The sequence below is a fragment of the Acidobacteriota bacterium genome (assembly GCA_018268895.1).
Taxonomy (GTDB): Bacteria; Acidobacteriota; Terriglobia; order Terriglobales; family Acidobacteriaceae; genus Edaphobacter.
The window spans coordinates 345,699-403,206 of record JAFDVP010000007.1 but is presented as its reverse complement, the minus strand read 5'-3'; the positions used below and the strand labels follow the sequence as shown (position 1 = coordinate 403,206).

At 61.4% G+C, this 57,508-nt stretch carries 50 protein-coding genes and 1 pseudogene (2 of these 51 only partly in view); 20 read left to right on the top strand and 31 right to left on the bottom strand.

Going from position 1 to position 57,508, the window contains the following annotated elements:
* Together JSS95_09230 and JSS95_09225 are read left to right on the top strand one after the other, a co-directional pair.
* Positions 1-705, top strand: partial view of a ParA family protein gene (locus tag JSS95_09230; protein MBS1799992.1) — the 3' portion only. 360 nt of this gene lie to the left of the window's left edge; the window shows 705 of its 1,065 coding nt (coding positions 361-1,065); the start codon falls outside the window, past its left edge; the stop codon is at positions 703-705.
* Positions 706-1,015: 310 nt separating this feature from the next.
* Positions 1,016-2,002 carry a ParB/RepB/Spo0J family partition protein gene (locus JSS95_09225; protein MBS1799991.1) on the top strand — a complete coding sequence of 329 codons (987 nt, stop codon included), beginning with the start codon at positions 1,016-1,018 and terminating at the stop codon, positions 2,000-2,002.
* Positions 2,003-2,354: 352 nt separating this feature from the next.
* Here the strand turns inward: JSS95_09225 and JSS95_09220 are convergent, their stop codons facing one another.
* The 11 genes from JSS95_09220 to JSS95_09170 form a co-directional block, all read right to left on the bottom strand.
* Positions 2,355-2,810, bottom strand: coding sequence for a hypothetical protein (locus JSS95_09220; GenBank protein ID MBS1799990.1), 456 nt, complete (start codon positions 2,808-2,810; stop codon positions 2,355-2,357).
* A gap of 231 nt (positions 2,811-3,041) precedes the next feature.
* Positions 3,042-4,892 carry a VWA domain-containing protein gene (locus tag JSS95_09215; protein MBS1799989.1) on the bottom strand — a complete coding sequence of 617 codons (1,851 nt, stop codon included), beginning with the start codon at positions 4,890-4,892 and terminating at the stop codon, positions 3,042-3,044.
* A gap of 254 nt (positions 4,893-5,146) precedes the next feature.
* Positions 5,147-5,869: a carbohydrate-binding family 9-like protein gene (locus JSS95_09210; protein ID MBS1799988.1), complete on the bottom strand. Its 723-nt coding sequence runs from the start codon at positions 5,867-5,869 to the stop codon at positions 5,147-5,149.
* Positions 5,870-6,297: 428 nt separating this feature from the next.
* Positions 6,298-7,572 (bottom strand): hypothetical protein, encoded by a 1,275-nt coding sequence (locus JSS95_09205; protein ID MBS1799987.1) that lies wholly within the window; start codon positions 7,570-7,572, stop codon positions 6,298-6,300.
* A gap of 531 nt (positions 7,573-8,103) precedes the next feature.
* On the bottom strand, positions 8,104-9,147 hold the full coding sequence (locus JSS95_09200) for a hypothetical protein (GenBank protein ID MBS1799986.1): 1,044 nt from the start codon (positions 9,145-9,147) through the stop codon (positions 8,104-8,106).
* A 107-nt stretch (positions 9,148-9,254) separates the two neighbouring features.
* Positions 9,255-10,439 (bottom strand): NAD(P)/FAD-dependent oxidoreductase, encoded by a 1,185-nt coding sequence (locus JSS95_09195; protein MBS1799985.1) that lies wholly within the window; start codon positions 10,437-10,439, stop codon positions 9,255-9,257.
* 161 nt (positions 10,440-10,600) lie between these two features.
* Complete coding sequence (locus JSS95_09190; GenBank protein MBS1799984.1) at positions 10,601-10,822, bottom strand: helix-turn-helix transcriptional regulator; 222 nt, start codon at positions 10,820-10,822, stop codon at positions 10,601-10,603.
* Positions 10,819-11,241 carry a hypothetical protein gene (locus tag JSS95_09185; protein ID MBS1799983.1) on the bottom strand — a complete coding sequence of 141 codons (423 nt, stop codon included), beginning with the start codon at positions 11,239-11,241 and terminating at the stop codon, positions 10,819-10,821. The genes JSS95_09190 and JSS95_09185 overlap by 4 nt, the downstream gene beginning before the upstream one ends.
* A 268-nt stretch (positions 11,242-11,509) precedes the next feature.
* Entirely contained in the window at positions 11,510-12,493 is a 984-nt protein-coding gene (locus tag JSS95_09180) for a hypothetical protein (protein ID MBS1799982.1), read from the bottom strand.
* Positions 12,494-13,300: 807 nt separating this feature from the next.
* Positions 13,301-13,753 (bottom strand): RidA family protein, encoded by a 453-nt coding sequence (locus tag JSS95_09175; GenBank protein MBS1799981.1) that lies wholly within the window; start codon positions 13,751-13,753, stop codon positions 13,301-13,303.
* A gap of 309 nt (positions 13,754-14,062) precedes the next feature.
* On the bottom strand, positions 14,063-14,770 hold the full coding sequence (locus tag JSS95_09170; protein MBS1799980.1) for a rhodanese-related sulfurtransferase: 708 nt from the start codon (positions 14,768-14,770) through the stop codon (positions 14,063-14,065).
* Between the two features lie 166 nt (positions 14,771-14,936).
* Here JSS95_09170 and JSS95_09165 point away from each other — a divergent pair, with 166 nt between their 5' ends.
* A complete protein-coding gene (locus JSS95_09165) occupies positions 14,937-15,092 on the top strand; it encodes a hypothetical protein (protein ID MBS1799979.1) in 156 nt (51 codons plus the stop codon).
* Between the two features lies 1 nt (position 15,093).
* Positions 15,094-17,421 (top strand): GH92 family glycosyl hydrolase, encoded by a 2,328-nt coding sequence (locus tag JSS95_09160; GenBank protein MBS1799978.1) that lies wholly within the window; start codon positions 15,094-15,096, stop codon positions 17,419-17,421.
* Between the two features lie 749 nt (positions 17,422-18,170).
* On the opposite strand, the pseudogene JSS95_09155 reads toward JSS95_09160, so the two are convergent.
* The 6 genes and pseudogenes from JSS95_09155 to JSS95_09130 all read right to left on the bottom strand — a co-directional run bounded on the left by JSS95_09155 (position 18,171) and on the right by JSS95_09130 (position 22,094).
* A pseudogene (locus tag JSS95_09155) lies at positions 18,171-18,779 on the bottom strand (acetylhydrolase).
* A gap of 267 nt (positions 18,780-19,046) precedes the next feature.
* Complete coding sequence (locus JSS95_09150; protein MBS1799977.1) at positions 19,047-19,388, bottom strand: hypothetical protein; 342 nt, start codon at positions 19,386-19,388, stop codon at positions 19,047-19,049.
* Positions 19,388-19,954 (bottom strand): hypothetical protein, encoded by a 567-nt coding sequence (locus JSS95_09145; protein ID MBS1799976.1) that lies wholly within the window; start codon positions 19,952-19,954, stop codon positions 19,388-19,390. The genes JSS95_09150 and JSS95_09145 overlap by 1 nt, the downstream gene beginning before the upstream one ends.
* Positions 19,955-20,389: 435 nt before the next feature.
* On the bottom strand, positions 20,390-20,560 hold the full coding sequence (locus tag JSS95_09140) for a hypothetical protein (protein ID MBS1799975.1): 171 nt from the start codon (positions 20,558-20,560) through the stop codon (positions 20,390-20,392).
* A gap of 237 nt (positions 20,561-20,797) precedes the next feature.
* Positions 20,798-20,953, bottom strand: a complete 156-nt coding sequence (gene rpmH, locus JSS95_09135; GenBank protein ID MBS1799974.1) for a 50S ribosomal protein L34 — start codon at positions 20,951-20,953, stop codon at positions 20,798-20,800.
* Between the two features lie 382 nt (positions 20,954-21,335).
* Positions 21,336-22,094: a hypothetical protein gene (locus JSS95_09130; GenBank protein MBS1799973.1), complete on the bottom strand. Its 759-nt coding sequence runs from the start codon at positions 22,092-22,094 to the stop codon at positions 21,336-21,338.
* A 443-nt stretch (positions 22,095-22,537) separates the two neighbouring features.
* Between JSS95_09130 and JSS95_09125 the strand changes: the two genes are divergently transcribed.
* Positions 22,538-23,578, top strand: coding sequence for a hypothetical protein (locus JSS95_09125; GenBank protein MBS1799972.1), 1,041 nt, complete (start codon positions 22,538-22,540; stop codon positions 23,576-23,578).
* Positions 23,579-23,900: 322 nt separating this feature from the next.
* On the opposite strand, the gene JSS95_09120 is transcribed toward JSS95_09125, so the two are convergent.
* Entirely contained in the window at positions 23,901-24,557 is a 657-nt protein-coding gene (locus JSS95_09120) for an NAD(P)H-binding protein (GenBank protein MBS1799971.1), read from the bottom strand.
* Positions 24,558-25,353: 796 nt separating this feature from the next.
* On the opposite strand from JSS95_09120, the gene JSS95_09115 reads away from it, so the two are divergent.
* From JSS95_09115 to JSS95_09105, 3 genes are all read left to right on the top strand, one after another.
* Complete coding sequence (locus JSS95_09115) at positions 25,354-26,508, top strand: DNA polymerase III subunit beta (GenBank protein MBS1799970.1); 1,155 nt, start codon at positions 25,354-25,356, stop codon at positions 26,506-26,508.
* A gap of 120 nt (positions 26,509-26,628) precedes the next feature.
* Positions 26,629-27,090, top strand: a complete 462-nt coding sequence (locus JSS95_09110; protein ID MBS1799969.1) for a GyrI-like domain-containing protein — start codon at positions 26,629-26,631, stop codon at positions 27,088-27,090.
* Between the two features lie 484 nt (positions 27,091-27,574).
* Positions 27,575-27,850, top strand: a complete 276-nt coding sequence (locus tag JSS95_09105; protein ID MBS1799968.1) for a hypothetical protein — start codon at positions 27,575-27,577, stop codon at positions 27,848-27,850.
* 406 nt (positions 27,851-28,256) lie between these two features.
* Here the strand turns inward: JSS95_09105 and JSS95_09100 are convergent, their stop codons facing one another.
* The 3 genes from JSS95_09100 to JSS95_09090 form a co-directional block, all read right to left on the bottom strand.
* Positions 28,257-29,345 carry a glycoside hydrolase family 88 protein gene (locus JSS95_09100; protein MBS1799967.1) on the bottom strand — a complete coding sequence of 363 codons (1,089 nt, stop codon included), beginning with the start codon at positions 29,343-29,345 and terminating at the stop codon, positions 28,257-28,259.
* Between the two features lie 106 nt (positions 29,346-29,451).
* Complete coding sequence (locus JSS95_09095; GenBank protein ID MBS1799966.1) at positions 29,452-30,264, bottom strand: hypothetical protein; 813 nt, start codon at positions 30,262-30,264, stop codon at positions 29,452-29,454.
* A gap of 5 nt (positions 30,265-30,269) precedes the next feature.
* A complete protein-coding gene (locus JSS95_09090) occupies positions 30,270-31,967 on the bottom strand; it encodes an NAD(P)/FAD-dependent oxidoreductase (GenBank protein MBS1799965.1) in 1,698 nt (565 codons plus the stop codon).
* Between the two features lie 217 nt (positions 31,968-32,184).
* Here JSS95_09090 and JSS95_09085 point away from each other — a divergent pair, with 217 nt between their 5' ends.
* The gene (locus tag JSS95_09085; protein MBS1799964.1) at positions 32,185-33,327 is read left to right on the top strand and encodes an acyltransferase; all 1,143 of its coding nucleotides are present in this window, start codon (positions 32,185-32,187) and stop codon (positions 33,325-33,327) included.
* A gap of 74 nt (positions 33,328-33,401) precedes the next feature.
* Here JSS95_09085 and clpB read toward each other — a convergent pair whose 3' ends face one another.
* Positions 33,402-36,074 (bottom strand): ATP-dependent chaperone ClpB, encoded by a 2,673-nt coding sequence (gene clpB, locus JSS95_09080; GenBank protein MBS1799963.1) that lies wholly within the window; start codon positions 36,072-36,074, stop codon positions 33,402-33,404.
* A gap of 290 nt (positions 36,075-36,364) precedes the next feature.
* Positions 36,365-36,877, bottom strand: coding sequence for an Hsp20/alpha crystallin family protein (locus JSS95_09075; GenBank protein ID MBS1799962.1), 513 nt, complete (start codon positions 36,875-36,877; stop codon positions 36,365-36,367).
* Positions 36,878-37,124: 247 nt separating this feature from the next.
* On the opposite strand from JSS95_09075, the gene JSS95_09070 reads away from it, so the two are divergent.
* Entirely contained in the window at positions 37,125-39,074 is a 1,950-nt protein-coding gene (locus JSS95_09070) for a hypothetical protein (protein MBS1799961.1), read from the top strand.
* A 20-nt stretch (positions 39,075-39,094) separates the two neighbouring features.
* Positions 39,095-39,301, top strand: a complete 207-nt coding sequence (locus tag JSS95_09065; protein ID MBS1799960.1) for a hypothetical protein — start codon at positions 39,095-39,097, stop codon at positions 39,299-39,301.
* 25 nt (positions 39,302-39,326) lie between these two features.
* Here the strand turns inward: JSS95_09065 and JSS95_09060 are convergent, their stop codons facing one another.
* Both JSS95_09060 and JSS95_09055 read right to left on the bottom strand, forming a co-directional pair.
* Entirely contained in the window at positions 39,327-40,010 is a 684-nt protein-coding gene (locus tag JSS95_09060) for a dephospho-CoA kinase (protein MBS1799959.1), read from the bottom strand.
* Positions 40,011-40,015: 5 nt separating this feature from the next.
* Positions 40,016-40,954: a bifunctional 5,10-methylenetetrahydrofolate dehydrogenase/5,10-methenyltetrahydrofolate cyclohydrolase gene (locus JSS95_09055; protein MBS1799958.1), complete on the bottom strand. Its 939-nt coding sequence runs from the start codon at positions 40,952-40,954 to the stop codon at positions 40,016-40,018.
* Positions 40,955-41,024: 70 nt separating this feature from the next.
* On the opposite strand from JSS95_09055, the gene JSS95_09050 reads away from it, so the two are divergent.
* The 4 genes from JSS95_09050 (at position 41,025) to JSS95_09035 (ending at position 45,397) form a co-directional block, all read left to right on the top strand.
* Entirely contained in the window at positions 41,025-41,189 is a 165-nt protein-coding gene (locus JSS95_09050; protein ID MBS1799957.1) for a Trm112 family protein, read from the top strand.
* A gap of 202 nt (positions 41,190-41,391) precedes the next feature.
* Positions 41,392-41,640: a hypothetical protein gene (locus tag JSS95_09045; protein ID MBS1799956.1), complete on the top strand. Its 249-nt coding sequence runs from the start codon at positions 41,392-41,394 to the stop codon at positions 41,638-41,640.
* Between the two features lie 73 nt (positions 41,641-41,713).
* A complete protein-coding gene (gene ppc, locus JSS95_09040; protein MBS1799955.1) occupies positions 41,714-44,554 on the top strand; it encodes a phosphoenolpyruvate carboxylase in 2,841 nt (946 codons plus the stop codon).
* Between the two features lie 48 nt (positions 44,555-44,602).
* Positions 44,603-45,397 carry an energy transducer TonB gene (locus JSS95_09035; protein MBS1799954.1) on the top strand — a complete coding sequence of 265 codons (795 nt, stop codon included), beginning with the start codon at positions 44,603-44,605 and terminating at the stop codon, positions 45,395-45,397.
* Here JSS95_09035 and JSS95_09030 read toward each other — a convergent pair.
* From JSS95_09030 to JSS95_09020, 3 genes are read right to left on the bottom strand one after another with little or no spacing between them, the layout of a single operon-like run.
* Positions 45,394-46,056 carry a DUF2306 domain-containing protein gene (locus JSS95_09030; protein MBS1799953.1) on the bottom strand — a complete coding sequence of 221 codons (663 nt, stop codon included), beginning with the start codon at positions 46,054-46,056 and terminating at the stop codon, positions 45,394-45,396. The genes JSS95_09035 and JSS95_09030 overlap by 4 nt on opposite strands.
* A gap of 38 nt (positions 46,057-46,094) precedes the next feature.
* A complete protein-coding gene (locus JSS95_09025) occupies positions 46,095-46,838 on the bottom strand; it encodes a hypothetical protein (protein MBS1799952.1) in 744 nt (247 codons plus the stop codon).
* Between the two features lie 34 nt (positions 46,839-46,872).
* Positions 46,873-48,210 (bottom strand): MFS transporter, encoded by a 1,338-nt coding sequence (locus JSS95_09020; GenBank protein ID MBS1799951.1) that lies wholly within the window; start codon positions 48,208-48,210, stop codon positions 46,873-46,875.
* A gap of 198 nt (positions 48,211-48,408) precedes the next feature.
* Here JSS95_09020 and JSS95_09015 point away from each other — a divergent pair, with 198 nt between their 5' ends.
* Both JSS95_09015 and JSS95_09010 read left to right on the top strand, forming a co-directional pair.
* Positions 48,409-49,467, top strand: coding sequence for a Gfo/Idh/MocA family oxidoreductase (locus tag JSS95_09015; protein ID MBS1799950.1), 1,059 nt, complete (start codon positions 48,409-48,411; stop codon positions 49,465-49,467).
* Between the two features lie 16 nt (positions 49,468-49,483).
* Complete coding sequence (locus JSS95_09010) at positions 49,484-50,662, top strand: hypothetical protein (protein ID MBS1799949.1); 1,179 nt, start codon at positions 49,484-49,486, stop codon at positions 50,660-50,662.
* A 193-nt stretch (positions 50,663-50,855) separates the two neighbouring features.
* Here JSS95_09010 and JSS95_09005 read toward each other — a convergent pair whose 3' ends face one another.
* Both JSS95_09005 and JSS95_09000 read right to left on the bottom strand, forming a co-directional pair.
* Positions 50,856-51,278: a DUF3291 domain-containing protein gene (locus JSS95_09005; protein ID MBS1799948.1), complete on the bottom strand. Its 423-nt coding sequence runs from the start codon at positions 51,276-51,278 to the stop codon at positions 50,856-50,858.
* An 18-nt stretch (positions 51,279-51,296) separates the two neighbouring features.
* Positions 51,297-52,115, bottom strand: a complete 819-nt coding sequence (locus JSS95_09000) for a DUF1080 domain-containing protein (GenBank protein ID MBS1799947.1) — start codon at positions 52,113-52,115, stop codon at positions 51,297-51,299.
* 140 nt (positions 52,116-52,255) lie between these two features.
* Here JSS95_09000 and JSS95_08995 point away from each other — a divergent pair, with 140 nt between their 5' ends.
* From JSS95_08995 to JSS95_08985, 3 genes are all read left to right on the top strand, one after another.
* Positions 52,256-52,720: a RidA family protein gene (locus JSS95_08995; protein MBS1799946.1), complete on the top strand. Its 465-nt coding sequence runs from the start codon at positions 52,256-52,258 to the stop codon at positions 52,718-52,720.
* Positions 52,721-52,854: 134 nt separating this feature from the next.
* The gene (locus JSS95_08990) at positions 52,855-54,555 is read left to right on the top strand and encodes an alkaline phosphatase family protein (GenBank protein ID MBS1799945.1); all 1,701 of its coding nucleotides are present in this window, start codon (positions 52,855-52,857) and stop codon (positions 54,553-54,555) included.
* A complete protein-coding gene (locus JSS95_08985) occupies positions 54,503-55,963 on the top strand; it encodes an MFS transporter (protein ID MBS1799944.1) in 1,461 nt (486 codons plus the stop codon). Before JSS95_08990 ends, JSS95_08985 begins: the two co-directional genes overlap by 53 nt.
* Positions 55,964-56,061: 98 nt before the next feature.
* On the opposite strand, the gene JSS95_08980 is transcribed toward JSS95_08985, so the two are convergent.
* On the bottom strand, positions 56,062-57,508 hold the 3' portion of the coding sequence (locus JSS95_08980) for an ABC transporter permease (protein MBS1799943.1). It continues 1,277 nt past the right edge of the window; only the last 1,447 of its 2,724 coding nucleotides appear in the window; its start codon lies off the right edge, out of view; its stop codon occupies positions 56,062-56,064.

Genomic DNA, 57,508 nt, shown 5'->3' with positions numbered 1-57,508 from the left:
AGCACCTACGATCTGCTGGTGGGCGACGCCACGATCGCCGAGGCGCTCCAGCCCACCGAGATCGAGAAGCTGAAGCTCGTCCCTTCCAGCAAGAACCTGATCGGCGCGACGATCGAGCTCATCAGTGCCGAGGAGCGCGAGTTCCGGCTGAAGAAGGCCATCGAGCCGGTGCTGAACGACTACCGCTTTATCCTTTTGGACTGCCCCCCGGCGCTGGATCTGTTGACTCTAAATGCTTTAGTCGCATCGGACGGGCTTCTGGTCCCGATGCAGGCCGAATACTTCGCTCTCGAGGGAATCTCGGAGCTGATGTCGACGCTGGACAAGGTGACGGCTGCCTTCAATCCGAAGCTGTCACTCGAAGGCGTCCTGATGACGATGTATGACGACCGCACCAACCTGGCGATGCAGGTGACGGAGAACCTCAGGAACTTCTTCGCCGACAAGCTGCTGAAGACGACGATTCCCAGGAACGTGCGGCTTGCCGAGGCCCCGAGCCACGGCAAGCCGGTGGCGCTGTACGACGGCAAGTCGCGCGGGGCCGAGGCCTACCGCGATTTGGCGATGGAGCTTCTGGAGCGAAACGGGATGGAGTCTCCGGAGGTCAAGCGCAGGCTGGCTGCGGCAGCGGCGGCGGCGAGTTCGCTGAAGAGCTTTCAGGCTCCGGAGAAGAAGAAGCGGTTCTGGGGGAAGGTCACTTCGTGACGTGTATACCCCTTCGGTCACCGCTCCCGCTGGTCGCCCTGGAGAATTTATCAGCCGGCCAGCGGGAGGCCCAGGCGAAGCTCGGCACAAGTCACGAAGTGACCGTCCCGCGCGCAGCGGATCCGGCCGACAGGCCATAGCGGATGTTCCACGTGGAACATTTGTGGTTGGTGAAGTGGTTCATCCCACCCTTTCGCGATGCGAAGGGTGGGGCACCCGGACAGACATGGCGATGCGGGCGAAATGCAGGTCCTTCGACTTCGCTACGCTTCGCTCAGGATGACAAGCAATCAGAGGGATGGGAGTAAGTATGGCGACGGCGACGACAGACAATAAGCGGCGAGCATTGGGCAAGGGGTTGGAGTCACTGCTTCCTTCGCGGCCGGCGGCTCCGGCTACACCACCAGCGACAGGGACGAGTGTGACGATTGCGGCGGCGGCGGCGAGTCCGGCTCCGGTTGAGGTGGCGGGGCGGCCGATGGAGATTCCGCTGGATCAGATCGAGCGCAACCCCTGGCAGACTCGGTCGCACTTCGACGAGGCTCTGCTGGATGAGCTGGCGGCCTCGATCAAAGCGTCCGGCGTGGTGCAACCTATTGTCGTCAGGACACTTAAGCCTGTCGCTCACCTGGAACCGGGACAGAACGAGCCTCGTTACCAGTTGATAATGGGTGAGCGCCGCTGGCTGGCCTCGAAGCGGGCGGGTGTGGCGACGATTCCCTCGATCGTGCGCGTGGTGAACGACGAGCAGGTGCTGGAGATGACGATCGTCGAGAACCTGCAGCGCGCGGACCTGAACCCGATGGAGCAGGCGCGGGCGTTCCACCGGCTGGCGAACGAGTTCAAGATGACGCAGGAGCAGGTGGCGGCGCGGACGGGCAAGGAGCGCGCCTCGGTGAGCAACTTTATGCGGCTGATGAAGTTGCCGGAGAGCGTGCAGGCCAAGGTGGAGGCGGGCGAGCTGACCTTCGGGCACGCGCGGGCGCTGCTGGCGCTCGACCACGCGGAGGCGATCGTGAGCGCGGCGCAGAAGGTGCAGGCGCTGTCGCTTTCAGTGCGGCAGACGGAGAGCTACGTGAACGGGCTGATCAACCCGGAGGGCCGTGAGCGTTCGGCCAAAGTGGAGACGCAGACGGAAGACCCGAACGTTCGCGAGGCCGAGGACAGGCTGCGGCGGTCGCTGGGGCTGAAGGTGAAGATCGAAGACAAGAAGGGCAAGGGCCGGGTGATTATCGAGTACTCGGGGCTTGAGGACTTTGATGCGCTGCTGGAGATGCTGGGGTCGAAGGCGGAGTAATTTGTAACTCGTTTAGTTACGTGAGAGGGCCAAGCCTAAAGACTTGGCGTACCTAGATGCGGTTCGCGCTTTGCGCGCGAATGATCCTACACATGCGATGAAGCCGCATGTATGGGGCACCCGTTCGATTACCCACTTCTCTTAACACTGTGAATAGGGCACGGTCGTGTGGGTGCCCCATCCTTCACGCAGTGAAGGGTGGGAATGTAAACAGTTTGAATACCGTGCTCGTGAGTTTGTTCATCCCACCCCTAGCTGCTTTGCGTCTAAGGATGGGGCACCCGGAGATTCGTTCAGGATCACAAGGGATCGTGGAGAGTCTTCACTGGGCTTCACAAATGCGGCGTGAGGCTTACTCCTCGTCTTCGACGAGGAGGCTTTCGATTGCGGCTATGGTGAGTTGCCAGCGTTTTTCTTCGGACTCGACGAGGTCGTCGAGTTGGCCCAGGGCCTGTTCGGGGGCGTCTTTGGTTTTTAGGTATTTCTTGAGGATAGCGATCTCGCCGGCGAGGTGGTCGAGTGCGCTGGTCTGGGTTGTGGCGAGGCGCTCGCGAATCTCTTCGACGGGCAGACGTTTTCTTACCGGTGCAGGTGGTCGCGCGGGCTGGGCGGCGCGGCGGTCGACAAATTTCAGATCACTTACCGGCACGCGGAAGCGTTCGAGGTTGGTGTCTTCGAGCTGGAGTCCGACGGTGCTGCCGTTGGGGCTGATCGTGATGATGGTATAGACGGAGTCGGAGTTGCCGATAGTGACCTTGTCTCCGATCGAGGGCGGCTGCTGCGCGTCGCTGTTTTTGGATCGGGCCATGCGAAAAGCCTAGCAGAGCGGTTCGCGCTTTGCGCGAATGACCCAATCATGCGATGAGGCGGCATGATTGGGTACCCGGCGATTGTTCATCCCACCCTTCGCTACCGCGAAGGATGGGGCACCCGGGCATCCTGCAAACCCACCTTAGCCCACTTCGCGGTCGAAGATGGGGCACCCGGCTGCGCTACGGAATGACAAAGTAAATGTGGGTTGAAGGAGTGTTCGGGAGCTTTATTTTTTCGTATTCCCGGGCTGGCTATTGCCGATGGACTGCGGGGGGAGGTTTCGGACCGCAGCGACAGGGAACTCCACTGCGCCTGCGTGGTCTCCATCCATGTCGTGAAGACCGATGCGGAAGTAATAATCGCCCTTGTCGGGAACGCTGACCTGCTGAACAAAGTGGAGGCCGCCACGAAAGAGCGCTACATATTCGGCCCGCGAAAGGTTGGTGTGGACCTCGTTTCCTGTGCGGGTGATGAGTTGTCCATCGCGATCGTAGACGTAGGTGACGAACTGAACCTGACTGGCATAATTTCCGTCGGCCGATTGCGTAAAGCGGATGTTGCGGGGGTCAGCCGCGAAGATGACGTTGTAGCGGCGGTAGGGTGGTTTGACCCTGGAAGAATCGGGACCTGCGACGGTTCCGGGAGCGAGGTCCTCTTCCGTGGATGCGCTTGCAGGGACAACCCGAGTCTGGAAGATGATCTCCGTGGGACTGGGAGCGCCGTGCATCATTGCGGTGCGCATGGAATCGTATGAGTTGACCGGTTGTGTCGCTGCAACTCCGGCACTGGAGCTACTGCGGGCGTTCTGCGGATCGTCGGCAAAGTATCCGCGACGATAGGCGAGGGTGAAACCATTCTGGGGCATCCGCACCTGAATCCTGCGATAGTGGCCATCCCACCTGGCGTTCGCCGGAGAGTAGGCGATGGTGTAGTAGTTCGACCCATTCTCCGTGACATCGGATACGGCCTGCGAGAGGCCGTTGGTGTTGATGTAAGCGTGTCCGCCCGTCTGCTCGGCCATGCGGAGCATGGTGGCGTGCTCACCTGCGATCTGATCGTAAAACTTCGCCTCATCGCTGGCGAATGCCGCAGGATTGCGGGCATAGCGACTGGTCGAGGGGGTCGAGGCGCTGATGGTCGGCGAGGTCACCAGGCCGCGGGCGTCGACGGGATAGACTGCGACCTGGCTGCGCGCAAGAAGATTGATGGTCGCGCGAAACTCATCTTCTGAACTGGCGACGACGGCGAAGGGATTTTTGAGGTCTCCATCGGGAAGGATGTCGATGGGAAACGAGCCGGAAAACCAGATGAGATTCTTGCGTCCCTGCAAGCCGCTGAGGTAGCGGGCAAGCTGGTTGAGAGAGTCGAGCGTGTACTTTGCGCGGAGCTGAAGCTGGTAGCCTTGCTGCTCGGCTTCGAACTGCTGCAGGTTAGCGATGGATTCAGCGATTCCGGCAGAACCCAGGTTTCCAAAGGCGTCATCGAATTGTTGCGACATGGAGACGTCGCCGTTGCCTCCTCCGACGGGATCGTCTAACAACGGTGACGACTTTGAGGTGCTCTTTCGGTCGATGGCTGCCTTCAGAGTCTCGGGGTTGGAGGTAAACCCCTGAAGAAGGTAGAGGCGCGTTGCGAGACCAAAGATAGCGATGTGGGTTCCGCTCGGGGCCTTCTTCAGATATTCCTTGATCTGGCTGCGGGCAAAGACCTGATCCTTGAGCGGGGTATTGAGTGTGTCGAGAAGAAGGACGTTGAGAGCGCCTTTCGGAGGGACGGGAGAAAAGTTGGTAAACACTCCCGGCGGCAAAGATGGTTGCGGAACGAAGACTGCGGGTTCCTGAACATAGGCGTGCTCTTCGAAGGCTTTAATGTTCTGCGAGACGTTGTCTTCGAGCACAACGAAGTCGGAGGCCTTCAGGTGATGAACAGGCTGGTGATGCGAATCGGTGACGGCGACATCGACGATCACCAGTTGCGTGCCTGTTTTGAGAGTGGCCGATGAGCTGGGGTCTGGCTGGGAGCTTTGCGCGAAGAGAAACGCAGGGAACAGAGCGATTGCAGCAAGACGATAAAGCATGTGCTCTCCGGACCAGTTTCCGAACAAAGGATACAGCAGGAGCGGCAGATTTCCTTGACGATTGCGAGTGCTTTTGAGGCGCGGTTGAAGAGGCTGTTGTGAGTAACGTGTGCGGTTCGCGCTTTGCGCGAATGTCCCACCTTAGCCCGCTTCGCGGTCGAAGATGGGGCACCCGGTTTGGTGGTGGGTGAGTTCTGTTCATCCCACCCTTCGCTGTCGCGAAGGATGGGGCACCCGATCTTTGGGTTTGTTGATTACTTCTTGCCGGAGGCGAGGAGCAGGGTTCCGAAGTGTTCGGGGGAGTGGAAGGTCATCGACATGGTGGGCTGCCAGGAGAGGATGAGGCGGTTGGCCGTGGTTCCGGCGCAGCGGAAGAGGCCGATGCGCAGCGTCTGGCCCGGGGCCGGGGGGCGCGTATCGATGGCGGAGAAGGGGATCTTCATGGCGGCGTACCAGATCTTCTTGTCCTTATCGATGCGGGCGGCGACCTTGTAGCCGGAGTTCCACTTGATGGCGTCGCGGTTGCCCTTCTTGTCGAGGTCGATGTTGAGGTCGACCCACTCGCCCTGGGGCGAGACCTCGAGCTCCTTGTACTGGCGGATGTTCTGGTAGTCCCAACCGATGAAGGTCTCGGCGACGTCCCAGTTCCAGAGGCGGTTGGTCTCGTTGACGGTGTCGGGGTTGGGCTTGAGGTTCAGCTCGTCGTAGGGTGCGGTATAGAGCAGGTAGAGATTGTCCTTGGTCCAGCGGGCGCGCACCTCGGTCTTGTAGGGCGCGGGTTTGCCCATGGTGTCGGCGGCGATGAAGACCGGCTGCGCCTTCTTCCAGAAGGAATCGCCGGGGTTGAGGTTGAGGTCGACGTCCTTCTTCGCTTCGGTGGCGGTGATGGTGGAGGCGGGATCGGGTTTGGGCATGGTCTGGGCGTGCGCGGTGAAGGTGAGGGCGGCGAGAGCTAGAGCTAGATAGAAGTTTCGCATGGGTCCGATGTTCCTCGTCGTTCTGGAATGCCGGTTCGAGAGCGCGCACGGCATTCAAATCATAGAACTTCTCGAGGAGAGGGGCGGTAAGGCAAATGATGTAGACAGTAGATCAGAGGAGTTCGCGCTGGCGGTTTGTGAGTTTGTCTGATCCTCGAAGGGTTGTAGCGCCGTCTATCTCGCGCGGGGTCTATAGAATTTTCCCTTGAGGTATCGTTCATCTCCGAAAAGGTATGTGTCGCGCCTTCAGCGCTCCGGTTGATCTTCGGCCTGTAAACCTAGGCCTTTGGCCTAGGCTGGTATGTTGGCGGGCCTTTGGCCCTGAAAGGATGGGAAGGTAAGCAGTCGAACCCTGGTTTGTTCATCCCATCCTTAGCCGCTTTGCGTCTAAGGATGGGGCACCCGAACATCTGTAACCGGGGCACAGCCTACACCGTTGCGAAGCCGCGGATGTAGGGAGCGTTCGGCGGGCGGGGGGCGGTTTCGTACATCGCGCCGTGGGTGGAGTGGTACTTCATGTTCATGTAGGGCGTCTCGACGACGCGCCCGACGGCGGAGTATTGGCCGTTCTGCCAGTTGGAGTCCATGTAGTGGTTGGTGATGCCGGTGGAGAGCAGCAGCCGCTCCGCGTTGAACGGCTCCTTTTTGGTGAGCATCGTCTCGATGATCCAGTGCGCGAAGGCGTTGGTGGCATGATACTGGCCGATGGGCATGGGGAAGTCGACCATGGAGATGACGGTCGGGTCCTTCTGGCCTTCGATCTCGCCGGCGTAGGTCCAGCCGCCGCCCTCGCCGGAGATGACGGCGCCCTTGGTGCCGTCGTTGTACTCGACGATGCAGACGGCTGACCGTTTGGTCTCCTGATAGTAGCCGGGCTTGAAGTCACGGTCTTTGCGCACGGCTTCGAGCAGGTTGTTGGCCCAGGGGTTCTCCGCGACCCACTTCCAGGTCTCGGGACCGCGGATGGACTGCACCGAGCGGACGCCGGTCTCGCCTCCCTTGCGGCGATCGTGGAAGGACTGGAGCGTGTCGATGCAATGGAAGATGCCTCCCTCATCCGGTGCGGCGCCGACGACGATGGAGTGTTTGATCGGCGTGTCGGGGGCGAGATCGATCTCGGGCTTGCGGAAGAAGAGTGGGATGGAGGAGCCGCCGCTCAGGGGGAAGTTTAGCTCGCGCGATTTGTCGAACATCCACTTGGCGTCGTCCCAGTTGTAGGAGAGGTGCTTGTCGTTGAAGACGGGCACGGAGCGTTTGCTCTGCTCGAAGACGCGCATGACCTGCTGGTAGATCCACCAGCGCGGCAGCAGCCAGTGGCCCTTGAGGTCGGTGGGATAGTTGCCGTGTTCGCAGACGATGACGACGCCATCGACGGCGAGCTCCTTGCCGCCGAGCGTGACGGCTTCGCCGACGGTTTTGAACATGGGAATGTTTTTCGCTTTGCAGACCTTCTGCGCGAGCAGGCTGGTGTCGTACTGATGGACGTAGACGGCGACGACGTCGACCTGCGATGGAGTGTGCGCGCCGTGCCACCAGTAGCCGTCGATGAGCTTGTTGACGACCCAGTCGGCGTGCGAGGTGGGCAGACCCCAATAGCTGACAAGAGCGGCGATGCGCGGCCGCCTCTGCGCGGTCTGCGCGACAGCATCGGGCGCGATGCCGGTGAATGCAGCCATGCCTGCCATGCCGGTGAGGCCGAGCATCTCGCGGCGGGTGAGGAGGGAGTTCGACTCTATGGGTTCGGTGGCTGAGGCTGCGAGTTCGGTCGGTTTGCTTTTCATCATGGCTCTTCGATCCTGTTGCGAAATTGCAGATCGGGAATCTTCCGATTCCTCGATCCGGGCGCGCGCTCGACGTTCGCAATCATAGATTGTCTTGAGGCTGTTGTGGCTAGGGCAAATGCTGTAGATGCACGGGAAAAGGTCTCTTAGCCTTCACAGGCTGCGGCTGGCTCGCGCGGATGGCCGCCGTTGTCTTGTGATCCTGAGCGAGCTGAAGGCGAGTCGAAGGACCTGCATTTGTTCTTTTCCGGCCACAATCTACCAGGGCATAAAAAATGCAGGTCCTTCGACTGCGGGTTCGCAAATGTGCGAACCCTTCGCTCAGGATGACAAAGTTGTGGGTTGAAAAAAGCAGATTCCTCTGCGCTACGGAATGACAAAGTTCGAGAGAGTACCAAGAATAAACCCACACATGCAGCGATGAGGCTGCGTCATGTAAGGGGCGCCCGGCATCTACTGAGTTAGCCCGGCAGACGGTGAGCTAAGGCGAGACGTATTGAAATGCAGAACAAGCGGTCCTTCCATCTGAACCGCGACACCATCCACGAGCATAGGTTTGAGGCTGCTCTTGAGAGCAAGTGCTACGCCTGCATCTTGCAGACCGTAGTTGTCCGAACTATCCCAATAGGACTCCCTGATCTGCCCCATACGATCGGTCCGAACATAAACGATCATGTAGCCCTCAACTGCACCGTCCTTAGGTGGCCATTCATAGTCCGGCACACTGGCAATGCGGTCTCCGATCTCCTTCCTCGATAAAAATACCGTCCGTATCTGCTCCTTCGGCGGTGTCGCGGTGGAAATATGAATTGTTTTCAAATCGTCTGCGGACAGCTTTTTGAGCAAAGTTACCTTGCCTTCGACAAAGATGTTCTCTGGAATATCGTTGGACCATGTGCGCGGGATCATCTGCTCGCCGAATGGCGCATAATCTGCAAACGAGACGTAGCGCGTGAAGTCCAGCGTTCCTTGATACCAAGGATGTGACGCGTCAAAACAGGCGCGCGCTATTGACGTCTCTTCCGTGATGCCAGCCGGGCGATCGGAGGTTTCCAGACAACGCGGCATCGTAATCGGTGGTCTTCCAGGAAGTGCAAACGTTCCACCACCTGTTAGTCGCTGCTGAATCAATTTGGGTACCTGCGATCCTGGGACAGGGTCGAGCAACATCCGAACGAAGTCATCGAGCCAACGCGGGTAGAAATCTCCTTCGTCATGTTCTTCTATTTGGTCGCCATCGACAACACGCGTTTGACTAAACTCAGGTGAGCTCAGAACCAATCTGTAGTGGCCGCGACTAGCCCAGAACAACTCAATCTTTCCGTGCATGGAAGATGGTGCTGGTCTGGAATGAGCGCGGGGCTTCGTATCAGGGGCGATTTCAAGCACGAAATGAAATGGCTGATGACCTTCGATCAGTATGCTCTTGTTCAGAGATTGCTGCAGCAGTGCTGCATTTGCTGAAGGCGAGGGTGTTTGTGCGTGCATTGCCGTCATTACAAGGGCTCCTGCAAGCACTGCTCCTATTCGAGCGATTTGCGAACTAGACATAACTGATCTTCTCTTTTGATTGGCTCGGCCGCAAGCCATAGAACGGAGCTACTTCAGGCACCTTTAGCAAGTCGACGCGACAATCGCCGCGCTGTGAACTTGGCTCCGCAGGCGAAGCGGCACATGGGGCCGAAGTTGTTGGCTGAGGCGAGGCCGGTCATGTAGAGGCCGTCGACCGAGGTGCTGAAGTTTGAGTCGAGAACCGGCGTCTCTTCTGCCGTGTGAATTTTGGCTGCAAGCGATGGGTCGATGAACTTCAGCGACTTGAGATAGGGTTTGAAGCCGGTGCCGCCCATCACGTGGTCGACGAGCAGCTCCTGCGACGCGCCGTCGGCATCGCGATAACGCACGCGCACCTTCGAGCCGGCCTCAGTGACTTGTTCGAGATGGCTGCTCATGTACGGCTTCACGTGGCCGACGAAGCCGTCGCGAGAAAACCATCCTGGCGCGGGACCGAGGTGCTTGGCCACTACCTTGTGGCGCAGCTTGCGCGGCATCACGTGAAAGAGCAGCGGCAGGTCTACAGCAACCTTCGAGCGCCAGCCCAGGCCGATCACCGAGCGCGGGTTCTTGATGCGGTCCATCAGCGGACGGTAGTCGGGGGAGCGGTCGTGGAAGCTGATCTTCGCGGCGCGCGCCATCAGCTCGGTGTTAGCGCCTGCCTCGTTCAGGGCGACGGCTGCGTTCACCGCCGAGGCTCCCGCGCCGATCACCAGCACATGTTTGCCGCGGAAGGCGTCGAAAGGGCCGTGGTGGAAGGTGTGGCTGACGGCCTCGCGCGGCAGGCCATCCATGACTTTGGGCAGATAGGGAAAGTGGCTGATGCCGACGGCGAGCACGACCTGCTTCGCCTGCACGGTGTCGCCCTCGGCGGTCTCGAGCTCGTAGCCGCCGGGAATCTGGCTGACGCGCACGATCATGGTCTCTTCGAGGCCGGGCGCGAAGCGGCGCTGGAACTCCTTGCCGTAGTCGACGAAGGTGGTGCGCCTGACGGGCGGGCCTACGGGCGCGTAGGGAATGTCGTTTTCGCGGCAGTATTGTTCGAGGCGGTAACCGTCGCCGGGAGCATAGAGGTCGGAGGCAAAGCCGTCGGATTTCAGGAACATTCCGGGAGGCATGTGCTTGTCCCAGGCCTCCATGACGGGGCCAAAGATACGGTAGTCCACATCCAGGGGATTGAGGTGTGCGGCAAGCGACAGAGCGTAAGGGCCCGAACCGACGATGGCGACCGATATCATATGCCTCTTCCTGTGCGCATCGGCAGGACACACGTGGAGCGGAGCTTGTGGGGCCTGCGCGGGAGCTTAGGGTCTGTTCGCGGTGCTGAGAATGCCTGAATTGCTGTGGATAAGCCTACATGAGCGGCGTCTCTGAAGAACTCCACAATAGTGGGAGTTGCCTATTCGATCTCCGATGCAAGGCGTCTGGGCACTTCGTCGTGAAAGATCTCTTCGATACGCAGACCGAAGAGACGGGCGGCGCGGAAGGCGAGCGGAAGGCTGGGGTCGAACTTGCCGGTCTCGATGGCGTTGATCGTCTGCCGGGAGACATCGAGGGCGTTGGCCAACTCGGCCTGCGTCCAGTTGCGCTCGGCGCGCAGCACTTTGAGCCGGTTCTTCATCGGTACCGCCAGTTGCCGTAGGAGAAGGAGAAGATAAACGTCAGCCCCATGAGCAGCAGCAGGTGCCAGATCTCCGGATGAAAGGAGATCACGTGGTAGAGGCCCATCACCGAAAGCGGGACGCCGGCGATCAGGGCGACTCCCACCGTGATCCCCAGTGCGTTGAGATAGACCTTCTGCTGGAGCTCATCCAGTTGCGCAATGTACGCTTTGTTGGCCAGAACCATGCCGATACCAACGGCGACGTTCAGACCGACCGCCAGCAGGGTTAATACCGAAGCCTGGTTCCAGAGAGATATAGGCCCGAATTTCATCAGCGCCGTGGCCGCCAGCCATGCGCCCGTCCAGCATAGGAGCCGTATGCTGCTCGAACAAATCCGCGACTGATAGCCATTCGTCTGTGCTTTTGGTTGATTCATGTTGTCGTTCTCCGTTGTCTTTATGTCAAGTGTTATTGACATAAAAAGGATGGCTTAGGCCTGGAGGTTATGTCAAGTGTTATTTACAAAAAATCATACCCTATTGACATAAAGGCCCCTGGAGCATTCAAGGATGGAGGAAAGCAGATTCCTCGCTTCGCTACGGAATGACAAGTGGTTCCTATTCGCATCCTGCAAAAATGCAGGTCCCCTTCGACAAGCTCAGAGCAGGCTCTTCGGCTCTCTCAGGATGACAAGGTGTGAGTATCTATTTGATGGGCAGGATGTTGCGCTCTTTGGCGAAGCGGTGGGTCTGTGTGATGAGGCGCGTGGCGGTTTCGCCTGCGGGGTCGGTGGCGGGGTTGAGGGGAATGAAGACGGTGGTGGCTTCGCGGCGGGAGAGGGCGTTGGCGGCGACGATCATGCGCATCATCCAGACGGCAGAGTGGACGTTGGGACACGCGAGGCCTAGCCAGTCGGAGTAGTGATGGTTTGAGGGTGCGAGGCCGGTCTGCTGGTGGATGGCGGCGGCGGTCTTCTCTTTGAGGGTGGCGTGGGTGAAGGTTCGCGTTTCACGCGAATCTCCCACATCTGGCGATGAGGCCGCCAGATATGGGGCAGCCGGATTTGTGGCGGGCCGGGGTGCGGGGGTGAGGAGTGGGGACTCCTGCTGCATCTGCACGAAGAGGTCGCCGATGGCGCGGTGCTGCTGGGCGAAGGTGTGGCCGAGCCAGTAGTGGCAGGTCTTGGCGATGGAGGTGATGACGTTTTTGGTCTCCTTCTCGACGCGGTAGAAGGGTCCGGCGGGGAGGAAGAGCGCCATGCCTTCGGAGCGGGCGGAGATGTTCTCCATGGTGATGGCGCGTGTGAGCCAGCCGGTCATGGCGAGGCTGGTGCAGTCGACCTGCACCCAGCCAGGGTCGTCGGCGGGGAAGGCGGCGAGGCCGGTGACCATCTCGATGCCGCGGGAGAGCTCTTCGGTGACCCAGCGATAGCGGTTGGGGTGCGCCTCGATCTCTTCGGTGGCGGCGGGTTCGAGGAGCGTGCCTTTGTGCGGAGGGCCGCCCGCCATGGCGAGATCGCAGAAGGACTGCCACATCTCGTCCCATGCGACGCGGCCTTCGCGGTCGTACTTGAGCCCGGCTGAGCCCATAGAGGTGGGTTTCACGTCGTCGTAGGTGTCCTGATATTGCTCGGGGAGGAGGGTGCGAAGGCGGGACTCGAGGACTTCGATGGTGGGTGAGTGCAGCATCGCGTCACTATTATCTTAGAGGAATTGGGTAATTGCGTATTTACAGGACACGCTCTGCCTACTTCACAAGCTAAAATCATGTTTGCTATTTGTAACTTTATTTGTATCTTTTTGATCAGGTATTCCGACGTGAGAGCTTTGACCAAAGTTTGCGAAGAAAACCTTCGCTGCCAGTAAATTGGGGTTCCGCGTCAGGTGCGGATTCTTCCCAAATTGATCCCCATCTTCTGATGCCTTTGTGGTCGCAGTTTTCGAAACCTACTCGTTGCTGAATTTGAGGATCGCTGCCTCTATAGCGATGGCACCCTAGCTCCTGGTCATCGAAGATGGCAAAGGCTTGTTGCAGTTCGTGTTCATCTTCCGGCTGCTTCTTCCAAAGGCACTGAGGATACTCTTCATTTGTCCACCCTACGAGATCCGGGGCGACCATCTGTGGAACTCCACACGAGGTGCAGCAGTTGGGCTCTACATAAAAATCGCCTAGTGCTGATTGTGGTTCGGGTGATGGCATCGCTGGGATTGTAACTCGTCGAAACGTACCTCAGCGGCTAAAGCCGCTTGCATGTTCGATTCGTTTGCGGCACGGCTGAAGCCGTGCCCTTAAGCGATGCGATTCGCGCTTTGCGCGAATGTTCCCCACATCTGGAGTCACACCTGAGGCCCCATAGTTCCTACTGGCATCCTGCAAAAAATGCGGGGGATTCCTCGGCTCCGCTGCGCTTCGCATCGGAATGACACGGCGGTTGGGGATTACGTGCGAATGCCCCACACAGGCGTATGTGTGGGGCATTGGTTTTTGCGGTTTGGTTAGTGCTTGACGGCGATGACGGAGATCTCGATCTTGGCGTCGCCGATGAGGCCGGCGACCTTGACGGTGGCGCGGGCGGGCTTGGGGTCGGGCATCTCCTTGATGTAGACCTTGTTCATCGCGGGGACGTCGTTGAGGTCGGTGATGTAGACGGTCGCGGAGACGATGTCACTCATCTTGAAGCCGGCCTTCTCGACGACTTTCTTGATGGCGGCGATGGTATTGGTGGTCTGCGCGGTGATGTCGAGGCCTGCGACCTTGCCGTTGGCGCCGGGGCCCTGCTGTCCGGCGACATAGAGGGTGTTGCCCGCGACGACGGCGTCGCTGAAGGGGTTGCCGGGCTTGAAGTCGATGGCCTTGTTCTGGGCGAAGGCGCTGGTCGAGGCGCAAAGGGTGACGGCGCCGGCGAGGATCAGGCCGCGCTTCAGGATGAGCGAGTAGAGTTTGTTCATTGCTAAGTTCTCCTGGAGTTGTCGCTGCTGCATTCTCTCAGATTCTTGTTGCGTCTGGCTGAACGCTGTTCGCGCCGTATAGGGCGAATGTCCCATGCAGACTGCGTCATGTATAGACCGGCGGATTGAACCCCAGGGGCTAAAGCCCCTCGCTCGTTTTAGCTGGTGTAGAGGCCCAAGGCTGAAGCCTTGGGGTACCCAGATGCGGTTCGCGCTCTGTGCGAATGCCCACACATGCCGCGATGAGGCCGCGTCATGTATGGGGCACCCGGCTTTCTATTCCCTATTCCCTACACCCTCGACCCTGTACTAGAAGTCTTCGTGGCCTACTGAGGTTCGGCGGTCGAAGATGTAGCACTGGCCTTGCCACTTGCTTTCGGGTTCGGGGACCTGCTCGAGGTATTTGAGGATGCCGCCCTTGAGGTGGTAGACCTCGTCGAAGCCCTCCTGGAGCATGAAGGCGGAGGCTTTTTCGCAGCGGATGCCTCCGGTGCAGAACATGGCGACCTTGCGGTGCTTGTCGCGGTCGAGATTGTCGCGGACGTAGGCGACGAAGTCGGAGAACTTATCGGTGTTGGGGACGGTGGCTCCGTCGAAGGTGCCGATCCCGGTCTCGTAGTGGTTGCGGGTGTCGAGCAGGAGCACATCGGGGTCGGCGATGAGCGCGTTCCACTGCTCGGGTTCAACGTACTGGCCGGGGCGCGTGGGATCGACGGCGGCGTCGCGGAAGGTGATGATCTCGCGCTTGACGCGGAACTTGAGGCGGCCGAAGGGGCGCTCGGTGGAGGAGGAGAACTTGACCTCGGCGCGGTCGAGGCCGGTCTCCTGGGTGAGGAGATCGAGGAGACGCTCGATGGTTTCGGCGGAGGCGGCCATGGTGCCGTTGACGCCCTCGGGGGCGATGAGGGTGGTGCCCGAGAGGTCGGTGTCACGAAAGGCGGAGCGCAGCTTCTCCGCGAGTGTGGCGGGGTCGGATACGGCGGTGAAGCGGTAGAAGGCTGCGATGGTGTAGGTCACTGTTAATCATGATAAATCGTTGGGTTCGCCCTTCGCGCGAATGATCCCACACATGCGATGAGGCCGCATGTATGGGGCACCCGGCAATTGGCTTCGTATTGACGGCAGAGAAGCAGGTTTCTCCACTCCGCATCTCACGATGGAGCCGTGAGATGCTCCGGTCGAAATGACACTTCAAAAAAGGGACTTCGTCGCTTCGGTCGAAACGTCATGGTTTGGGGTGGGGCCGGAGACGGCGGTTCGCGCGTTGCGCGAATGTCCCACATCTGGCGATGAGGCCGCCAGATATGGGGCACCCGGCACCCGGCTTCCGGGGCAGTAATATGGACGGTGGATTCCGGAGGAAGAGATTGAGGCCTGATCGTCGGTTGTTCTTGAAGGGTGCGGCTGCGGGAGTGGTGGCTGCGGCGGCGGGTGTTGAGGCGCAGGGTGAGGTTGCGGCTGCTGCTGCCAATCATGCCAACAATGCGGCGAAGGTGACTGCTGCGGCGAAGAGTTCGCTGGAGATGGTGAACCTGCTGCAGGGGACGGGGTCGACGTTTCTGTTCTCGCGGGGGAACACGCTACCGATTGCGGCGGTGCCGTTCGGCATGGCGCACTGGGCGCTTGAGAGCAATGGGCGCAACACGCCGTGGTTCTTTCATCCGGCGGACAGGCGCATTGAGGGCGTGCGGTGCACGCATCAGCTGAGTCCGTGGCTGAACGACTACGGGTATGCGACGTTCATGCCGGTGGATGCGCTGGCGAAGGCGGCAGGCGGATCGCGCGGGTCGTCGTACCGTCTGGAGGATGCGGTGTTGTCGCCGGCGGGGCTGGAGATTGAGCTGTTGCGGTATCGCGCGCGGATGGAGCTTGCTCCCACGGCGCATGGCGCGGCGATGCGAGTGACGTTTGCCGCTGCGCGTGACGGCGAACGCGACATGGCCGAGGGCGCGGGGTTTGCGATCGACATGCCTGGCGCGGCGAAGGCGGAGGCTGTGCTGGATGCGGCGTCGGGGATGGTGCGGCTGAGCAACAGCTTCAACGACGGCGGCGTTCCGGAGAACTTTCGCGCATTCTATGTCGTGCAGTTTGCAGGTGTGAGTGCGAGCGCGCTGAAGCTGGAGACGGCGGACGTTGCCGGGCGCAATGGTGCGGGCAGTCATGGGGGAGACGGGCACAAGGTGGCGGTCGTGCGCTATCCGGCGCGGGCTGGCGTGGCGCAGGAGATTCGCATCGGCACCTCGTTCATCTCGTATGAGCAGGCGGAGAGAAACCTGAAGCTCGAGCTTGCGGGCGGGTTCGATGCGGTGAAGGCCGCGGCGAAGACGGTGTGGGACGAGCATCTCGATCGCGCGAAGGTGGAAGGCGGAACCGAGGCCCAGCGGCGGACGTTTTACTCCTGCATGTATCGCGCGCTGCTGTTTCCGCGCATGTTGCACGAGATGGACGCGAACGGGAAGCCGGTGCACTTCAGCGCGTTCAACGGCAAGGTGGAGCCGGGTGTGATGTACGCCGACCACGGCTACTGGGACGTGTATCGCGCGTGGTATCCGTGGATGTCGGTGATGTTCCCCGAGCGGCTGGGCGAGATATTGCAGGCGTGGGTGAATGCGTATCGCGAGGGCGGATGGATGCCGCAGTTTCCCGCTCCGGGCTATCGCGCGTGCATGACGGGGAGTTTGATCGACGCGGTCTTTGCCGATGGCGTAGTGAAAGACATTCCGGGCTTCGATGTGGAGACGGCGTACCAGGGACTCCGAAAACATGCGATAGAGCCGGGCGATGCGGACAAGGGCTACGGGCGGCGCGGTATTGAGGACTATCTGAAGCTGGGCTACGTTGCCGAGGACCACATTCATCAGTCGGGCGCGGAGACGGTGGATTCTGCGTATGGCGACTTCTGCATCGCGCAGATTGCGGCGAAGCTGGGGCATAAGGAAGACGCCGCGATGTTCGAGAGGCGCTCGCACAACTGGCGGAACCTGTTCGATGCGAAGGTGGGATTTCTGCGCGGCAAGAACTCGGACGGCTCGTGGGTGACGCACAATGGTGCGCCGTTCGATCCGGTGCGTTGGGGATCGCCGTATGTGGAGGGCGCGGCGTGGCAGCATCGCTGGGACGTTCCGCATGAGCCCGCGGAGTTGTTCAAGGCCATGGGCGGCAACACTATCGCCGCGGCAGAGCTCGAGAAGATGATTACGATGCCGGCGGCGTTCGATGTGGGGTCGTATGGCGGCGAGATTCACGAGATGTCGGAGATGGCGGCGCGGACCTTCGGGCAGTATGCGCACAGCAATCAGCCGGTGCATCACGTGCTGTATCTGTTTGCTCTGGCGGGAAGGCCGGAGCGCACGCGCTATTGGACGAAGAGGGTGATGGAGGAGCTGTACTCGCCGGAGGAGTTTGCGGGAGACGAGGACACGGGCTCGATGGGGGCGTGGTTTCTGCTGTCTGCCGCGGGGTTCTATCCGGTGTGTCCGGGCAAGGCGGAGTATGTGCTGGGCGCTCCGCTGTTTGAGAAGATGACGCTGACGGTGGGCAACGGGAAGAAGCTGGTGATCACGCGGCGCGGAGATGCTGGATCGTTGCGTGTGGGTGGGAAGGCGCATGCGGGAGTGGTGATCGGGCACAAGGAGTTGCTGGGGGCGGGGACGCTGGAGTTTGCTTAGGTAGCGGAGGGTTCGCGCTTTCGCGCGAATGATCCCACATCTGGCGATGGAGCCGCCAGATATGGGGCACCCGGCATGTTCCTCGTATTTCCTACCCAGCCTATTAAATTGTCATGCTGAGCGGAGCGACCAACGGAAGCGGAGTCGAAGGACCTGCGTTTCTTCCATGCTTTGTAGATTCCTGCTGGAGCGGAAGAGATGCAGGTCCTTCGACTTCGCGGCTACGCCGCTCCGCTCAGGATGACAAATTTTGTGGGAAGCAGATGACTTTTGTAAGAAGCGGATGACGAATTTTGTGTATGGAAAATGACAGAGTTTGGGTGGGGCAGCGATTTATCCAAAATTAATTTGTAACCGATACAGGACTATTTTAACAATGCAGTGCGGGGTTTGTCGTACATGAGTTTGGCCAGGGTGGTTTCGATGGCCTCGGCCATCATCCGCTGGCCCTTGGTGTCGGGGTGGAGCGGCTTGCCTGGGGTGGCGAGGCGCGGGTCGTAGAAGAGTGCGGTGTTCAGCGTGCCGTCGGCGTTTTTGAAGATGCTGCCGATGTCGAGGTAGGTGACGCGCGCGTCGGTCTGGGGTGTGGGTGTGATGGAGGTTTCGCTCCTCCCACCCTTCGTTTCACGAAGGATGGGGCACCCGGACGTTGGGGTGGAATGCAGGTCCTTCGACTCGCCTTCGGCTCGCTCAGGATGACAGTCTTTACTTGTTGCGGAGGTTGCTGCTGTCGCTGGAGCGGCTTTGCTGCCGTAGCGCTTTTCGAGCCACTCGTTGATCGCCTTGTCGGCGACGGTCTTCTCGGGGGAGACGTCGCTGGGGAGGATGCCTAGGAGAAGAATGCGAGTCTGCGGGAGGCGCTGGGTGAGGGTTCCGACGACGTTCGAGATGCCCGCCTCGGTCTGCTCGGCGGTCTGGTGCGCGTGTCCAGTGTTGTTGGTGCCGATAAGGACGACGGCGGCCTGCGGGCGGAGTCCGTCGATCTCGCCGTGGGTGAGGCGCCAGAGCAGGTTGGCGGTGGTGTCGCCTGAGAAGCCGAGGTTGAGCGCATTGCGGGGAGCGTAGAACTGCTTCCACGTGGGCTGGAAGTCCTGGTCGGGCGGCGAGGATTTCTCGTAGTTCTGCGTGATGGAGTCGCCGATCAGCAGCAGGTTGAAGTCGCGGTGGGCGCGGACCTGCTCGACGATGGCGTTGTGGCGCTCAGCCCACCAGGGAACGTCGAGGCGCGGCGTGGGAACAATGGCCGGGGCGAGGTCGTGGAGCGTGGTGTTGCCGGGAGTCTCCTGCGCGTGGAGGGCAAAGGCAATGAGAAGCGCGGCGGCGATGGAGGCCAGGGAAAACCTTGATGTCGGGGTCACGTGGACAATTCTAAAGAAGGCGCGTTCGTGCCGCCGCCGGAAGCATTACCATGTGTCGCGCTTACAGCGTTCAGGTGGTTCCAAATCAGTACCCAGGCCTGCCGGTCCAGGCTGTTATGTGACGGGCCTTCGGCCCTGAAGACGACACCTGCGAGGGAAAGTGCTCTGAAGGCCTGGCGTACCCGGATGCGGTTCGCGCTTCGCGCAATAAGACGGAGTCATGTATCGGGCACCCGCGCGTACCCAGAGGACTTCAGTCTTTATCGATCAGATCGCGTCGATGAAGGGTGGAAAGGTCAGCAGCAGCGAGAGGGCGAGGAGTAGAAACGCCGCCGTTGCGATTGCCTTCAAAGGCAGGTCTCTCTCTTTCCATCTGAGGTGGAGAAGCAGCCAGGATAGCAGCCACGCAACGATCGACAGCGACGTGACGCCGGACAGCGCCCCGGTAGGTTTGTAGAAGATCATCATGGCTTTGATGGCGGCCGATTTGTCTCCTGCAACGGTCAGGACGCCGAGCACGAAGACCCCGACTCCGGCCGAGAGCACGGCTGCGGCTCCCGCGCCATTGGGCCGTAGCGATGGTGAAGCGTTGCTGTCTTCCGAGTGCATTACTTTCCTTCAGGGTGAACCAGGGTGATGATGGAGCCGCCATTGGTCGGCGCATATTTGTTGATCATGGCTCCGAAGAAGCCGGCGATGCCTGCCGAGACAAATGCAGCAACCGCAAAGAGCAGGACCGCCGTGCGCAGGTACGGCTGCCTGCGCAGTTCACGGCCGTACTGGAAGAAGACGGCGGTCGCCATGGTGATGGCGATCGGTGCGATCCACGCAACATGCTCCTTCCATTCCATGCCGAGCGAGTGCCATCCGGCGGTGGCGGTGCTGCTTTTCAAGAGCAGCTGGGGATAGAGGCTAAGATCATGCACCCCCGCCGGAGCCGCGGCGCGATACCACGGATAGATGATGTAGGCCCCGGAGAGGACGGCAAGCCATGCCAGCGCCGTCATTGCCAGCAGATACCATTTCAGCGTCCTGTCGACGCGCTCGGAGGATGTGTCGTGGCCGATGCAGACGCGCCAGAACTCCATGATGGCCGCGGAGCAGCCCAGGAGAAAGAGCAGCCCGAAGCCCATGCCATGAATCAGTGTCCACAAACCGCGGTAGGTTATTTCCATTGAGGCGCATATTCCTTCAGTGCGAACGCAACATGGTGCTTTTGGGGCAGTGTGGCCCTTTGTGCGGTCGGGGTCCTTTGTCTCGAAGCTCGCCTGACTCCAGGCCCGCCGACGTCAAACACAAGCCTATCAGTGGCCTTGGTTTGCCGAGGCTGTGTCGTTTCGGAAAACGGGCGGCTCGAGAATTTTCTCTGGAGGTGTAGCTCATCTCCGAGAACGTATGCGTCGCGCCTTCAACGCTTCATTTGTGGGATTGTAAACCTGGGCCTTCAGCCCAGGCTGGTATGTTGGCGGGCCTTCGGCCCTGAAAGCAAGAGCTACACCTATACGGAAAATGCTCTAAAAAGAAGAAGCCCGCCACTTCAAATGGCGGGCTTTCTGACGGGTGCCTTGGGCCGTCTGCGTTACGCTGTGACTTGTTTCTGCTTCAGGGTCCTATCTCTTATCGGGGGGAGCCGATTGTCCGGGATGACTGCCTTGGCCGGGGGACTGATAGCCGCCCTGGCCGGGGCGGTTACCCTGCTGGACGTGCTGACCAGATTGACTCTTCTGCTTGTCCTTGTCCTGCATCCCCTGGTTGGGTTTCTGCTGTGTGGGCTGATTCATTGCTGCATCTCCTGCGTTTGCCGGCAGGGCACTTCGTTCGCTTTCGCGGTGCCGGTATTCAATAGGAGGATCAGGCGCGGGGGCAGGTTGCCCTGTTTTTAACAGGGAGATGGGGCGCAGGGGAGGCGTTTCCGGCATAAGTGCCGATAAACACGTCTGCTATGCGTTCGGGGAATTTTTAGCTTTGCAGGCTTTGCCGAGGGCACCGGAATGGGCGCCCTTCCAGGCAAGGGGAAACTAGTCGCGGTAACCGGCGCTGACGGCGATCTTGTGACGGCCCTTGGCGCGGCGACGGCTGAGAACGGCGGCGCCAGCCTTGGTCTTCATGCGGCTGAGAAAGCCGTGGGTCTTGGAGCGGCGGCGACGGTTGGGTTGAAAGGTACGCTTCGGCATGGAACTGACTCCTGATGGGCAGGGGCGGCTATGCGCAACTCTTCCTGCCGGAACTTTTAGCTATTGCAGCAATTTCTGATTATACCCCAAGAGGCCGGGATTTTCACAGCCCCGGGGTTTGCCGGGTCGTGGGCCCCTCTGTGGGCCCTCTAAGGACGTCAACTGAGCCGGCACGGGCAGCGCAGACGATGGGCGCATGTATGGAGCACCCGGCGCGGTCGTGTTCCTCCCACCCTTCGCGATACTGCCGCGAAGGATGGGGCACACAGCACACGGGCATCCTGCAAAAATGCAGGTCCTTCGACTGCGCGGCTACGCCGCTTTGCTCAGGATGACAGATTCGGGGGTGCGTGAGGGGGCGTACCCGGGGCGTGTGGGAGGCCTACTGCGGGAAGAGGGGGTCGGGGATGTAGGTTCCGGTTTTGGTGTTGTCGGGGGGCTGGCCGAGGACGAGTCCCTGGGCGGTGCGGTTGAAGGAGTAGGTGTGCGTGTCGCCTTCGAGCTGGAGGGTGTGGGCGGCGCGGTCCCAGGTGCCGGTGCGCGAGACGAAGGGGATGCGGACGGTCTGGGTGTTGTTGGGCGCGAAGACGTAGACGCCGGAGGTCATGGCCTTCTGGCGCGCGGCGAGTTTGGGGTCGGAGCTGTAGGTGGCGGGCGGGTTGGGACGCCAGCGGCCGAGTAGGGGGTCGGACGGGTTGGGTGCGGGACCGACGCGGGTGAAGAGGGTGTCGGGGTCGCCTGCGCGCTTGAGGTTGAGGATGTTGCCGGTAATCCGGTAGTCGAGCGCGAGCCGGTTGCCGCCGGAGCCGGGGACGACGACGGTGTCGGCGGTGTGGGAGATGGGCGCGGTAACGGCGGCGCCGATGTACATGGTGAGCGTGCCGTCGGGGCGGAAGTCCCACCAGGTGCCGATGCCGCCGGCGGAGGTGTGCTCGGAGATCCAGCGGCCGGTGGGGGTGTTCGTCGTGGGCGCTTGCGGCTGCGGATCGGGGTGGCGCTCGAGTGTCTGCGCGGGTGCAAGCGTTGCGGCGAAGAGGAGAAGGGCCAGGGCGCGGGGGAGGGTCATCGGTGCTCCATGAATGGAGATGCTTGTGTGATGGTACCCGGTTGGTATGGAGATGTTGCGTGCAGGGAAGCACACCCCAGGGGCTAAAGCCCCCTTTATCTAAAAGCGGGCTGGAGAGAGCCAGGCCTGAAGGCTTGGCGTACCTAGAAGCAGTTCGCGCGAATGTTTCCATACATGCTGCGTTGCGAATGTTCCCATACACATGCTGCGTTGAGGCTGTGTCATGTAGGGGCACCCGTATTTCTGGAGGAGTGTAAAAAGACACGGAAAGAATGGCGGGGTTGTGGGCAGGAATTTCTTTGTGCGTGGAATGTTGCGCGCCAGCAACAGAAATCGTGCGCGCTAAAAATCAGATGCTTACAGCAAATTGGTGCGGATTGCTGTAAGCAGCTTTACTGTGGCTGCTGAAGTGCATCAAAGAGTGTGAAGTGATTTTCCCGGGGTGGGCGCAGTACGAGAAAGTCTTTCGCGCGTTAGCCATCTTTCAAGAGAACGAAAATTTCATTCTGGAATGGCGAATGCGAATTGGAGCGATATCGCGTGCGCAGATCCTTGCTCACGTTCTTTATGTGCTGGCAACGATGCAGTTGGCCAGCTTCTATCTTGTATCGACGCACCCTTATCTCAGGTTCTGGGACTACATGAGGGGGGCGGAGAGAAACCCTTTTCAGGAGAGGGTGCTGCCGGTGGCGCTGCTGTATCCGCTGGTGCACAGCAGGGCGATCACGGCAGTGTTTGAGCACCTGCGCGGGCTGTTTCTTCCCATACAGCGCGGAGCTTATTTTGTGGTTTGTTTCTTTGCGCTTTGTATTGCGGGCTTCTTTGTGATGAAGCTGTATGACGCGCTCTCTCCATCGCGCAAATTGTGGTTCGCGGTGTACCCGGCGTTTCTGTATGTCACGCTGTGGAGCTACGTGGTGATCGTGCAGCAGCCCTTCTTCTATCCGTACGATGTGCTGAGCCTGATGTTTTTTACGGCGGGGGTGTACTACATCTACACGCGGCAGTATTGGCCGCTGTTCCTTACGGTGCTGATCGGAACAGTGAACCGCGAGACGACGCTGTTTCTGATTGTGATCTACATGATCGACAGCTGCTCGCGAGATACGAGCTTGTCGCGCGCGCTGTGGCGGCGGCTCGATCTGCGGATGATGCCGTGGGTCCGGGTGGCGATGCTTACGGCGGTGTGGCTGACGATCAGGATCGCGTTGCACCATATCTTCGCGGCGAACAACAACGCGGAGGACGCCATCCACGTGCGCGACAACCTGGAGAAGCTGATGCCCAAGCACTGGCCGGCAGTACTGAACATCTGCGGCTACGTTCTGCCGGTGGTGCTGGTGTGCCGGAAGAAGATTGCGCCGGCAAGGTTTGCGAACTATCTGTTGGTGATGCCGGTGTGGTTCGCCATCATGTTTGTGAAGGGGATCCTGGTGGAGACGCGCATCTATGGAGAGCTTTCGGGATTCACGGCGGTTGCCGCAGTGCTGTTGCTGGAGCGGTATGCGATGCAGGGAGAGCGTGAGGAGGAGAGGGAGAGCGTGATGAGCGCGGTTTGATGGTTTCGTGATGGTGTGTTCTTGAGCCAGGGTTGCTTGGTGAATTTGTTTATCCCGCCCTTAGCCGCTTTGCGTCTAAGAATGGGGCACCCGGATTGTATGGGGCATTCTGAAAAATGCAGGCCCTTCGACGGTTCAGGATGACAAATTTTAGTCGATGGATTGATTAGTGAGCGGGAAGGATGTCAGGTTCGCGCTTCGCGCGAATGGTCCCACCTTAGCGACGATGAAACCGTCGCTAAGATGGGGCACCCGGATTGGTGGCGATACAAGGGTATTCGTATTTCCCAGTACCTTGTACCGAGTACCAGGTACCTCAGCTTCAGTTGCTGATGTAGACGCCTTTGCGGCGCCATTCGGGGTCTTCGATCTGCTGGAGCATGAAGCGGGCGACGCTGGCGCGGGAGATGCTGGAGGCGTTGGGTGGCAGGGCTTCGCCGTCGATGCGGATGTTGCCGCGCTCGCGTCCGTTGGTGAGCATGGGCGGCATGACCATGGTCCAGTCGAGGCCGCTCGAGAGCAGGGCGAGGTACTGCACCTTCTGCTCGTAGACAGGCCACTTGAGCAGCCGGGGGTAGACGATCTTCTGAACGACCCAGCGGCGCCAGGCGGGCTGTTGAGCGAGGGAGCCGGGGAGCGCCCCGGCGGAGCCGAGGACGATGAGGCGTTTGGTCCCCGGACTCTGCTGCATGGCCTTGACGATGAGCGGGACGGCGCGGGGGAGGACGTTCTCGTTGCGCAGGGGTGACTTTGCGCCGAGGGCGGAGAAGACGACGTCGGCGCCCTGGATGGTGCGGGCGACGTCGTGGGGGTCGAAGGCGCTGCCGTGGACGACGTGGCCGCCGAGGGTGAGGCGTTCGAGGTAGGGGAAGTCTTTCGGCGTGCGCAGCAGCACGGTCAGGGTGTGTCCGGCGGCGAGGGCGTACTGGGTGATGAGGCGTCCCGTGGCTCCGTTCGCCCCGAAGATGGCAATGTTCATGGGGGTACTCTCGCAAAGTGGTACGGGCTGATTATCCACACGATCCGGGTACGTGTGTGAAAAAAATGGTTGGCGCAAGTAGATGACCCGGCTTGAGTTGGGGATGTAATGCAGGGTTCGGTGGGGTCTTCCTCGGGTGGGGCGGGTGAGGATTGTGGGAAGTGGGGATAAAGGGGGACAGGTGGAGGGATCCGTTGCGGGGGTTCCGCGTTATACGATCTTGCACAGCCTGGTTTTCTAAAACGGGACACATGGATAAGTGGTTTTGATTGAGGTCGATGTGACGGTTATCCACTTTTCATGGGAGAACGGTTAAGACTACGGGACATATCTCTTGTTTAAGAGTTAATTTCTTCTTTTAAAACCGTCGCGGTTGGGATTGGTTCATCCCACCCTTCGCGATGCGAAGGATGGGGCACCCGGGCGGTTGTGGCGAGGATGGGAAATGCAGGTCCTTCGACTGCGCACTTCGTGCTCCGCTCAGGATGACAAAGTATGTGTTGAGTCAGGGATTAAAGCAGATTCCTCCGCTAACGCTGCGGAATGACAAAGAGTAAAAGGGACAAAGGGCAGTGACAGGTCTGGGGCAGTTTCCCGCAGAACGCCGAAGTTTTTCACAGGCGTCATATATAGCTGGGAGGTCCTAGAATCAGTCAGACGCCTGAAGTGGATTGCGCCTCCGGGTTCCGTGTGTCTGCGTGCGGAGTTCGGTGTTACAGTTTGGCCAGCACACCTTGCGCACAAAGCCGATGACGATGGGGGATTGACCGTGACGACAGCAGCCCAGGACTCCGAGATGACAACGAATGCCGCCCCTACGGGGAACCTCGAGATCAGCGTCTCCCGCGCGGAGCTGCTGCGCGAGCTGACGGCAGCGCAGTCGGTGGTGGAGCGCAAGACGACGATCCCGATCTTGTCGAACTTTCTGTTCGAGGCGACGGACGACGGCAAGTTGACGATCACGGCGACCGATCTCGACCAGTCGATGAAGACCAGCTGCACGGCGAAGGTGAAGAAGGCGGGCGCATGCACGATTCCGGCGCGCAAGCTGTACGACTACATCAAGCTGCTGCCCGAGGGCGACATCTCGATCAAGCTGATGGACAACCACTGGGTGCAGATCCGCGCGGGCCGCTCGAACACGAAGATGGTGGGCATGGCGCGGGCGAACTACCCGGCGGTGCCGGAGTTCCCTGCCGCGGGCGGGGTGAAGCTGCCGGTGGCGGGGCTGAAGAACCTGATCTCGAAGACGATCTTTTCCATCTCCAGCGAGGAGTCGCGGTATACGCTGAACGGCGCGCTGCTGGTGCTGAAGGCCGAGTCGATGGCGATGGTGGCGACCGACGGCCACAGGCTGGCGCACGTCGAGAAGCTGGGAGAGAACCTCGAAGGCGTGCAGGGCGAGAAGAAGACGCTGATCCCGCGCAAGGCGCTGGGCGAGTTGCAGGGCCTGCTGTCGAACACGGAGGCCGAGAGCTTCGACTTCGCCGACGACGACCAGACGCTGTTCTTCCGCGTGGGAGGCCGCGTGTTGACGAGCCGCAAGCTGACGGGTCAGTTCCCGAACTACGAGGCCGTGCTGCCGAGGGACAATACGAAGTTTGTGATCGTGCGCTCGGAGGACCTGATGGGTTCGATTCAGCGCGTGGCGCAGTTCGCAGACGAGCGCTCGGGCGCGATCAAGATACGGCTGGAGCAGAACGAGCTGAAGCTTTCCTCATCTTCCACAGATGCGGGCGAATCCGAAGACACCATCGAGACGCCGTACAACTACGATCCCCTGGTGGTGGGCTTCAACAGCCAGTACCTGATCGACTTCCTGAAGGCGATCGGCAACACGGGCGAGGTGCGTCTGGAGTTCAAGGACGCGCAGAGCGCGGGCCAGATGCGGCCGGAAGATGGCAACGAGGATGTGAAGTACAGGTACATCCTGATGCCGATGCGCATCTGAGGGGTTGGGCGCTGACAGACAAAGGCGCGCCACTGCGGCGCGCTTTTTCGTTTTCATGCGGCTTGACAGGGTCTTCGCTTTCCTTGTATATAACCAAAAGGTTATGAAAGGAGATGAGGAATGATCAGTACACCTGAGGTGGTTGAGTCGGCGGCGCAGCTTGTGGCGTATGTGCATGTGACGGTGCCTCGCGCCGGGGTGATGGCGGCGATGCAGGCGGGGCTGAAGGAGCTTGGCGAGGTGTTGCAGGCGCAGAAGATTGTGCCGGCGGGGCCGTGGTTTACGCACCACATCCGGCGGCCGCATGAGACGTTCGACTTCCGCATCTGCATCCCGGTGAACGCGGTGGTGGCGCAGACGGGACGGGTGTATCCGGGTGTGATGGAGCCGGTGCAGGTAGCGCGCACGGTGTACAGCGGCAACTACGACGGGCTGGGGAAGGCGTGGGGCGAGTTCATGGCGTGGATCGACGAGAAAGGCTACGAGACGCGCGAGGACCTGTGGGAGAGGTATGTGGTGGGACCGGATACGAGCGCGCGTCCGGAGGAGTGGCGCACGGAGCTGAACCGTCCGCTGGCCTGATCGACGCGCGGTTTCCTCCTGCCTTCGCTGCCGCAGAGCGATGGGGCACCTGGTACTTCACCCAACCCGTCGGATTTGTCATCCCTTGAGCGCAGCGGCGTAGCCGCGCAGTCGAAGGATCCTGCATTTGTACTTTTGGCTTGTAGCGTGTTGCCGGGGCGGGAAAATGCAGGTCCCTTCGACGAGCTCAGGGCAGGCTCTTCGCAAAGCTCCGGAATGACATACCGCAGCTCCGCAATGACATACCGAAGGTGCGGGTGGGTGCCGGTGGGGTGTGGGTGGTTGATCGTTTGTCTACTGCCTGGTCATTGTCTTTATTGAATCCTCCGGGAGAGTTTTTTGGTGTCAATACGGTGCAGGACGTGGTACAACCACGTTCTAGCGGGAAACGTCGTACCAGAGACGGTCCCTTCCGCGTAACTCCGTAGTGCTTGCGGTACTTGGAAAAGCTGCCTGGGTATAGCCATATACGGGGGATGTGCCTGTGAATGACGGCAGAGCGGAGAGGCGTGGCGCAAGAGGCGCCGCAAAAGACCTTTGCATTGAGAGCGTTAGGCTTCGACTGGAAGACCGGGATGTTTCGGGTCTGCGGTCAGCGATGGGGATCGCGCGGTTGCTGGGTCAGGACGAAGTCGTCGCGCTGATGGAAGAGGACGCGGTCGGTGTGGCGGAGCGAATGCGTCCCGTGATGCGGGCTCCGGCACCGATGATGAGTGGTGATGAGATCAACTCGGTGCTGCGGTTGAGGCGCGCACGATAGAGCTGTTTCCCTTCAGATGTAGCTCCGCCGGCATTGCCATGTATCGCGCGTACAGCGCTCTGGTTGATCGTCGGCCTGTAAACCTGGGCCTTCGGCCCAGGCTGGTATGTTGGCGGGCCTTCGGCCTTGAAAGCAAGAGCTACACCTATAAGGAAAATGCTCCAGGGAAGGTCTGATTAAGTATCCGAACATTCCCCTCAGCGGCTAAAGGCGCATTGCAGACAAGCCACTTGCGGCACGGCTGAAGAGCCTGCCCTGAGCGCAGTCGAACGGGTGCCCTTAACAAAACCGGAATTAATCGGAGGTTCCCCAAGCCCGGCACGATAGGCCCGAAGTCCCCCCTATCTGGCGATGAGACCGCCAGATAGGGTACCCGTTCGTTGGAGACATCCTGCAAAAATGGGGCTTACTTGACGCCTTCGCGGAGCAGCGCGCCGGCGGACCAGAGCACCGGCGCCTGACCGTGGAAGTCTCCGGTGCGGCGTTTGCGCTGGTAGTAGTACTCGAGCGAGTCCTTCTTGCCTGTGCCCTCGCAGACCTGGGTGACGTCGCTGTTCTGGTCGACGTAGCCGGTGACTGCGATCCAGGCCTTGCGCGCGGCCGGTCCGTAGGTGGCGGCATCGAGCCAGCCGTGTTTCACGCCCATGATCATGCCGAAGGCGAACATGGCGGAGGAGGAGCTCTCGGGCCAGGCGTCGTCCTTGTCGATCAGCTCGCGCCACATGCCGTCCTTGCCCTGGTACTTGAGCAGCGACGACATCATCAGCTTGTAGCCCTTCATGATGCGTGCGCGGTCGGGGTGGTTCGCGGGCAGCGAGGAGAGCATCTCGGCCATTCCGGCGGAGACCCAGCCGTCGCCGCGTCCCCAGAAGTACTTGACGTCGGGCGCGTGGTAGAAGAGGCCGTTGGGCTGCTGCAGCTTGTCGAGGTAGGCGACCATCTCTTTCGCGTCTCGGTCGAGGTACTTTTTGTCGCCGGTGGCGCGGTAGGCTTCGAGCTGCAGCATGGTGAGCATGTACATGTCGTCGATCCAGTAGCGGGTCTCGGCGGAGAGGCCGTCGGGCTGGGGGTTCTCCCACTGGCGGTCGGCCCACCAGAGACCTTCCTTGAGGTACTTCTCGTCCTTGGTCTGGCGGGCGATCTCGAGCGGGGCGACGCCGAAGATGGAGTCGTCGACGTGGCGGCGCCTGGGACGGCGCTCATCCTCGGCTCCTCCGGGCATGAGCGGGTCGAAGCGCTTGATCAGCGCGTTGCGCAGGGCGGTGTCGTGCGTCAGCTCGGCGAACTGAAGCGCGCCGTACCAGGTGCAGATCTCGGAGTAGTGGATGGTCCTGGTGTACTGGTGCGGGCTGGTGACGAAGTGGTCGGCCAATTTCTTGCCAACCTCCTGCGGACTGGTGCCCGAGGGCCAGTTGCTGAAGTAGTCCTGCTGGGCGTTAGCGACTGCAAGGGAGCTGAGAAACAGGCATCCGAAGAGGAGAAGCTTAAAACGCATGGTGGCCTCGCGAAGGGTTGATTGAGTTTTGACGGCGGGGCCATTTTACCCATGTGGACGTACCACTGGAAACCATGTTGAAGGGAGAACCGGAAACAGTTGTTGCTTACGGCTTCGGCAGCACGAAGTGGAACAGGCGGCTGGGGCCATCCTCGGGCAGCAGGTAGAGGTCGCGGCCCTTGAGCGCCATCGCCTCGGCCGTGAAGAGCCTGCCCCTGTCGGTAAAGCCCGAGGCGAGGCTGCGCTCGAGCTTCATCGAAGGCCACGAGTACCAGTCGACGGCGCCGCTGGTGCGGGTCAGGTTTCCCGCGCCCACCAGCATTCCATCGACGAACTTGATGTCCTGGTACTGGTTGATCGAAGGATTGTCGATGACGCGGAGCTGTTTGCCCGCGCGGTCGAAGACGTAAAGCTGGCGGCTGCCCCAGTTGCCGGCGATCAGCTCGCCGTCGCCGGTGACCGCGACACAGCCGATGTGGTCGGCGACCTCAATCCTTCGTTTGACCGCGAGGGTGCGCTTGTCCAGTTCCAGCAGCACGGCGCTGCTGTGCGGGCGGTACTCCGCGACCGGGACCCAGATCGAGTCGCCAGCGACGGAGAAGCCGCCGGGGTGGAAGCGCGAGCCGTCGGTGATCTCGACCTGGCGCTGGAGCTTGAGCGTCGCACGGTCGAACTGGTGCAGATAGCCCTTGCGGGCCTCGGCGTCCACCGATGTCACCCACACGTGTTTGCCGTCGAGGTCGACGCCCTGAACGTGATACAGCTTGCCGTCGAGGTTGCGGACGTCTGCAAGACGCGCGCCTTCGATGCCATGGACGGTCGACGCTTCCACGGGTTTCGCCTGTTGCGCGCGCACCAACGGCGCACAGCATACGCTGCAAGCCAGCAGCACTGCCGCTTGAAGAGTCGCTTTGCGCATCGGCGTCACTTCTTCTCCTCGTGGTACTCCTGCTCGGTGTTGATCTCCCATAGCGCGGCCTTGTCGACTTTGCCCGCGGCCAGGCCGTCGACGACGGCCATCGCGGTCAACATGCTGTGGTCCTGGTTGTTGTACTTGTGCATGCCGTTGCGGCCGACGAGGAAGAGGTTCTCGAACGTGTCGGTGAAGGCCTTCAGCTCGTCGAAGCGCGAGTAGGTGCCGAAGTACGCCGGGTAGGTCTTCGGCACGCGGACCACGTGCGCGTCGCTCACGTCCTGTGCGTTCAGGATGCCGATCTTCGCTACCTCGGCGATGGCGAAGTTCTTCAGCTCGTCGTCGGGCATCTTCCACAGGTCGTCGGTCTCGTAGCAGAAGTATTCGAGGCCGATCCACACCTTCTCGGGGTCGGCGACCAGGTACGGGCTCCAGTTGTTGAAGATTTGTAACCGTCCTAGTAACACATCGGGCTCCTGCACGTAGATCCAGGTGTCCTTCAGCAGGCCGCCGTCCGGCTCGTGGACCTTCAGCCTGTCGACGAGCAGGCCCACGGTGATGAAGTCGCGATACTGCAAGCCTTCGCTCACCTCGCGCACATTTGTGGGAACCGGAGCGTCGATCGCGCGCACGAGATCGCGCATCGGCATCGTCGAGAAGAAGTAGTCGCCCGCGAGCGTCTCGAGTCGGCCGTCTTCATCCAGGGCTTCGATCGAGACGACGCGGTCGCCCTCGCAGTGGATTTTGTCGACGCGCCGCTTCATGCGGATCTCGCCGCCGAGCGCGACGACCTGATCGGCGACGTGCTCCCACAGTTGGCCGGGGCCGAGCCTGGGATACATGAAGCGCTCGATGAGGCTGGTGTCCGTCCCCTTCTGCGCGATGTCGCCCTTACCCTTGCCGCCGCCCGAGAACGCCTTCCTGACGAAGTGCTTTACGGCGGTCGTCAGGCTGAGTCCCTTGATGCGCTGCGCTCCCCACTCGGCGGAGATCTCCTCGCACGGTGTTCCCCACACCTTCTCGGTGTAGCTCTTGAAGAAGGTGAGGTAGAGCTGGCGGCCGAAGCGGTTGATGAGAAAGTCTTCGAGGCTCTTCTCCGGCCTGATCTGGGTGACGCGCGACTTCATGTAGCTGACGCCCACTTTGATGGTGCGCACCGCGCCGAGATTCCCCAGCGTCGTCGCCGTCAGCGTGATGGGATAGTCGAAGAATTTGCGCAGATAGTAGATGCGGCTCTTGCGCGGGCGGATCAGCATCACGAGGTCCGGGTTCTCGGGCTCGCGCGTGACGACCGTCTCCGTGTGCCCGTGCGCGTCGGCATTCTCGTGTCCCGTCGCGTCGGTCTCCTCGGTCTCCGTGTCGATCTCGAGCGGCCCCATGCCGCGCAGCGGGGGCTCCTGCGGCAGATTGCCGGGGACTTCGACCACGCGCTGGTTGCCCTGGTAGCTGATGACGGTGCCGGCATCCGCCACAGGCGGCATCAGGTCGATCCACCACTGCATCACGCGATCGCTCTTGGAGAAGAAGCGGTGGCCGCCGATGTCCATCCTGTTGCCTTTGTAGCGAATGGTGCGTGAGATGCCGCCGATCTCGTCGCTCGCCTCAAGCACGATCGGACGGATGTCGGTCCTCCGCAACAGCTCCAGTGCCGCGGTCAATCCCGCAGGACCTGCGCCAATGATGATCGCGGTCCGCGTCTTGTTATCCATTGGGTGCATCCATGCGCTCGGGGCCCTGGGATTTCCGGCTACAGGCGGGGTTGTGTCGCAGGTTCAATCCTAACAGGCGCATTTTGCACTCTCTCCCCGCATATGCAAGGATGCGCGGCGCCGCGTTCGACCGGAGAGTACCGCGAATTACACCCTGCATGGCAAAGCCGCTACCTGGGAGCACGGGCGATGCGCGATACTGTCAATACGAGGTCCAATGACCGAGCAACAAGGCCTGGAGTATGTCGCCGCAACCGCAACGGCAGCTTCAACCAGCATTGGCAAAGCCAAGCTCCCGCACTTCAAGGCGCTCGATGGCGTGCGCGGAATCGCTGCGCTCGTGGTCTTCGTTCATCACTTCGCTCAGACGATCCGTCCGCAGCAGCTCTCGGACTGGAACTGGTTTTTTCACGGGGTCTTCTACCTGTCTCAGTTTGGCGCCAGCGGCGTCGACGTCTTCTTTGTACTCTCCGGCTATCTCATTACGTCGCTGCTGTTGATCGATCGCGGCAAGCCAAATTACTTCCACAATTTTTATTGGAAACGCGCATTGCGTATCCTGCCCGTCTATCTCGTCCACCTGGTCTTCACGCAATGGCTCATTGGAGATGCGTGGGGATATATCTGGCTGAGCCTGATCTTTCTGGTCAACTTCGACCAGCGCTTCCATGTCGAGGCAAAGGGCGTTGCCTGGACGCTCTCCATTGAAGAGCAGTTCTACCTGATCTGGCCGCAGTTCGTCAGGCGTCTTCGCCTGTCGTCGCTCTACTATCTTGCCTTCGCGCTGGTGATCGGTTCCTTCATCCTGCGCCTCGCGGTGCAGCTTCGGACCCACAGCATCGCCATCACCTATACGCCTTATCGCTGCGACGGACTGGGCCTTGGCGTACTGCTGGCGTTGCAGTGGTTCAACGGCGCTCCGCCGCCGCGGGCCGTACAACCCCTGCTCAGGATTCTCAACTCGCGAACGGTTCTGATGCTGTCGGCAGCAGGCGCCATCGTTGTTCTCTCCATCCCCATCAATAACATCACGATCATCGCCCGCATCACCGTGGTAAACCTGCTGGCCTACCACCTCATCCGCAGGATCATCCAGTCCGACCGTCCCGCAAAAGCTTTCTCGTGGCTGGGACGCGATCTTCCCGTGCACATGGGAAATATCTCCTACAGCCTTTACCTGTATCACCCCATCGTTCTCTTCGTCCTCGCGAAGCACTTCAACGCGCTCGATCCCACGCACCCGTGGAAGGTCGCCGGGTTCCTGCTGCTGGCTTTTGCTATTGTCTTTACCGTCAGCACGCTGTCGCTCTTCGTCATGGAGCGCCCGATGCAGCGGCTCAGAAGATTCGTTCTCAAATAACGCGCAGAAATCGATACAGCTTTTAACAAAAGGACCGGATGCACTAGCATCCGGTCCTCTCTTTTTCTGCTCTGTTATACGGCGGCTGGCTCTGCCTCGCGGTCCTTTACCTTGAACGTCAATCCGTCCTTGCCTGCGTCCACCACAACGTGGTCGCCGTGCAGCACGGTTCCGTCGAGGATCTTCACGGCCAGTTTGTCCTGCACCAGCCGCTGGATCGCGCGCTTCAACGGACGCGCTCCATAGGCACGGTCGTAGCCCGCCTTGAAGATCTGCTTGCGCGCGGCGTCCGTCAGTTCGAGCGTGATGCGGCGATCGGCCAGCAGCTTTTCGAGGTCCTTCAGCCGCAGGTCGACGATGTGCGTGAGCTCCTTGTCGTCGAGCGGATGGAAGACGACGATGTCGTCGACGCGGTTGAGGAACTCGGGACGGAAGGTTTGCTTGAGCGCATCGATCACGCGGGCCTTGGCCTCCTCGAAGCCCTCCTCGCCCTGCGCCCATGCGCTGGTCAGCTTGTCGGCTCCGGTGTTCGAGGTCATGATGAGCACCGTGTTCTTGAAGTCCACGGTGCGTCCCTTCGAGTCCGTCAGGCGGCCGTCATCCAACACCTGGAGCAGCACGTTGAAGACATCCGGGTGCGCCTTCTCGATCTCGTCGAAGAGGATCACCGAGTACGGACGGCGGCGCACGGCCTCGGTCAACTGGCCGCCCTCGTCGTAGCCGACGTAGCCGGGGGGCGCGCCGATCAGCCGCGCCACGGCGTGCTTCTCCATGTACTCGCTCATGTCGATGCGCACCATGGCCTGCTCGTCGTCGAAGAGGAACTCAGCGAGCGCGCGCGCGGTCTCGGTCTTGCCGACGCCCGTCGGGCCCAGGAAGATGAACGAGCCAATCGGCCGCTTCGGATCGGAGAGACCTGCGCGAGAACGGCGAATCGCGTTCGCGACGACAGTCAGCGCCTCGTCCTGGCCAATCACGCGGTCGCGCAGGCGGTCTTCCATATGCACCAGCTTCTCGGTCTCGCCCTCGAGCATCTTCGAGACGGGAATGCCCGTCCACTTCGAGACGATGGCCGCGATGTCCTCCTCGTCGACCTCCTCCTTCAGCATGCGCGAAGGCTTGTTGCCGACGCCCTTGCTGGCATCGGCCCTGGCTTCTGCTTTGTCTGCGGCGACGGCAACCTCCTGCAGGGCCGTCAGATCCTTCAGCTCGGCCTCCTTCTTCGGAATCTTTCCGTACTGCAACTCGGCAGCGCGCTGAAGATTGCCCTTGCGCGTCTCCTCCTGCATCTGGAAGCGCAGGCCTTCGAGCTCTTCCTTGAGCTCGGCGATACGGCCGATGGCTCCACGCTCCTTCTGCCAGCGGGCGCGCAGGCCCGCGGCCTGCTCCTTGATCCCGGCAAGCTCCTTCTCGACCGCCTCAAGACGCTCCTGGGAGTTGGGGTCCTTCTCGCGGCCGAGCGCCGCCTTCTCGATCTCGAGCGACGTCGCCCTCCGCTCGAGGTCGTCGATCTCCACCGGCACCGAGCCAATCTGGATGGCGAGGGCCGATGCGGCCTCGTCGACAAGGTCGATCGCCTTGTCCGGAAGAAAGCGGTCTGAGATGTAGCGGTGCGACAAGGTCGCCGCGGCTACGATCGCCGAGTCCTTGATGCGGACCTTGTGATGCGCCTCGTAGCGCTCCTTCAGGCCGCGCAGAATCGCAATCGTGTCCTCGACGTTCGGCTCGCCGACATAGACGATCTGGAAGCGCCGCTCGAGAGCTGCATCTTTTTCGATGTACTTGCGATACTCGTTCAGCGTCGTCGCTCCGATGGAGCGCAGCTCGCCGCGCGCCAGCGCAGGCTTCAGCATGTTGCTGGCATCCATCGATCCTTCGGAGGCGCCCGCGCCCACCAGAGTATGTAACTCATCGATGAACAAAACAATCTCGCCGTTCGAGGCCTCGATGTCCTTTAAGAGGGCCTTCAGCCTCTCCTCGAACTCGCCGCGAAACTTCGCGCCCGCCACCATCGACGCGAGGTCGAGCGCCACGACGCGCTTGTTCTTGAGAATCTCCGGAACGTCGCCCTGCACGATGCGCCGCGCCAGACCTTCGACGATGGCGGTTTTGCCAACGCCCGGCTCGCCGATCAGCACCGGGTTGTTCTTGGTGCGCCGCGAGAGCACCTGGATGACGCGGCGAATCTCCTCGTCGCGCCCGATCACGGGATCGAGCTTTCCCTTGCGCGCAAGGTCGGTCAGGTCCTTCGCGTACTTCTCCAGTGCCTGGAACTTGCCCTCGGGGTTCTGGTCGGTCACGCGCTGCGAGCCGCGCACCTCGGCCAGCGCCTTCATGATCGCGTCATACGTCGCTCCAAAGGAGCTGAGCGCGCCGGCAACCTCTCCCTTGGCCTTTGCCAGGGCCAGCAGCAGATGCTCGGTCGAGACGTAGTCGTCCTTGAAGTTGTCCGCCTCTTTGAATGCCTGCTCTAAAACTTTTTGCGTTGCCTGCGCCAACTGCGGCTGCGCTCCGCCCTGCACCTTCGGCAGCTTCTGAATCGCTGCGTTCACGCTGCTCAAAAGCTGCTGCACCGGCACGCCAATTTTGTCGAGTACGGGGATGACCACGCCCTCGCGGTCCTCCAGCAGCGCCGCCATCAGGTGCAGCGGCAGCACCTCAGGATTGCCGTTCTCCGCGGCATGGCTCACCGCGCCCTGTACGGCCTCCTGCGACTTCACCGTCAACTTCTCCCACTTGATCGCCATTCAAATCTCTCCCTTACGTGGAGATCGACATCCCCACAAATCCTAAGTCCAACCGCAGACCTCAGGGGCTAAAGCCCTTTCACCTCTCTCCAGCCCCGGCACGGCTGAAGAGCCTGCCCTGAGCGGAGTCGAACGGGTGCCCTTAACAAAAACATGCTTCCCCAAAAACATACTTCCAAAAAACAGGAGTGCCCATACCGTCACTCCTCAAATCGTATCCATGCAAAAGGCGGGAGACAGTTTCGTCTCCCGCCATACTGCGACATCCATACGGCCAGAGATGCAAGCCCTTAGTGAAGCGGTACTCCGGCCGCCAGTGTGTCCTCGGCGGCGGGACCGGCTTCGATCGCCACCTGCTTCGGCTTCGCCTCAGGCTTCTTGTCCAGCGTGATGGTAAGGACGCCGGCGTCGTAGTTCGCCTTGATCGACTCGGTGTCCACCGTCAGCGGGAGGGTGAAGGTGCGGATAAAGCTGCCGAAGCTGCGCTCGATGCGGTGGAAGTTCTCCTTCTTCGCCTCGTTCTCGAACTTGCGCTCGCCCGTCACCGTCAGCGTCTGGTTCTCCAGGCGCACGTCGAGGTCTTCCCTGGCGATGCCGGGGACCTCCAGCTTGACGGTCACCTTCTGCGCATCTTCATAGACATCGACGGCGGGGACGAAGCTGTTTTTCTTCGTCTCCGGCACCTCAGGCTCCCAGCCGAGATCCTCGAAGATCGAGCTCAAGCGGTCCTGCAAGGTGAACTCACCAGAGGAATGGCGGGCAGGGGCAAACCGCAGGGCAGGGGTAAAGCGCGTAATGGTCATGTCGAGCTCCTTTGCTGGGTGATCGTTCGCCGGTCAATCTTTATCCGAGCTATTTATATGACGCGCACATAACAATATGGGTTGCAAATAATATGACATTATTACGCTCATATATCGAATCAGCCATTCAGCTACCACCAAAGGTTAATTTCGCCGTCGTCCGCCCTGCGGTATTCTCCTACTATTGTTGATCACGTAAGTAAACCTCTATAAGCACTTACGCGGTCTAAGCCATAACGGTTCCGTTTTGATTCTCCAGACTCATCTCCGGCGAAGTCTGCTGTTTGTGCTGCCCGCAGCCGCTATCTTTATGGCGGGATGCGGTTTACCGCCTACGCGGCCCTCATCCTCCTCGACTCCGCCTGCTTCGACGACGCCGGTCACCACCCCCAGCTCCACCACCACGGTGGGCACCCTGACGACTGTCGCAACGACGGAAGGGGCGTCGTTTGGAGGCAAGCAGGCGATCGCCGGGGCACACATCTATCTCTTTGCGGTGAACACCTCGGGATGGGGACAGCCCAGCGTCTCGCTGCTGGACCCCAGGAAACCGGGCGTCTCGGTCGATAAGGACGGCGCTTATATCACCAGCAGCAGCACCGGCAACTTCAGCTTTACCGACCGCTACACCTGCACCCCGGGACAGCAGGTTTACGTGTACGCCTCGAACGGCAATCCTGGGTTCAGCGGCGTGGTGGTCAACCCGGTGATCGGCATGTTGGCGACCTTCGGCACGTGCCCGGCTACGGGCAGCTTTGCCGGGTACATCCCGGCGTTTGTGATCAACGAGGTCTCGACCGTTGCGACGGCCTATTCTCTGGCGGGCTTCATGACCGACGCAACGCACGTTGGCTCCGGCAACTCGGCCAACGCCCTAGCGGGGCTGGCGAACGCCTTCAGCACGTATAACAACCTGGTCGACCTGGAGACGGGGACGGCGAAGGCCTACAACGACGCCGGGAACGGCTTCATTCCGCAGGCGAAGATCAACGCGCTGGCGAACCTGCTGGTGCCGTGCATCAACTCCACCGGCGGAGGGCCGGCGTGCGACACGCTGTTTGCGGCGACGCGTCCTTCGACCAACGATCCGCTGCCCGCGAACACGGCGGCGGCGGTGCTGAACATGGCGCACAATCCGGGTTTGAACGTGGCGACGCTTTTCAAGATTGCGGCGGCGAACTCGCCTTACATGCCCACGCTAGCCGCGGCGCCCAACGACTGGACGCTCTCGATCACCTTCTTCTCCGACGATATGCCCGGGCCCTACTATCCGGCGATCGACTCGCAGGGCAACGTCTGGGTTCCGGGCTATGCCAGCGGCAATCTTACTAAGTTTTCGCCGACGGGCAATATCCTCTTCGACACTCGCAACGGCGGTCTCAAGCAGCCGTTTGCCGTCGCGATCGATGCGCAGGACAGCCCGTGGGTGGTCAACTTCATTCCCGGCGCGAACAGCGTTTCAGTGCTGCTGAACAACGGCGCGCCGGTCACGCAGACACCGTATGCCTGCGGCACGAGCTGCTTCTTTCCGGCGTTCGACCCCTCGGGGAATCTATGGCTCTCGGGCACCGACCACACCACGGTGATCGCACCGTCGGGCTCAAAGCTCTCGAGCTTCCTGACGGACGCATACACCTCGGGGATCGCGGTTGCCTCGAATGGGAGCGCCTGGACGCTGGGACATAACGGTGCTCTGTACCATCTGACGCTGCCCTCCTCTTCGACACGGCTCACGCAGGCGCTGACGGCGACGGGCAACGACCTCACTCCTGTGGCCATCGATTCGTCGGACAAGGTGTGGTTCACCTCGAGCCGCAACAATGCACTAGGCAAGGCCGACACCAACGGCGCGATGATCTCGCCCGCTGGCGGCTACACGGGCGGCGGCCTGGGCGGACCGGCCGGCATCGCCATCGATGGAAGCAACCGCGTCTGGGTCGCCAACCGCGACAACAACTCCATCTCGGCGTTCTCGAACTCCGGCACGGCGCTGTCGCCGGCGACGGGCTTCGGCACAGACAGCTACACGTCCGACGGAGTGAACATTGGCCTGAGCGGACCGCGCGGGATCGCCATCGATCCATCGGGAAATCTGTGGGTGGCAAACTTCACGTACAACTCGGTCACCGAGTTTGTGGGAGTTGCCACGCCGGTTGCCACACCCATCTCGGCGGCCAACCACGGCAAACTACCCTGACGCTGTGAGAAAATCTCTGCATGAGCGACTTCATTCCTAAAGCAGGCGGAGCAAAGGTTGGCGGGCTGGGCCGGAAGGCACAGAAGCTCCAGGCGCTGCGCGAAAAGGCGGCGGCCCAGGCAAACGGTGGCGCAAAGGCGGCCCATGGAACAGCCGCGACATCGGTGAAGGTGAAGGACTCGTTCGCCAACACGAAGAAGACCAGCTTCCAGCGCAAAGCGACTTAGCCCCGGAGTTTACCGACAACGCTGTTCAAGGCGTGTTGGCGGCGGCGTAGTGCAGCACCGGCCATAGTTCGTCGACCAGTTCCTCAAGCTCCTCGAGCGTGCCGTTGTTCGGCACGATGAAGTCGCTGAGCTTCTCTTTCTCCGCATCGGGCATCTGCTGCGCCAGGCGGCGAGCCGCCTCACCGGAGAGCTCAGCTCGTCGTTCGGGAGAGAGTGCGGTGTCGCCGGCGGCGCGCTGGATGTAGCGCTCGATCTTCGTGGACTCCGACGCCACCACCAGCACAACGCAGTCGAAGCGCGAGCGCCACGGAGAGGCGGGTTCATCGGTGGCAGCTGGGGCGTTGTGCTTTGTTTCAAAGAGCAGCGCCGACTCGACGACGACGACGGCCGTGGGGTCGTCTACGGCGATCTCAGCCACGATTGCGGCCTGCTCGGCGATGGTCGCAGGATGCACGATGGCGTTCAGCTCTTCGACGCGGCCGTCGGCGAAGGCGATGCGGGCAAGCTCGGCGCGGTCAAGCTGCCCATCCGGCAGGACGATCCCCTTGCCGAAGTGCTGCACGATGCTGTTGTAGACGGCCTCGCCTGGCTGCATCAGCTCGCGGGCGATCTCATCGGCTTTGAGCAGGTACGCTCCGCGCTGTGCCAGCATCAGTCCGACGGTGGACTTACCGCTGCCGAGACCTCCTGTAAGACCGACGCGCAGCATGGCGGTTACGCGCGCTCCACGGGAATGCCGCGCCGCAGCTTCGCGGCCTTGACGGTGTTGTGCATCAGCATGGCGATGGTCAACGCGCCCACGCCTCCGGGCACTGGTGTGTAGGCACTGGAGATGGCGAAGGCCGCGGGGTGGATGTCACCCACGATGACCGAACCGCGCTTGGCGAAGGTGGCCGCGCGTCCGGCGTCGCCGGGGAAGAAGCGCTCGACGTCTGCCGCATCGGTGAGGCGGTTGATGCCGACGTCGATCAGCACGGCGCCGGGCTTCACCATCTCGGGCGTGACGTAGCCGGGGCGCCCGATGGCGGCGACGAGAATATCGGCGTTGCGTGTGACGGCGGGCAGGTCGCGCGTCTTGCTGTGGCAGATGGTGACGGTGGCCGATTCGTTGAGCAGCATCAGGGCGGCTGGTTTGCCCACAATGTCGGAGCGGCCCAGGACAACGGCGTTCTGCCCCGCGATGGGCAGCTTGCTGCGCTTGAGGACCTCGATGATGCCTGCGGGCGTGCAGGGCGCGAGTCCCGGCTGGCCGCTCTGCAGGCGTCCCGCGTTGACGGGGTGGAAGCCGTCAACGTCCTTATCTGGCGACACGGCCTCGAGCAGCCGCTTGGTGTCGACGTGCTTCGGTAGAGGAAGCTGGATGAGGATGCCGTCGATGTCGTCGCGCGCGTTCAGCTTGGCGACCAGCGCGAGCATCTCTTCGGTGGTGATCGATTCGGGCGGCGTCAGCATCTCGCTGAAGATGCCGAGTTCGCCGCAGGTCTTCACCTTGCTGCGAACGTAGATCTCCGATGCGGCGACGTTGCCGACGAGGATGACGGCGAGCCCGGGGGTGATGCCTTTGGCGGAGAGCGCGGCGGCTTCGCGGCCGGCCTCGGCCTTGATCTCGGAGGCGATGGCGACTCCGTCGAGAACGTGCGGATGTTTAGTCATATCTGTATTCATGGTATCGTGCCGCGACGGCATCGCGCCTATGCGCTGCCGATGGCTTAGCATGGAGACAATGGTCGAGTTGACAAAGTCGCTGCGCGAGCTGGAGAGGCTGGTCTGCCCAGTGTGTCGCGCGAAGCTCCGCGCCGGGGACGGCTCCGTCGTCTGCGCCGGGTGCTCGCGCCGCTATCCCGTGGTGGACGGAATCCCGGTGTTGCTGGCCGATCGCGCGAGCTGACGCGGGTTTATACAAATCTGTGACAAAGTGGTGGCAGTCAACTGACGGGAACCTTTCGCTAACCTCTGTGCGTACTCACATCGGTGAGCGTCTAATGAGCGTCTAACTGGAAGCGACGTACCGCAACTATTGGATGGAAGGCTCATCTAATGAAGTATGGCGGAGGGCCGGTAACAGGCGCGACGCGCGGAGAGGAGAGGCGATGGCGGCAATCACGGCAAACGCGGTTGAGAAGTTCTCTGAGGCGGACCTTGCAGGCCTGCGCGAGGAGTTGCTGCGCGCCCACCTCGACTCCTGGCAGGTTGGAGACGTGATCAGCAGTTATCTTGCTACGCGAGGCTATGGCGTATCCAGCCACGAGGCCCGCACGATGGTCTCCCGTATCGAGCGCACGGGCTATTCGCTCAAAAGTATGCAGGAGGAGCTCGAGAAACTGGCTCTGGTGATGTGAGGTCATCCGCCCGGCGGTGCGCCGAAACTGGCCACCGCAAGGGTGTCCTGCCAACGGTGCAATAATTGGAGAGATGCCGTCTCTCTGGACTCCTGCAAACTGGCCACAGCGTCTTGCCGAACTCCTTGCCCCGACAGGCGAGCTAAAAGAAGTCCCGCTGCGCCGGGATGTGCGCTCGCTGGGCATGCTGCTGGGCGAGGTGCTCAAGGAGCAATCGGGGGCACCGTTGTACGAAGCTGTCGAGCAGCTTCGCCGCACGGCGATTGCGCGACGCGAGGCCGATACTGGGGGCGACACAGCCAATGCCGCGTCGAACATGCAGCAGGCGTTGCTGGCGGTCCACACCCATGCCGGCGACCTGACGCGCGTCTACCAGCTTGCGCGCGCCTTCAGCTTCTACTTCGAGCTGATCAATCTTGCCGAAACCAATCATCGGAAACGCCGCCGCCAGTCCGGGCAGTTGAACGACGCTCCCCCGCCGCGCGGCGATCTGCGCGGAACGCTGCGCCGCCTGAAGGAGGCGGGACTCGACGCGAAGCAGGCGCTGGCGCTGCTCTCGCGTGTGGTGATTACGCCCGTCTTTACGGCGCATCCTACCGAGGTTGCGCGGAGGTCGGTGACGTTCAAGCGCCGCCGCATCTCGGACCTGCTCGAAAAGCTCGACCGCATCGCCGTTCCCGAGGCCGAGCTTGAGGCGTTGGAGCACGACATCACCGCCGAGATCACGGCCCTGTGGCAGACCGACGACGTGCGCAGCGCGCGGCCCATGGTGCGCGACGAGATACGCATGGCGCTGGACTACTACGAGGCGTCGCTCTTCGACACGCTGCCGGTTCTTTACGCCGAGGTGGCCGCCGCGTTCGAGGCAGAGTACGGGGAACATAGTTCGATCGCGGAGCTTCCGCAGCTTGTGAACTTCGGCTCGTGGATCGGCGGCGACCGCGACGGCAACCCATTCGTCATCTCCGAGACGACGAACGACGCGCTGGCGATGGCTCACGCGCTGCTACTGAACCACTACAGGCGCCGTTTGCAGAACGTGTTTGAGCAGCTTGGCAGCTCAACGCAGCAGGTGCCGGTGTCGGCGGAGCTGAAGTCGCTGCTCGACCACTACCTGGAGCAGCTTCGCACCGCCGGGCAGACGGCGCTCGAGGAGCGCTTCCACTTCGAGTATGTGCGGCTGCTGATCGCCTGCATCATGATGCGGCTGGGCGCGACGCCGCAGAGCTCCGTGCCGCTGCCGCCGAACCCTGCGCTGTCGCCGTACACGCGCGCCGCCGACCTGCTGGCTGACCTCACCGTGCTGCGCGCAAGCCTGATGCAGAACCGCGGCGAGCGCCTGGCCGAGATGCTGATCGACCCGCTGCTGATCGAGGTGCGCGCCTTCGGGCTGCATCTGCAGACGCTCGACATCCGCCAGCACGCGCGCGTGCATTCGGCCGCGGTGAACGAGATCGCAGGCTGCGTGGAAGAGAGCACGGATGCTTCGGCGCTTCGTCTTCCGTCGGCTCTGTCGCCGCAGACCGCCGAGGTGCTCGATACCTTCCGCGCGATCGCGCAACTGAAGCGCACGTATCCGCCTGAAGCGATACAGCAGTACGTCATCAGCGGAGCGACGAACGCCGAGGATGTGCTGAACGTGCTGTGGCTGGCGCGGCTGGGCGGTGTGAAGGTGGAAGCGCAGGGCGACGATCCGGGATTGCAGCCGGTGCCGCTGTTCGAGTCGATCGAAGACCTCGAGAATGCGGCGGGAGTCATGCGGCGTCTGTGGTCGAGCGAGGCGTATCAGCCGCTGCTGAAGTCGTGGGGCCACCGGCAGGAGATCATGCTCGGCTACTCCGACTCGAACAAGGACGGCGGCATGATTACGAGCACGTGGCAGATATGGAAGGCGCACCGCGAGCTGCACCGCGTGGCCGCCGAGTGCGGCGTGACGCTGCGCCTCTTCCACGGCCGCGGAGGAACGGTGGGCCGCGGCGGCGGGCCGACGCATCGCGCCATCTACGCGCAGCCGGTCGACAGCTTCTCAGGCGAGCTTCGCCTTACGGAGCAGGGCGAGGTGCTCAACTGGAAGTACTCCGACGTCATCCTCGCCGAACGCAATCTTGAGCTGATGATCGCGGCGTCGCTCGACGCGCTGGCGCGGCCCGATGCCACGTTGCAGAAGGGAGCGGCCACGCCGCACCTGACCGGCGAGATTACGCCCGCGTGGGAGGCCGCGATGGAGCGCATCTCGGCGACCTCCTACGAGTTCTACCGCAAGCACATCATCGACAACCCGGACACGTTCACCTACTTCCAGCAGGCGACGCCGGTGGCGGAGCTTGAGAACGCGCGCATCGGCTCGCGCCCGACGAAGCGCACCGGGAAGAAATCGATGGCCGACCTGCGCGCCATCCCGTGGGTCTTCGGCTGGATGCAGTCGCGTCAACTTGTGCCCGCGTGGTTCGGCGTGGGCTATGCGCTGGACGAGTTCGTGCGCGAGAACCCCGATGGCCTCAAGCAGCTTCAGTCGATGACGAAGGACTTCCCGCTCTTCGTCGACATCATCCGCAATGTGGAGATGGCGCTGGCGAAGTCGGACTTCGGCATCGCGAAGCTCTACGCCTCGCTGGTGGAAGATGAGGCTCTGCGCGAGCGTGTGTATACGACGCTGAAGCAGGAGTTCGACCTGACGCACAGGATGCTGCTCGCCGTCACCGGCCAGCAGAGACTGCTCGAGACGAACCCCGTGCTCGAGCGCTCGATCCGCCTGCGCAACCCCTACGTCGACCCAATGAGCCTCATCCAGGTCGAGCTGATCCGCCGCAAACGCGCCGCGATCGCCAAGGGCGAGCCGGAGTCGGCGGAGCTGAACCGCGCCATCTCGGCGACGATCAACGGCATCAGCGCCGGACTGAGGAACACGGGCTGATTACAGAGTTATTTTTCGTTCTGCGAGCGATCAGATAGTCTGCTGACCATGCGTGTTCGTTTGCTACTGTTGCTTTCTACACTCGGTTTCTTTCTGCCCAGCGTTTTATCCGCACAAACCACAGTCGCAGACATTAAAGAGCGACTTGTGGATAAGCCGCTTTACCTTGCCGGATGTTGGATAGAAGACAATCTGCACTTCGATCCCTATGGACATCTAGTCGGCAGTTCGAAGCTAACGACCTTTACTCTGTGTGGAGTAAAGGTCAAGAAGGTCAATCTTGAACCGAACAGGCTCGTTGTAGAAGGAAAGCGGGTTGGACTCGAATTTGAGGATTCTGTGCCAAAACGCGTTGACCTGGAAGGGATACGAATCACGATTGATAGGCCCCAGGACGACGATTTTGATAGTGCTCTTAGCGCAATTTTTGCAGACAATCTTGAAACCCTTGTTCCGTTACTTCCTCCGTACTGGCAGCCCTTCGCAAGGGTGAATATTCTTCCACCTAGCGACAGTAATCACTCGACCTTATTGGCTGCATTTGTTGATTCTTCTTTGCCGAAGATCGGCGGTGACGTGGAGCCTCCTAAGTTATTGAAGTCTGTTGAGCCTAGATATAGTAAGGCTGCTTCTGACAAGAAGTATTTAGGCAGCGTTTTGATCTGCTTGATCATAGAGGAGAATGGTATTCCTTCTCATCTGACGGTAGTTCGACCAGCCGGCCTGGCTCTTGATGAACAAGCTTTGCACGCCGTGAGTCAATATGTATTCATCCCTGCGAAAAAGGATGGAAAACCTGTGCGTGTTCAGTTGAACATTGAAGTCAATTTCGCCTATCGCTAGACTCCTGATGCCATACCTTGATGTCGCTGCAGATACCACTCGCCCGCAATATACGTAGCTGCAAAGCCGATCCAGAAGGCGATGCCGAAGAACTGGCGTGGCTCGAGGTGCGTCAGCCGCGCAGTGGCGAAGAAGACTCCCATCACTGGCCGCGTCGTCGCAATGCCCAGCAGAACGGCGATGGCTCGCATCATCCACTCACGATAGTGAGGCTGATGTTTTGCGAAGAGCATCAACGCCCGCACGAATGAGAAGAGGAAGATTCCGTCGAAGACGATGATGGCGGAGAGTTCGGTGACGCCGCCGACGGGGTTCGCCACCATTGGGATTGCTGTGATGCCGACGACGAAGCCGAGCGCGAAGAGCGCCCATGTGATGCGCCGGTGCGTTTGTTTATTGCTGCGCATTCTTGCCGAGAACCACAGCGGCAGCAGCAGAACGAAGCAGAGCGCCGGGACAACGTGCGCGAGCGTGAGTGCCCTGTGGGCGGCGAATACAGCGTCGAGGTCGCCGAACTGTCCTGGGCGCATGGATGCTTTTACGAGCAGGAGCGCCACGATGCGCCGCAGGGCGGCGGCCGCCGCGATGAAGCAGAGGATGTACAGAACGATGCGTATCCAGCTCGAATGAGTGGGCTTGCTTGCGGTGGCTGGCGGCATGTCGGCCTCCTTGAACCGGAAATACCGCCTTGTGCCCTTTAGAAGCCCTGATCGGGACGGAAGGCGGTCACCTTGTTCTTAACAAACGTTACGGCGAAGGGCTTGCCTAAGTTCGCATAAACCACCAGGCGGTTGCCGTAATCGTTGGAGAGGCTCTTGGAGACCTGGCCGAGTGCCATCTGCACCTGCCGCTCGTTCATGCCGAGGATGACCTGGTGCGAGTCGACGGCCTTCCATATCTCCGTGCCCCAGTGCTTGTAGAGCTCGTGCGGGTCGTCGTAGAAGAAGATCTCATCGATGTAGAAGGTGTAGAGGCCGTTCTCGTGATACCCCACGGGAACGCCGTAAACCTTATCGGGTGCAGGCGAATCCGGCATCGTGAAGAGCATCAGCACCTGGCGGTCGCCGCCGGGGATGCGGTGTGTTGCGGACTTCGGCGCGACCTGCTCGGTGAATCCCTTCACCTCGAGCTTCACGGCCCCGAGCAGCGTACCGGCGGTCTTTGCGTAGTCGACGCGCTTGCCGGTGGCGGGGTAGTAGTCCATCTGCCCGCCGGCGGAGACCCACAACGGCTGGCCGACGAGATCCCTGGTGTCGGCCATCGACGACTGGCGTTTCTTCTTCAGGAAGACGAGATCGTCGTCGGCGATCTTCTCGCGCGCGGGCGCAGCCACGGCTTTTTCAGGAGCATTGCGTTCACGGTAGATCATCCCCACGCGCACGCCAATCACTGCGAGGAAGACAAGGGTCCCCCCGATCGCCCACTTCGGTCCGTTCTGCATCCGTTCTCCTCGCTGTTTTTGTCTCGAAGGTACTTTAGTTGATCGGCTCGGCTGTGCTCAACTCGCGCTCGGCTTCCAGAAGCGCGTCGGCGGTTAAAGCGTCCGCCTCTCTGAGCTTCGGAAAGAGCACGGCAGCGGAAGCTGTGACGATCAGCGAGCCGATGCCTCCGATGACGACGGCTGGCACGGCGCCCCACCAGCTTGCGGTGAGGCCGCTCTCGAACTCGCCGAACTCGTTCGACGCGCCGACGAAGAGCCAGTTGACGGCGCTCACGCGGCCGCGCATCTCGGGCGGCGTTGCAAGCTGCAACATGCTCGAGCGCACGACGACGCTTACCATGTCGCTTGCTCCGACGACGAACAGCGCAAGAAGGCTCGCCCACATGCTCTTCGACAGGCCGAAGACGATGGTGGCCGCGCCGAAGATGGCGACGCAGACCAGCATCGTGGCTCCCGCGCGGCGCTTGATCGGCTTTACGACCAGCAGGAGAGATACGAAGAGCGCGCCCACGCTGGGCATGGCGCGCAGCAGGCCAAGGCCGCGCGGCCCGGCGTGCAGAATGTCGGTGGCAAAGATCGGCAGCAGGGCAACGGCGCCGCCCAGCATCACGGCGAAGAGATCGAGCGAGATGGAGCCAAGCAGCAGCTTCGTGCGCCACACGTACTCGAGGCCCGCGAGCATGGTCCTGGTGCTGAAGGCTACGTTCTTCCTGTTCTCCCTTTCGGCCGGGTCCAGCCGGATCATACCGACCAGCACAAGGTATACGACAAACATCAGCAGCGTGAAGACGTACACAATCGGCGCGCCCCGCCAGTGCGCGAGACCTCCCGAGAGCGGGAGCGTGAAGAGCAGGCCGCCGATGGCGGGGCCGGACATGTTCGCGACCTGGTAGACGGTCGCCCCCCACGTGACTGCGTTTACGAAGTGGTCGCGGGGCACGAGGGTGGGCAGCAGCGCGCTGGTTGCCGGTCCGCTGAAGGCGCGTCCCACGCCGATGCCGATCAGCACGGCGTAGATCGGCCACACACGGCCTCGCGCCAGCGCCCACGAGCTGTGCGAGAGCCACAGCAGCACCGCTGTGCACACCGCCTGCACGCCATAGCAGAGAAGGATGATGCGGCGGCGGTCGTAGCGGTCGGCCGCGTGTCCGGCGCCAAGCATGCAGAAGATCCCCGGCAGAAACAGGGCAAGCCCGGTAAGGCCCAGCTTCAGCGGCGAGTGCGTGAGCTGGTAGACCTGCCATGCGACGGCGACCGACTGCGCCTCCGCGCCGAGGATGACCATCAGGCGCCCGCTCTGATACAGCCGGAAGTTTCGCGAGCGGAACGCATCCGTCGCTCGCAGCGGCGTTCGATGATCGCCTTCGGCCATATCTCTATGCTGTCACACTTGACGGCCGGGGGTGTCGCAAGGGAGCCTGCGCGGCCGCCCGGCCCTCTCATCCCAGATCAAACAGAGGGGGGCTTCAGCCCCTGGGTATGCACACCACTGTTCTATGATTCCAACCGAGAGGACAACCCTTTGCGAATCATCCGTCAAATCCTGCTTCTTCTCGCCGCCACCGCCACGATGCAGCTCCACGCGCAGGCGAAGCCCATCCGCGTCGTCATCGTCGGCCTGGTGCACGGCCACGTCAAAGGCTTCCTGCGCGACCTGCCCAAAAGCAAGGACGCGACCCTCGTCGCCATCGTCGAGCCTGACACCGCTCTCGCCGCGCAGTACGAGAAGCAGTACAAGCTCGACCACGCGCTCTTCCACACCGACCTCGAGCAGACCCTCACCGCCACCCGCCCCGACGCCGTCCTCGTCTACACCACCATCCTCGACCACCGCAAAGTGATCGAGGCCGCGGCCCGCCACGGCATCTCGTCCATGGTCGAAAAGCCGCTCTCCACCACCGTCGAAGACGCGCTCGCCATTCGCGCCGCCGCGCGCAAAAACAAGGTCCACGTCCTCGTAAACTACGAGACCACCTGGTACTCCTCCAACGCCGAGGCCTTCCGCCTCATCAACGACAACAAGCTCGGCGACGTCCGCAAGGTCGTTGTCCACGACGGACACGAAGGCCCCGCCGAGATCGGCGTCGGTCCCGAGTGGCTGCCCTGGCTCACCGACCCCGTCCGCAACGGAGCCGGCGCCCTCTTCGACTTCGGCTGCTACGGCGCCGACCTCATGACCGTCATGATGCACGGCGAAGCTCCCATCAGCGTCACCGCCGCCTCGCAGACCGACAAGCCCCAGCTCTATCCGCACGTCGAAGACGACGCCACCATCATCCTTCGCTACCCCAGGACGCAGGCTGTATTAATGCCGTCGTGGAACTGGAGCTTCGCGCGCAAAGACATGGAGGTCTACGGCACCAACGGCACCGCCGTCACCGTCGGCCCGTCGGGCATCCGCACCCGCTTCCGTGGCGAAAAGCAGGAGCAATCGTCCGACGCTCCCGCGCTCCCTGCCAGCGCCGCCACCTCGCTCGGCTACCTCGCCGCCGTCATCCATGGCGAGACCAAAGACACCGGCGATCTCTCCGCCCTCGACACCAACGTCATCGTGATGCAGATCCTCGACGCCGCACGCACCTCCGCCGCCACAGGACGTACCGTCACGCTCAAGCCGCTGCCGCAATAACTCAGCTTCATGTGTAATGTGTAATCTGCCAAAGATGATCTTCGACGGCGCAACAAACTGGCTCTGCCTCGCGGCGTTCGCTGTTTGCTTCAGCGGAGCAGCGCTGACGGCACAGGACAGCCCAACCTCCGCAACAACGGAGGCGGTCCAGAATGCTTCGACGCCAACCCTGCACGTCTACAAGACTCTTCTACAGGTTCCGGTACTCATCCTGCGGCCAAATGGTGGCCGGATCAGAACGCCAATCACCGATATACCGTTCTCCTTGAGCCTCGACTCTGGCCCATGGTTTCCAGCCACTCATGTGCGCCCTGCGGGAGACGACCCCATCGCGCTCTCCATCCTGCTGGATCTGAACGGCGACGAGAGATTGCTGGCGCCGAAGATGGCGGAGGCGATTGCGGGTCTCGCGCCAGACTCGTTACGTTCGCAGGATCACGTATCGGTGTATGTACTGAACTGCACGCTGACCGGCGGGGCGAGCGATGTGCCCCCAGACCACGCAGCGTTGAAACAGGCGGTCAACGCTGCGCTGTCCTCGTGGAGAGACAACAGAAAGCGTCCACGCGAAGCAAACAAGAGCGAATGCACGCAGAAGGAGCATCTTTGGGATGCTCTGGCGAAGCTGACAGAGAGTTTGCGCAACCTGCCGGGGAGCCGAGTCATACTCGCGGTGTCAAATGGAAGCGACGATGGCAGCGCAATCGCGCGCAATCAGCTCATCGAAAAGGCGCAGGGCGGCAGTGTGGCAATCTTCGGCCTGAAATACAGCCCTGGTACAGCACCCACGTATTCGGAGAATCCGCTTCAATCGAGAGGCGAGTATGGAATCTCGCCCGACGCCGTACCCGTCGATCTGGAAAAGGACAATCCCTTCCGCAACCTCTGCGAGCTGACCGGGGGCACAGCGAAGCTAACGAGCGTGAACACGCTGAAGCCGCGACTGAAGACATTGGCAGCTATGGTCCGTGAGCGGTACATCGTGGAGTTCCCACCGCCGCAGAACGCAAATCCCGGATGGCATGCCATCGCCGTCAGGGTCGATCGCGGAGACTACCTGGTTCGTTCGGCAGGCATCACCTTCCCCTTGATGAATCCCACGGTGCTCGCCGATCCCACAACAGTCCCTTCCAACCCATCGCTCGCGCCGGCCCTGGGCCACAGCTCTACAGAGTCTGGTCCAACACCTCAATAGTCTGGCCAGAAGAAGAAAGGGTGCAAACTGTGCCGGGTCCCCGCCTCCCAACGAAACGACCTTGTCATCCTGAGCGAAGCGCAGCGGAGAGCCTGCCCTGAGCGAAGTCGAATGGGAAGGACCTGCATTTTGCCTTGGCGAAGGATCGTAAATCCCGTGTGCTCCATGTATGGGGCACACGCCTACAGTGTTTCTATTTAATGATTGCGCCCGCTGCCGTGCGCGGCTCCCGATAGCTCAGGCTCGCATGTCGCGGACTTGGATGCAGCACCTTCGAGGGGCGTCCGGTCGCGCGCATGCGCGCGTCGGCTGCGGCCCAGCTCGGCAGCGTCGCTTCCGGCTGTGACCAGTGGACCACCGAGGCCTCATCGCACCAGTTCAACAGACGCGGCATGACCTGCTTGTGCGCGCCGCTGGTCATAAACCCCCGCATGCTCTCCTGCGCATCCCAGATCGTCATTGTCCAGAACGTCATCTCGCGGTCATGGAGAAGCGCGCCGGTTACAAACCCCGGCGCTTCCCGCGCCTGCTGCCGCGAACGGAAGGCGTATACAACAAACGCCGGCATGAAACGCACCGACCGGATCCGCAACCGCGTCACGCTGACAAATGCCATCCACACCACCCTGGAGCGCTACTTCAACGTGTAGCTTGGGTCGAAGGTCAGATCGCGCGCCCAGATGTTCCTGAAGCTGATCGGCTCGCTCTTGTCGCCGTGCGCCTGGAGCTTGATCGGGGCCCTGTCGTACGCCTTGTAGAACGGCTTGCCGACATAGAGCGTCTGTCCCTGCACCTGGAAGTGGTTCTGCACCAGCACGCCGTTCATGAAGACCGTGACGTATGCCGGCGACTTCAACGACCCGTCGCTGTTGAAGCGCGGCGCTGTCCACACCACGTCGTAGCTCTGCCACTCGCCGGGCTTGCGCGCAGGGTTGGCCAACGGAATGGCCTGCTTGTAGATAGCGCCCACCTGGCCATTCACATACGTCTTGTTGTTGTAGTTGTCGAGCACCTGCAGCTCATAGCCATCGTCCCTGGGGCCGGTTGAGGCAAGAAAGACGCCGCTGTTGCCGCGCGCCTGGTCCGAGCCCGTGATGTCGGCCGGAATCCTCCACTCGATGTGGAGCTGATAGTCCTTGAAGGTCTTCTTCGTCTCGATATTGCCGACGCCCTTCTCCTTGCTTACGGTGAGGATGCCATCGTGCACGATCCACTGTGCGGGCGTGTGGTCCTGCGCGGACACCCACTGGTCTTCATTCTTGCCGTCGAACAACACGATTGCGTCGGAAGGCGGGGCCGAGTCCGTCGCTCCGGGGGTGACGATCGGAGGCACCGGCTCATACACCTCGGTGTCCTGGTGCTTCATCGCAGGAGCGGCCTGCTGAGCAACAACTGGAGCGGCGGAAGCCATGACAGCGGCAAGGGCAAGAGCGGTCGAATAGAGGGTTCGCATAGGTACAGCCAAGATACACCGAACCTCTCCCGGTGTGGCAAAGCGAGCGCCGCCTAAGACAACTGCCTCAATCGCAATGCGGCGGATTTCGATACTATGAACCCGTCCGGAAAAACTCATCCAACCAACAAGGAGCACATATGCAGACACAATCACGAAGAGGCCTGCTGAAGAACGCCGCGAAGGCCGCCGTCGCGGCAGGCACGGTTCTCGCTACGCAAAAGGCCACCGCACAGACCTCGAAGCCGGTGAAGAAAGACGCCACGGGAAAGTCGCAGACGCAATTTCCCTTCACCACGGTCGTCTCGTACGGCAACCTGCTCTTCGTCTCCGGCATTGGCTGCCGCGTGCCGGGCACCATCGAGGAGAACACCAAATGGGTGCTCGACGAGATCGAGAAAAACCTAACCGCTGCGGGCTCGTCGCTCGAAAAAATCCTCAAGATCAACATCTTCATGGAGGACATCAAGCAGTTCGACCGCATGAACGCCGTCTACAAGACGCGCAAGTGGGGACCGGTCTTTCCCGCGCGCAACACGGTGCAGCCAGCGGCGCTTCCCGCAGGCGATTACGGCCTTGCCATCGACTGCGTCGCCTACATTTAGCGCCGTCATTTGCGGACCTCTCCAGCATGGTCTCCCGGTATACCGCAGGGGGCCGCGATCTTTAACTAAATTTCATCCTTCAGCGACACAGGCACTCCGGTAGCTCAGGTAATTGTGTTGCCGGAGGTAAAACAATGAAAAAAGCTGTAGCTCTTCTTGCGTTTGCTGCGATGTGCTCTACGGGATATGCGGCCAATCAGGACAATGCCCGCGACGGACAACACGATCCGATCAAGCGTGTGCTTCTCATCAGCATCGACGGAATGCACGCCGTCGATTTTGCAAACTGTGCTAACGGGATCAGCACGATCAACAACGGCAAGTCCTACTGCCCGGCACTGGCCGCTCTCGGCAAGACCGGCGTCAACTATGTTGCAGCCAACACGTCGAAGCCGTCGGACTCCTTCCCCGGGCTTACAGCGATCATCACAGGCGGAAGCCCCGCGCTGACCGGCGTCTACTATGACGTTGCCTATGCCCGCAACCTTGACGCTCCGGCGACCACGACCGGCAACGGCGTCGCCGCCGGACCCTGCACGGCAGGCGCTGCTCCTACCGGCACCACGACCGAGTACGAAGAAGGCATCGACATCGACCAGAGCAAACTCAACGGCGGAGCGCCCGGCGCTGCGCTGATCGACGGAGGTCTCCACTCCATCGATCCCAAGAAGCTGCCGCGCGATCCCGCCCACGGCTGCGCTCCCGTCTATCCGTGGGAGTTCGTCCGCGCCAACAGCATCTTCAGCGTCATCCACAAGGCTGGTGGATATACCGCCTGGTCGGATAAGCATCCCGCATACTCCTCCGTCGCCAGCGGCATCGGCCCCTCGGCGCTCGACGACTTCTACGCGCCCGAGATCAACTCCAACGTCATCGCGCTTCCATCCATCAAGACGCCGACCGGCCTCTCCTGCACCACCATCCCGGACCCCGGCTCAGACCTCACCGCATGGACCAACAGCTTCAAAAACATCCAGTGCTACGACACGCTGAAGGTCAACGCCATCCTGAATGAGATTGACGGCAAAGACCACCTCGGCGCGCGCAAGACCGCTGTGCCGAATATCTTCGGCATGAACTTTCAGGCCGTCAGCGTCGGCCAGAAGCTGGTCGAGGGCAGCACCAAGGGTGGTTATCTCGATGCAGCAGGAACTCCCTCTGCGGCTCTTCTTGACGACATCAGGTTTGTCGATGCGTCCATCGCCGCGTTCGTCGACGAGCTGAAAGAGAAGGGGCTCTACAACTCCACTCTGATCGTCGTCACTGCCAAGCACGGTCAGTCGCCGATCGACCCCAACCGCTACGTCGCGCAGCTCAAGGTTGGTTCATCGCCTGCGACGCTGCTCGATGGCTATGGCTATATCCCCAGCTCCGAGTCACCCGGCAACCCTGCCGGCATCGGCCCAACCGAGGACGATGTCTCGCTCATCTGGCTGAAGAACTCGGCCGACACCGCTGCCAGCGTCAGCATCCTCGAGAGCAACGCCACGCAGATCGGCCTCGGTCAGATCTACTACGGCCCGTCGCTGGCGCTCAACTACAACGATCCCGCCGTCGATCCCCGTACGCCTGACATCATCGTTACTCCGAACGCGGGAATCGTGTACACCGGAAGCCACAAGAAGCAGTCCGAGCATGGAGGCTTCGGCCATGACGACACCAACGTCATGCTGCTGCTCTCCAACCCCGGCTTCCGTTCACGTACGGTCTACGCAGAGGTAGGAACAGCGCAGGTCGCGCCCACCATCCTCAAAGCGCTCGACATCAACCCGGCAGAGCTCGATGCTGTTCGCGCGGAAGGAACCGGCGTCCTTCCCGACGTCAAGCTGCACTAGGCCAAAGGCAGGTCGGCAGCGGGCGTTTTCCCACGGAGCGCCCGCTGCGATCTGCTCCAAGCTCCGGAAGCGCTCGCGGGTACAATTACCCAGAGTGACCGAAGCCCCCGGACAACACAGCCTGCGCCGCCATCAGACAGTCACGCTGCTGCTGCTCTTTCTTGCGGGCATCGTCAACTTCCTCGATCGCTCCTCGCTCTCCATCGCCAACACCACCGTCCGCGCCGAGATGCACCTGAACGCCACGCAGATGGGCTGGCTGCTCTCGGCCTTCTCGTTTGCGTATGGATTCGCGCAGCTTCCGCTCATTGGCCTGCTCGATCGTGTGGGCACACGCTATGTGCTCGGCGGAGGACTCACACTCTGGTCGGCTGCGCAGATGCTCACCGGCTTCGTCCGCACGTTGCCTGTCTTCCTCGTCCTTCGTGTCCTGCTCGGCATCGGCGAAGCGCCGTTCTACCCTTCGGGCATCCGCTCCACGCGCGAGTGGTTCAGCGCTTCGACGCGAGCCCGCGCCACCGCCGTCATGAGCTCTTCGCAGACGGTTGGCCTCGCCGTCGCGCCACCCATCCTCACCTGGATCATGCTGCGCACCGGCTGGCGCACGATGTTCATCATTCTCGGTGCAGCCGGGCTTGTTGTTGCCGCGCTATGGATCGCGCTCCACCGCGCGCGACGCGATACTCCCTTCGCCGAAACGGAGCATTCCGCCAGTACAACAATAGATGCCCGGGTGCCCCACCCTTCGCAACGCGAAGGGTGGGATGAAGCTGCCTCCCCCGAACCCGCATGGCGAGCGCTCATTCGCCAACGGACCGTGTGGGGGATGATGCTCGGCTGGGGAGGCGTCAACTATACCGTCTGGCTCTATCTTGCATGGCTGCCCGCGTATCTCGAAGGCGAGCGTCACCTTTCGCTGGCGAAGAGCGGATGGGTGGCCGCGCTGCCTTTTATCGCCGGTGCCTTCGGCATGTTATCGAGTGGCTACATCTCCGACTTCCTCGCGCGTCGCGGCCTTCCGCTCACCACGATCCATCGCCGTAACATCGTCGGCGGCATGGTGGTCTCTGCGGCGAGCACCTTCCTCGTCGCGCACAGCCAGTCCACGGCGCAGGCCGTCGCGGGAATCAGCGCCGCGCTCTTCTGCATCCACTTCGCCGGGACCTCCGGCTGGGGATACGTGCAGGCCGTCAGCCCGCTGCGCTACGTCGCATCGCTCGGCGCGCTGCAGAACTTCGCCAGCTTCATGATCGCCTCGGCCGCACCCGTCGTTACCGGATGGCTGCTCGACCGCACGCACTCGTTCACCATCGCGCTCGGCCTGTGCAGCGCGGTGACGCTGCTGGGCGCGCTCTGCTACGCCACTCTCGCAGCCCCCAGCGGAATGCACCTCGACGCTGAAACCTGATACTTCGCCACTCGGTTCACATAACAAGCACGGGTGCCCCATATCTGGCGGTCTTATCGCCAGATGTGGGTTCATTCGAGCGAAGCTCGAACGCCCGTCTATTCCATCCGCAACGCTTCCATAGGCTCAATCGCCGAAGCCCGCCGCGCCGGCAGCCAACTTGCAACCACGGCCGCAAGCAGCATCGCGCCACACGCCACAGCAAGCGCCGGCAACGTGCCGAGCAGCCCCGTCGCCACATGACCTCCACCCGTGATGATGTCGCTCATCATCGAGTGAATGAGCCGAGGCAACAGCAAGCTCGCTGCCGATCCCAGCGCAAGCCCGAGCAGCGTCAACGTCAGCCCACGCTTCAGAACAAACCTCAGCACCTGTCCCCGCGTCGCTCCCAGAGCAACCCTTACACCGATCTCGCGCGTGCGCTGCGTCACCTGGTAGCTCAGCAGGCCGAACAGCCCGATCACCGTCAGCGCCAGCGCAAATCCCGCGAATGCGGTGACCAACGATGAGAAGAACCGGGGCCGCGCCAGCGAGTTGTCGATGATCGTCTGCATCGTCGTATAGCGCGAGACAGGAATGCCCGGGTCGGCGTCATGGATCGCCTTCTGCACCGCCGCCGCAAGGTCCGTGTCGGCCGCACTGCGAATCGCAAAGCTGGTGCGGAACCAGCCATTGAGCGTTGCCATACTCTTATCGGACTGCTGCGTGAAGGGCTCATAGATCAGCAGCGCGGGATCTTCGGCGAGCGAGTGCGTGTGCGAGTCCGCAACCACGCCGATCACCGTCAGCGGCGGAGAGTTCTTGCCGAAGAATGCCTTGACGTGCTCGTCCACCGGAGACTTGCCCGGCCAGAGCTTTTTCGCAATCGCCTGGCTCACGACGATCACGGGCGCCGAATCCGCCCTGTCCGTCTCCGCGATATCGCGGCCAGCAAGCAGAGGAATGCCAACCGCGCGGAAGTAGCCCGGAGTCACCAGCCGAAGCTCCACCAGATCCGACTTCTGCAGATTTCCCGTCGGCGGCATCGTGATGTTCAGTCCGCGGTCCAGAGGAAAGCCATTGCTGGCCGCAACCTGCTTGACGCCGGGGTATTGCTGCAGGCGATCGATGACCTTCTGGATGAACTGGGTCGTCGCAAGCGTTGAGGCATACGAGCTTCCCTTCAGATTCACCTGTGCCACGGCAAGGTGCTCCGGCTGCACTCCTGAAGGCGTGGCGCGCAGATGAAGAAATACGACGAGCAGCAGCGATGCCGCCGAGAGCAACAGGACCGCAATCGCCGTCTGCGCCACAAGCAGCGCCTTGCTCATGCGGCTGTGCGGAGCAGACGCTCCCGTGGTTTGCCGCGTGTGCAGATTCGCGGCAGTGCTGCGGCGCAGTACAAGCCAGGACGGCAGCAGTCCGCAAAGTAACGTGACAACGAAGACCAGCAGTACGGTGGCTGCGAAGATCGCGGCAAAATGTACGCCGCCCGTGCGCGGTATCGCCATCGGCGCATTGGCCAGCAGCGCTGGAAGCATGACGCTTGCGACGCCAAGCCCGAGG

Coding starts and splice junctions, on each gene's coding strand:
- ppc (MBS1799955.1), top strand. CDS start 41,714: ATGCCGTCTCTCTGGACTCCTGCAAACTGGCCACAGCGTCTTGCCGAA.
- JSS95_09180 (MBS1799982.1), bottom strand. CDS start 12,493: ATGCTGCACTCACCCACCATCGAAGTCCTCGAGTCCCGCCTTCGCACC.
- JSS95_09050 (MBS1799957.1), top strand. CDS start 41,025: ATGGTCGAGTTGACAAAGTCGCTGCGCGAGCTGGAGAGGCTGGTCTGC.
- JSS95_09205 (MBS1799987.1), bottom strand. CDS start 7,572: ATGCTCGGCCTCACCGGCATGGCAGGCATGGCTGCATTCACCGGCATC.
- JSS95_09055 (MBS1799958.1), bottom strand. CDS start 40,954: ATGACTAAACATCCGCACGTTCTCGACGGAGTCGCCATCGCCTCCGAG.
- JSS95_09120 (MBS1799971.1), bottom strand. CDS start 24,557: ATGAACATTGCCATCTTCGGGGCGAACGGAGCCACGGGACGCCTCATC.
- JSS95_09075 (MBS1799962.1), bottom strand. CDS start 36,877: ATGACCATTACGCGCTTTACCCCTGCCCTGCGGTTTGCCCCTGCCCGC.
- JSS95_09110 (MBS1799969.1), top strand. CDS start 26,629: ATGATCAGTACACCTGAGGTGGTTGAGTCGGCGGCGCAGCTTGTGGCG.
- JSS95_09100 (MBS1799967.1), bottom strand. CDS start 29,345: ATGCGTTTTAAGCTTCTCCTCTTCGGATGCCTGTTTCTCAGCTCCCTT.
- JSS95_09200 (MBS1799986.1), bottom strand. CDS start 9,147: ATGACGGCAATGCACGCACAAACACCCTCGCCTTCAGCAAATGCAGCA.
- JSS95_09085 (MBS1799964.1), top strand. CDS start 32,185: ATGACCGAGCAACAAGGCCTGGAGTATGTCGCCGCAACCGCAACGGCA.
- JSS95_08985 (MBS1799944.1), top strand. CDS start 54,503: ATGCTGTTCGCGCGGAAGGAACCGGCGTCCTTCCCGACGTCAAGCTGC.
- JSS95_09020 (MBS1799951.1), bottom strand. CDS start 48,210: ATGGCCGAAGGCGATCATCGAACGCCGCTGCGAGCGACGGATGCGTTC.
- clpB (MBS1799963.1), bottom strand. CDS start 36,074: ATGGCGATCAAGTGGGAGAAGTTGACGGTGAAGTCGCAGGAGGCCGTA.
- JSS95_09165 (MBS1799979.1), top strand. CDS start 14,937: ATGACACTTCAAAAAAGGGACTTCGTCGCTTCGGTCGAAACGTCATGG.
- JSS95_09160 (MBS1799978.1), top strand. CDS start 15,094: ATGGACGGTGGATTCCGGAGGAAGAGATTGAGGCCTGATCGTCGGTTG.
- JSS95_09015 (MBS1799950.1), top strand. CDS start 48,409: ATGCAGCTCCACGCGCAGGCGAAGCCCATCCGCGTCGTCATCGTCGGC.
- JSS95_09125 (MBS1799972.1), top strand. CDS start 22,538: ATGCGAATTGGAGCGATATCGCGTGCGCAGATCCTTGCTCACGTTCTT.
- JSS95_09115 (MBS1799970.1), top strand. CDS start 25,354: ATGACAACGAATGCCGCCCCTACGGGGAACCTCGAGATCAGCGTCTCC.
- JSS95_09045 (MBS1799956.1), top strand. CDS start 41,392: ATGGCGGCAATCACGGCAAACGCGGTTGAGAAGTTCTCTGAGGCGGAC.
- JSS95_09150 (MBS1799977.1), bottom strand. CDS start 19,388: ATGCACTCGGAAGACAGCAACGCTTCACCATCGCTACGGCCCAATGGC.
- JSS95_09010 (MBS1799949.1), top strand. CDS start 49,484: ATGTGTAATCTGCCAAAGATGATCTTCGACGGCGCAACAAACTGGCTC.
- JSS95_09210 (MBS1799988.1), bottom strand. CDS start 5,869: ATGCGAAACTTCTATCTAGCTCTAGCTCTCGCCGCCCTCACCTTCACC.
- JSS95_09215 (MBS1799989.1), bottom strand. CDS start 4,892: ATGCTTTATCGTCTTGCTGCAATCGCTCTGTTCCCTGCGTTTCTCTTC.
- JSS95_09225 (MBS1799991.1), top strand. CDS start 1,016: ATGGCGACGGCGACGACAGACAATAAGCGGCGAGCATTGGGCAAGGGG.
- JSS95_09035 (MBS1799954.1), top strand. CDS start 44,603: ATGCGTGTTCGTTTGCTACTGTTGCTTTCTACACTCGGTTTCTTTCTG.
- JSS95_09185 (MBS1799983.1), bottom strand. CDS start 11,241: ATGAATCAACCAAAAGCACAGACGAATGGCTATCAGTCGCGGATTTGT.
- JSS95_09175 (MBS1799981.1), bottom strand. CDS start 13,753: ATGAACAAACTCTACTCGCTCATCCTGAAGCGCGGCCTGATCCTCGCC.
- JSS95_08990 (MBS1799945.1), top strand. CDS start 52,855: ATGAAAAAAGCTGTAGCTCTTCTTGCGTTTGCTGCGATGTGCTCTACG.
- JSS95_08995 (MBS1799946.1), top strand. CDS start 52,256: ATGCAGACACAATCACGAAGAGGCCTGCTGAAGAACGCCGCGAAGGCC.
- JSS95_09060 (MBS1799959.1), bottom strand. CDS start 40,010: ATGCTGCGCGTCGGTCTTACAGGAGGTCTCGGCAGCGGTAAGTCCACC.
- JSS95_09195 (MBS1799985.1), bottom strand. CDS start 10,439: ATGATATCGGTCGCCATCGTCGGTTCGGGCCCTTACGCTCTGTCGCTT.
- JSS95_09220 (MBS1799990.1), bottom strand. CDS start 2,810: ATGGCCCGATCCAAAAACAGCGACGCGCAGCAGCCGCCCTCGATCGGA.
- JSS95_09025 (MBS1799952.1), bottom strand. CDS start 46,838: ATGCAGAACGGACCGAAGTGGGCGATCGGGGGGACCCTTGTCTTCCTC.
- JSS95_09095 (MBS1799966.1), bottom strand. CDS start 30,264: ATGCGCAAAGCGACTCTTCAAGCGGCAGTGCTGCTGGCTTGCAGCGTA.
- rpmH (MBS1799974.1), bottom strand. CDS start 20,953: ATGCCGAAGCGTACCTTTCAACCCAACCGTCGCCGCCGCTCCAAGACC.
- JSS95_09190 (MBS1799984.1), bottom strand. CDS start 10,822: ATGAAGAACCGGCTCAAAGTGCTGCGCGCCGAGCGCAACTGGACGCAG.
- JSS95_09090 (MBS1799965.1), bottom strand. CDS start 31,967: ATGGATAACAAGACGCGGACCGCGATCATCATTGGCGCAGGTCCTGCG.
- JSS95_09005 (MBS1799948.1), bottom strand. CDS start 51,278: ATGGCATTTGTCAGCGTGACGCGGTTGCGGATCCGGTCGGTGCGTTTC.
- JSS95_09000 (MBS1799947.1), bottom strand. CDS start 52,115: ATGCGAACCCTCTATTCGACCGCTCTTGCCCTTGCCGCTGTCATGGCT.
- JSS95_09140 (MBS1799975.1), bottom strand. CDS start 20,560: ATGAATCAGCCCACACAGCAGAAACCCAACCAGGGGATGCAGGACAAG.
- JSS95_09065 (MBS1799960.1), top strand. CDS start 39,095: ATGAGCGACTTCATTCCTAAAGCAGGCGGAGCAAAGGTTGGCGGGCTG.
- JSS95_09145 (MBS1799976.1), bottom strand. CDS start 19,954: ATGGAAATAACCTACCGCGGTTTGTGGACACTGATTCATGGCATGGGC.
- JSS95_09030 (MBS1799953.1), bottom strand. CDS start 46,056: ATGCCGCCAGCCACCGCAAGCAAGCCCACTCATTCGAGCTGGATACGC.